Origin of the sequence: Thermophilibacter sp. ET337 (genome assembly GCF_024733715.1) — a bacterium.
In the GTDB taxonomy this organism is placed as follows: Bacteria; Actinomycetota; Coriobacteriia; order Coriobacteriales; family Atopobiaceae; genus Thermophilibacter.
The window spans coordinates 1-57,079 of sequence record NZ_JANRHO010000011.1; the positions used below are offsets into that span (position 1 = coordinate 1).

Here is a 57,079-nt window from a genome sequence, read left to right on the forward strand (position 1 = left end):
GCAATGTCCTCTGCGGCGAGCTCGGGAACTGCCTCGGGGGCCGGCTCGACGCGCGGCGCCTTGGCGGCACGCGCGCGCTCCTCGACGGCCTCGCGGGCGCGCTCGTACGCCTCGCGCAGGAGCACCTCCTGGCAGTTGACGCGCGGCGCGCCCTCCTCGGTCTCGACGCGGGCCCAGGTGCCCTCGGCGGTGAGCTGGCGCGCCTTGACGTTGTCGGCGAGCTGGAGGTCGATGAAGTGGCGCACGATCTCGCAGCAGGCGGAGTCGCGCACGGGGTAGGCGATCTCGACGCGGCGCTCGGTGTTGCGCGTCATCATGTCGGCGCTCGAGAGGTAGATAGTGTCCGCGTACTCGCCAAAGGCGTAGATGCGGGCGTGCTCGAGGAAGCGCCCGGCGATCTGGCGGATCACGAGGCCGTCGGTCTTGCCCGGCACGCCCGCCTTGATGCAGCAGATGCCGCGGACGATCATGACGACCTTGACGCCCGCCTCGCAGGCCTCGGAGATCTTGTCGATGACGTCGCGGTCGGTGAGCGAGTTCATCTTGAAGAAGACGCGCGCCGGGGCGCCCTCGCGGGCGCGGGCGATCTCTCGGTCGAGCCCGCGCATCACGAGCGGCTTGAGGCCCACCGGGGCAACGCCGAGCTGGCGATAGGTGCCGCGGAGGTTGCCGAGCGAGAGGTTGCGGAAGAAGGTGTTGCCGTCCGCCCCGATGCCCTCGTCGGCCGTGAGCAGCATGAAGTCGGAGTAGAGCGTGGCGGTCTTCTCGTTGAAGTTGCCCGTGCCCAGGCACGTGATGCGGCGGATGCCGTCGTGGTCGTGATAGGTGATCTGGCAGATCTTGGAGTGGCACTTGAAGCCCTCGGAGCCGTAGATGACGGTGCACCCGGCGTCCTCGAGGCGCTCGGCCCAGGCGATGTTGTTGGCCTCGTCGAAGCGGGCGCGCAGCTCCATGAGGACGGTGACGTCCTTGCCCGCCTCCGCGGCGCTGATGAGGCTCTCGCAGAGGTGGCTCGACTTGGCCACGCGGTAGAGGGTGATCTTGATCGAGATGCACGCGTCGTCGGCGGAGGCCTCGCGGACGAGCCTCAGCAGCGGCGTCATGGACTCGTACGGGTAGGTGAGAAGGACGTCGTGGTCCTCGACCTGGCCGCGCATGGGCAGGGACAGGTCGACCATGGGCGAGATCTGCGGCTCGAAGCGACGGAACACGCACGCGGCGTGCTCGTGGTCGGGGATGTGGGACTCGAGCCCGTAGACGTAGCCGAGGTCGATCGGGCGGTTGAGGCGGAAGACGCGGCGCGGCTCCAGCGCGAGCTCGTCGGCGATCAGCGTCTCGAGCGTCTTGCCCAGCTTGCCGCGGATCTCGAGGCGCACGGGCTGCAGGCGCTGGCGGAGCTTGAGGACCTTCTTCATGTGCTGGCGGTAGTCCTCCTCCTCCTCGACGCCCTCGCCGTCGGGGTCGATGTCGGCGTTGCGCGTGACGCGCAGCACGGCCGAGCGCTTGGGCACGTACTCGCCGAAGCACTGGTCGAGGCAGGTCTCGAGGACGTCCTCGAGCAGGGTGTAGCGCCAGGCCTTGGGCGTGGCCGGCAGCGCGACGACGCGCTGCTCGGTGCGGGGCACCTCGATGATGCCGAGAAGACCGGTCTCATCGGCGCCGTCGAGCGAGCAGGCCACGAACAAGCGGCCGTTGCGCAGGTTGGGGAAGGGGTGGCGCGGGTCGACGATGAGTGGGGAGATGATCGGCGCGAGGCGGCGCTCGAAGTGGCGCTGGACGGCGGCGCGGTCCTCCTCGGTGTAGTCGGCGGGGGAGACGCGCTGCAGGCCGTGCTGGCCGAGCAGCTCCTCGACCTCGGCGAGGCCCCTCTCGTGGCGCTCGACGAGGGCGGGCAGGGCGCCGAAGATCGCCGCGAGCTGCTCGGTGGGGGTCATGTTGGACTTGTTGTCCTTGGGCTGGTTCTTGAGGGAGGCGAGGTCGGAAAGGCCGCCTACGCGGATCATGAACCACTCGTCGAGGTTGGACTCGACGATCTCGCAGAACTTAAGGCGCTCGAACGCGGGAACCTCGGGGTCGTATGCCTCGTCGAGGATGCGGTCGTCGAAGCGCAGCCAGCTCAGCTCGCGGTTCTGGGTGTAGGAGAAGTCGCGCTCGGGCTTCTTGTCCTCGCCGTCCTTCTCGCCCGCGTACTTGGCGGCTGCCTTCTTGAGGGCCTGCTCCTTGCGGGACTCCTTGGCGTCCTTCTTGCCGCGCGCCTCTTCCTCGACGGCGTCCTTGGTCTTGTCCTTGCTCATCGCGAAAGCCTTTCACGAAGGTGCGGCAGCGTGTGCCGCGGTGCATGTCCCCACGATGATAGCAGCCGCGTGACCGGCCGCCGGGCCCTGTTGGTTAAGGTTGTGAAAAGAGCCGGGCCAGCGGGGGCCGCGCGGCCGCGGACCGTCCCGGGCTCATGCTACGATGCAGCTTTCAAAGCACCGAGAAGAACCCGGCGTTCCCGCCGGTCACGAAAGGAGAGCCCCATGGCCGTCAGCCTTTCCGGACGCAACTTCCTCAAGCTCCTCGACTTCACGCCCGAGGAGATCCGCCACCTGCTCGACCTCTCCGCCGAGCTCAAAGCCAAGAAGCGCGCGGGAGAGCCCCACCGCTACCTCGAGGGCAAAAACGTGGCGCTCATCTTCGAGAAGACCTCCACGCGCACGCGCTGCGCCTTCGAGGTGGGCGCGGCCGACCTCGGCATGCACGCGGTCTACCTTGACCCGAGCGCCTCCCAGATCGGGAAGAAGGAGTCCATCGCCGACACCGCGCGCGTGCTCGGCCGCATGTTCGACGGCATCGAGTACCGCGGCTTTGGCCAGGAGCGCGTCGAGGAGCTCGCCGCGTACGCGGGCGTGCCGGTCTGGAACGGCCTCACCACGGAGTTTCACCCCACGCAGATGATCGCCGACGTCCTCACGATGGAGGAGGAGTTCGGCCGCGGCGGGATGGCCGGTCGCAAGGTCACCTTCATGGGGGACGCGGGCAACAACGTGGGCAACTCGCTCATGGTCGTGTGCGCAAAGCTGGGCATCGACTTCTGTGCGTGCGGCCCCGCCGAGCAGATGCCCGACGCCGAGCTCGTAAAGACCTGCCGTGAGATCGCGGCCGAGACGGGAGCCACGATCACGCTCACGGCGGACGTCGCCGAGGGAGCCGCCGGCGCGAGCGTGATCTACACCGACATCTGGGTCTCCATGGGCGAGCCCGCCGAGCTCTGGGGCGAGCGCATCCGCCTGCTGTCTCCCTACCAGGTCAACGCCGAGCTCATGAAGCTCGCGGCCAAAGACGCGATCTTCATGCACTGCCTGCCGAGCTTCCACGACCGCAAGACCACGATCGGCGAGGAGGTCTACCAGCAGTTTGGCCTCGCCGAGCTCGAGGTCACCGACGAGGTCTTCGAGGGGGCGCAGAGCCGCGTCTTCGACGAGGCCGAGAACCGCCTGCACTCGATCAAGGCCGTCATGTACGCGACGCTGCGCTAAGCACTTCCATATCGAGGGATTCGACGCGTAAGTCGAGCGAGGGGACAGGGTCCGCGCGAGTTCTGCGGCGCGCGTCCCTTGCGCGCGAAGCTGTCTGAGCGCCGGACCTTATCGCCCCCGCAGGGGTGCGTAGTGCCTGCTAGTACACCATCCCCATCGCCTCGCGCACCTCGTCGAGGGTGGCCGCGGCGATCTCGCGAGCGCGGCGGTTGCCCTCGTGCAGGACGTCGGCGACATATCCCATGTCCTGGGCGATCTTCTCGCGGCGCTCGCGGATGGGGGCGAAGTAGCCGTTGACGGCCTCGGTCACGACCTTCTTGAGCTGGCCCGCGCCTCCCATGCCGATCTCCTCGGCGATCTCGCGCGGGTCGCGGCCGGTGCAGATGCCTGCCGTGGTGAGAAGACCGGAGATCTCCGGGCGGTTCTCGGGGTCAAAGGTGATGTTGCGCTCGGAGTCGCTCTTGGACTTCTTGATGAGCTTGGCGGTCTCCTCGGCGGTCATGGAGATGGAGATCGCGTTGCCGTAGGACTTGCTCATCTTGCGGCCGTCGAGGCCGGGAAGCAGCGGCGTGGAGGTGAGAAGCCCCGTGACGTCCGGGAAGACGTGGCCGTAGCGCTCGTTGAAGCGACGCGCGATCTTCGAGGTGATCTCGATGTGCGGCAGCTGGTCGCGGCCCACGGGCACGATGTTGCCCTTGCAGAAGAGGATGTCGCACGCCTGGTGCACGGGGTAGGTGAGCAGAAGTCCCGTGAGGGCGTGGCCGGAGGCCTCCTGCTCGGCCTTGACCGTGGGGTTGCGCTCCATCTCGGCCTCGGTGACGAGGCTGAGGAACGGCAGCATGAGCTGGTTGAGCTCGGGCACCGCGGAGTGCGTGAAGATCATCGTCTTGGCCGGGTCGAGCCCGCAGGCCAGATAGTCGATGACCATGTTGTAGACGTTGTCCTTGATGTGCTCGGTCGTGTCGCGGTCGGTGATCACCTGATAGTCAGCGATGATGACGTTGGTGCGCACGCCCATGTCCTGCAGGCGCACGCGGTCCACGAGCGTGCCGAAGTAGTGGCCGAGGTGGAGCCTGCCGGTCGGGCGGTCGCCGGTGAGCATGGTGTAGTTCTCGGGGTGGACGAGAAGGTCGGCGTGGACCTCGTCGCTCCTGCGCTTGGCCGCCTCGTAGCTTCCCTCGTTGGGCATGGTTCCTCCTCGCGTTTGCGGTCCCCCGCGTATGTGGTCAACGGCATCCTATGGTACGGCAAACGGCGGCCTCGTGCGCGGGGTCCTTGCAAAAGCCTGTTAGAATAATCTGGTCGAGGTCGAGAAGAGGAGGAGCGGTGGCAAGCTCATACGGCACGGACGCCGACAAGAGCTCACTCAGGAGCAACTACCTGCGCGTTCGCCGCACCGTCCCTGCGCGCCTGCGAATCTCCTCGGACGAGGCCATTCGCCGCGCGCTGCGCTCCTTCGACGTCTTCCGGCGCGCGCCCATCGTGCTCACCTACGTCTCCTTTGGCGCCGAGGTCGACACGCGCGCCCTGATCGAGGAGCTGCTTGACGAGGGCCGCCGCGTCGCCGTCCCGCGCGTCGAACGCGCGGCGCACAAGATGGCCTTCCACGAGATCGAATCGCTCGAGGGGCTCGTCCCCGGAACGATGGGCATCCTCGAGCCCCCCGGCGACACGCCGGCCCTCACGGTGCCCGAGATGGTGCGCACCGCCTGCCTCGTGCCCGGCCTCGTCTTTGACGGCGCGGGGCACCGCGTGGGCTACGGCGGCGGCTACTACGACCGCTTCCTCGCGTTCTACCCCGGCAACAAGATCGGCCTCGCCCGCGTGACGCAGCTCTCGTCCAACCCGCTCCCGGTGGGGGGGCACGACGTCCCGGTCGACTTCCTCGTGAGCGAGGGGACCGTCTGGGGCTGCAGCCAGAACCTCTGACGCCATGCTGCGCGCCTACGCCCTCGTCGAGCGCCGCCGAACGGTCGCCTGGCCGCTCTGGACGGGCGTGCTCGCGGGGCTCGTCGCGCTCGGGCTCTCGCCCGTCGCCTACCTCCTCGCCGGCTCCGCCCTCATGGCCGGCAGGATCCTCGGCGCCGCGGACCGCGTCTCGGCGGAGCGGTGCCGAAGGGTCGTAGCCGTGGTCGGCCTCCTGGTCACGCCCGCGCTCGCCCTCGTTTGGGCGATCGCCCCCGGGCTCACCGCGATCCCCGGGGCGCTCGCGCTCGCCGGATGGGTGTGCCTCTCGCTTGGCGAGAAGGACGAGCGACGCGCCGCGCGCTCCGGCGCCCTGGCGGGCGAGCTCGTCGCCGTCCTCGCCCTGCTCGCCGCCGCATGGCTGCTTCCCGTGCCCCGGGTAGCCTCCGCCGTCTTTCTCGGCGCGCTCTTTGCCCTTGCCGTCCTCACCAGGGCGCGCGCGGGACGCTCGCTCTCGGAGCCCGAGCTCTTCGCCGCCCTCGCGCCCGCGGCGCTGCTTAGCTGCTCGATGGCGGCGGGCGAGTCCGGGCTCGTGGTTCTTGCGACGGCCTCGCTCGTGGCCTTAAGCGCCTGCGGCGTGCCGCTGCTCGCCTCGCTCGCCTCAGACGGCGACGAGGGGGACTATGCGGCGACGATGCGCCGCGCCCTCGACGACCTCGCGGAGCGCGAGCTCAGCGACCGCGAGCGCGAGGTCCTCGTCCGGACGCTCTGCGGAGAGCCGCGCCGCGTCATCGCGCAGGCGCTCGACGTCTCGGAGTCGACCGTCGGCACCAACCGCACGCGCGGCTACGAGAAGCTCGGCGTGTCCTCCAAGGTCGAGCTCGTCTCGCGCGTGAGCTCCTGGACGAGCGACGCCGGCAGTCTGCGCCCCGACGGCTCCGTGCACCGTTGCGTCCCATCGTGGGCGCGCGCCCTTCTCGGCGCCGCGCTGCTCGCCCTGATGCTCGCGCCCTGGGCGGGGCCGGTCCGCCCCGTCGTGGCCTGCCTCGCGGGCGACGTGCTCTCGTGCGTCGCCCTCGTCGCCTTTCTCGTCCTTGCGCCCGACACCGGGGGCCGTCGCGCGCTCCGGGAACGGACGGGCGTGCGCCCCTCCTGGGAGCGCGGCGTCGTCTGCCTGCTCTGCTCCGTCGCCGTGCCCCCGGTCTTCGTCTCCTCATGGCCCCTCGTCCCCGGGCGCCGCTCGCTCGCCGCGCTGGTCCTTGCGCTCGGCGTCCTGTATCTCGGGGCGCGGCCGGTCAGCGCGGACCCGGGCATCGACGTCCGCACGTGGCTTCGGCGCTCGACCGTCTCCGGCCTGCGAGAGCTTGCGTGCCGCGGACGTGAGGTCACGGCCCTCGCGGGGCTCTCCCTGCTGCTCGGCTCCTGCTTGACCGTGCCTCTCGAGGTTTTTCCCGGCGTGGTCGAGGGCCTGTGGTGCCTCGTGGCGGCGCTCGGCGCGCTCGTCTTTGGCGTGGCCTTCCGCCCCGCCGCCCGCGATGACCGCGAGGAGCAGGTCGCCATCCTGAGAAGGGCCGGCCTGAGCGAGCTTCAGGCCAACGTCGCGCTGCTCCTCTCGCTCGGCGAGGGCGAGCGTGCCATCTGCGAGCGCCTGCACGTGGCCCCAGGGACGGTCAAGTCCGCGCGGACGCGCTGCTATCGGGCGCTCGGCATCCACAATGCCGTCGAGCTGCGAGAATGCCTCGAGGGTCGGGCCGGGTTGACAGACTGAGCCGACGCGCATCCCCGGGGTTGACAGACGCCCCGCGCCGCACTGGGTACCATTTTGGCAACCCCTTCGGAAGGAGGCTGCCATGAAGCGCGCCGCAAGCACCGCAAAGATCGCCGTGCCCGCCGTTCTTCTCGCCGTCTGGCTCCTGTCGCTACTCGTCTTCTGGTGCGTTATCGGTCCCTCGGACGCCCTGGGCTATGCGCTGATCTTCTTCTACGGGCTCATGCCCGCGACGGTCCTGGGAACCTCGCTCACGGCGGGCCTTCTCAGGCCCTACGGAACGAGGGGCTGGCTCATCATCCCGGTGGCGGCCGTCCTGTCCATGCTGCTCCCGAGCCTGACGTTTCTTTTGGCCAACACGCTGACGTTTGGCAACGTCCACCCGCCCGACCTGACGGCGCTCGCCTTTGGCGGTGCCGTCTCGGCCGTGGGCTTTGGGCTCGGTGCGGGCGTGAGGGCGCTCAGGGCGCGGCGCCGCGGCGCATGACGACGGGCATCCGCCTTCAGGTCCTGACCTGGCGCATCTGCGCTCGGTGCCCGCACTCGTGAGTGCGGGCAACAGGTGCGGGCGGTTTTGGGCATAGACTGCATCGAGTGCGCGGTCCTTCTCGGCCAATGCCCCGGAGTGCGCGCATCGAGTGCGCTCCAGCCCGCACCGGAAGCGACAGCCGAGAAGTGCGGGCGGGATCCCGAAGAATGCTGAGAAGTGCGGGCAGGGCCCGCGCGCACCCAAACGAGAGCTTGGGCTCGTGCCAGCCGACGGCGCTACAGGCCCAGGTGCGCGGCCATGTCGAACAGCGCCTTGCGATAGCCCTCGACGCCCAGGCCCGTGATGGTCTCGAAGCAGGCGGCGCGGATGTAGGACACCTGGCGGAAGTCCTCGCGATCCTCGAGCTTGGAGATGTGCACCTCGATCATGGGCAGGCCCACGGCCTTGGCGGCGTCGAGGATTGCGATAGAGGTGTGCGTGTAGGCGCCGGGGTTGATGATGATGCCGGCATAGGTGCCGTACGCGTCCTGAATGGCGTCGATGAGGTCGCCCTCGTGGTTGGACTGGAAGCAGGTGCAGTCGGCAAAGCCGGCCTCGAGCGCGGCGTCGTGGCAGATGCGCAGCATCGCGCGGTACGAGTCGTGCCCGTAGATGTCGGGCTCGCGGATGCCCAGCATGTTGATGTTGGGCCCGTTGATGACGAGCACGCGCACGGGGCCCTCCGGGAGCTGGTCCTCGACGTCGACGTCGGCGTCCGTCGTCTCGTCGGGCGAAGCGTCCGCGGGCTCCATGACGTCGAGCAGGCTCACGAGGTCCTCGACCGACGCGTCCTCGGCATCCTCCTCGGAGGGTCCCTCGGGCGCGGCGTCGACGTCGCCCTCGCTCTGCGCGAGCGCGGCGCTGCGAAGCGGGTTGTGGGAGATGTGCACGTGAATGGGGGAGGGCATGGCCGAGGCCTCGTCGAAGGCCTCCTCGTTGCCCTCGATGCCCGTGAGGCGAACCAGCGCCTCGTGCACGGCCTCGACCTTGCCGGGGCCAAAGACGACCTCGATGCCGTTGGCGCCGCGCTTCACGAAGCCGAGCACGCCACGGGCGGAGGAGAGCTGGTCGGTGTCGACGAGCGAGGGGTCCTCGGTGAGAATCCTCAGGCGGGTCATGCAGATGTCGTTCGCGGTGACGTTGCCCTTGCCGCCCACTGCGGCGAGAACCTCCTGCGCGATCTGATCTCTGTCCACTTCGCGACCCTTCCCGTCGTCGAATCGCGAGCTGGAGCCCCATCTCCACACTCATCATCTGCCGACTGCCGTGTAATCGAAAGCACAGTATACGGGGCGCGCAAGCCGGTGCGGCCCATTCCGCCGAGCGGCGCCGCGGACGGCGGGACCTTCCAGCAAACGCCCATGTTTTGACCTTGAGCGGCGACGCTCGCGAGACTTGTTGACCCGCTGCGTCCCCCGACGCCCGTGGGGACGGGAGCGCCGGCGGGCGGGGAGGTCCTAGAGCCCGAGGAGCTCGCGCGCGAGCTCCGCGTCCCCTGCGGCGGAGCCGGTGCAGGGCAGCGTCACGTCCGCCCAGGCGCGGTAGAGCCCCATGCGCTCCGCGGCGATCCGCTCGACGCCCTTGGCCTGGGAGACCGGGCGACCCGCAGAGCTGAGCTCGGAGACGGGGCGATCGAGAAAGACGACGCGGCCGTTCTGGCGCAGCAGATCGCGGTTCTCCGGCCTCGTGACCACGCCGCCGCCGCAGGCGATGACGAGTCCCGAGCGCGCGGCGTAGTCGGCGGTGACGCGCGTCTCGACCGCGCGGAAGGCGTCCTCCCCGTCCTCGCGGATGATCTGCGCCGCGCCGCGGCCGGTCTCGAGCGCGATCGCCTCGTCGAGGTCGACGAAGGGCCGGCCGAGCACGCGCGCGAGCGCCCGCCCGCAGGTGGTCTTGCCGGCGCCGGGCATGCCGATGAGCACGACGTTTTCCGTCTGAAAGTAAATCTCGCGCTCGATTGTGCCCACGAGGGCGTCGTCGAGGTCGCGCCCCTGGAAGAGCCCGCTCGCAAAGAGCGCCTGCGCCACGAGCATGGCAAGGCCGCTCTCGGTGGGCAGCCCCAGGCGCTCGGCGGAAAGGCACAGCCCCGTGCGCGTGGGGTTGTAGACGACGTCGAGCACGCCGCGCAGCCCCGTGAGCCGAGAGAGCGTGCCCTCGTCGACGGGGGAGTCCGGGCAGCGCGGGAACATGCCCACCGGCGTGGTGTTGACGAGAAGAACGGCGTCGGCGTGCCGCTCGGCGAGGGTCGCATAGGTCTCGTCGCCGGAGCGCGAGATGGTGACGACGCGCGCCCCGGCCGCGTGCTCCAGGGCGTCGCGGACCGCCGCGGCCGCGCCGCCGCTCCCAAGCACGAGCGCCTTCCTACCCTCGAGCAGACCGCGCGGCGACTCGCTCAGCCGCTCGCGGCAGAAGCGCGCGAGCATCCAGGCAAACCCCAGCACGTCGGTGTTCTCGGCGACGATGCGGCCGTCCCGGTCCCTCACGAGCGTGTTGGCGGCCCCGAGCCGCTCCACGGCGGGCGAGCGCACGTCGGCGAGCTCGGCCGCGAGCCGCTTGTAGGGGATGGTGACGTTGAGGCCGCGCCACGCGCCGTCACGGACGAACGGCTCGACCTCGTCCCGGTCGAGGTCGTGCAGGGCGTAGGGGAAAGATCCCAGATGCTCGTGAATCTTCGGCGACCAGCTGTGCCCGAGCGGGTGCCCCACGAGCCCGTAGGGAGCGGTCGTCGCCGCGCCCCTCTCGCCCGCCACTAGAGCACCTCCGAGTAGCTGCCGAGGTAGCGCAGCTCCTGGCAGAGGCTCCCGAGCGTCGTGACGAGCGAGGCAAACTCCGGCGAGGCCGCGGGGCACTCGATGTCGAAGTAGAACATGAACTCGAAGTCGCGCTCGGGGATCGGGCGGCTCTCGAGCTTGAGGAGGTTGACGTCGAGCGCGTAGAGCTTCGCGAGCAGCTTGTAGAGGGAGCCGGGCTGGTGCGGGAGCACGGCCATGAAGGAGGCCCGGTCGGCGCCGGGGTAGACCTCGAGGCTGCGGGAGATGCAGGCGAAGCGCGTGTAGTTGTTGTCACGGTCCTGCACGCCCGAGGAGAGCGCGGCGAGGCCGTAGAGCGCGGCGCAGGCGTGGGAGGCGAGCGCCGCGACGTCGGTGCGCCCGGACTCGGCGACGCTGCGGGCCGCGGCGGCCGTGTTCTCGCAGACGTGCACGCGCACGTCGGGCAGCCCGGAGAGGAACTCGGCGCACTGACTGATGGCCTGCTGGTGGCTGTAGATGTCACGAATGCCGGAGAGCTCGGCGCCGGGCAGGGCGAGCAGGCTGTGGTCGACCTTCACGCGCGTGGTGCGCACGACATAGAAGGAGTGCTCCATCATCAGGTCGAAGACCTGGTTGACCGAGCCCGCCGTGGAGTTCTCGAGCGGGAGCACCCCGTAGTCGGCGAGCCCCTGCTCGACGGTGCGGAACACGCCGTCGAAGGTGGGCGAGTAGGCGATCGTGGGCCGACGGAAGATCTTCTCGGCCGCGATCTGCGAGTAGGCGCCCTCGACGCCCTGGCAGCTCACGTGCGCCGAGCGGGGGAAGACCTCGGGCGTGGCCTCGCGCGCGCGGCGAATGCCGGCAAGCAGCCCGTCGTCCGACGCGTCGCCGAGAAGCGCGTGCTGGCGCGAGCGGGAGGCCTCCATGAGCAGCTCCATCAGGACCTGCGCGTACGTGGCGAGGTCCTCCGGCGCCGCCTCGGCGGCCGCCGCGACCTTCGCGCGCTCCCGCGCCGGGTCGAAGACGCGCATCCCATGCTCGCGCTTGTACGCCGCGACCCCCTCGGAGACCTTCGCCCGCTCGGAGAAGAGCGCGAAGATCTCGCGGTCGATCCTGTCAATCTCTTGCCTCAGCTCCGAGAGCTCGGCCATGGCTTCCTCCTTGTGGTTGCTCCGTCGTCTAGACGCTATGGTACCGGGCGCGCGGGTCGTGAGGTCCGGCGCTCAGACAGCTTGCCGAGAAGAACGCTCGGCAAGAACTCGCGGCGGACCTCACGACCCGCGCGCTCCCGTCGCCATTTCTCACCTGAATGGGAGATGGCGTGCACGTCGGTGGCCGAGGGGCGTGAAGGTCCGCCGCGAGTTCCGCAGCGTGCGTCCTCTGCGCGCGAGGACTGTCTGAGCGCCGGACCTTCTCGCCCCTCAGCCACCGACCCTGGTTACCTCACTGCGCCGGCCAGGCGAGGAGGGCGTCGGCGAGGGAGAGGGCGCAGACGGCCTCGACGACGGGGACCGCGCGGATCACGGCCGTGGTGTCGTGGCGGCCGTGGACCTTGAGGCGGGCGGGCTCCATGCGGTCGAGGTCGACGGAGTCCTGCTCCACCATGACGCTCGATATGGGCTTGACCGCGCAGCGGACGAGGACCGGCGCCCCCGTCGTGATGCCGCCGAGGATGCCGCCGGCGTTGTTGGTCACGGGGACGCAGGCTCCGTCACGGACCTCGTAGGGGTCGTTGTTCTCGGTGCCGCGCAGGCGGGCGACCTCGAAGCCGCGGCCGAACTCGACGCCCTTGACCGCGGGCACGCCAAACAGGGCGCGCGCCATGACGTTCTCGATGCCGTCGAACATCGGAGAGCCCGCGCCCGCGGGCAGGCCGCAGGCGACGCACTCGACGATGCCGCCGACGGTGTCCTTCTGGGCACGCGCCGCCATGACCGCCTCGACCATGCGCTCTCCGGCCGCCTCGTCGATGACGGGCACGCGGCGGCCGTCGGCGAGGGCGGCCATCTGGGCGGAGAGCCGCTCGGCCGCCTCGGGAGAGTTGTCGAGGGCGCAGAGCGGCTCGTCGGGGATGCCGGCGAGCTCGGCCACGTGCGCGCGCACGGTGACGCCGCGCGTGCGCAGCCACTGCAGGGCGACGCCGCCCGCGACGCAGAGCGGGCCAGTGAGCCGGCCGGAGAAGTGGCCGCCGCCGGGGACGTCCTGGGCGCCGTGCCACTTGGCCCAGGCGGTGAAGTCGGCGTGGCCCGGGCGGGGCACGCCGGTGAGGTTGTCGTAATCGGCCGAGCGCGTGTTGGTGTTCTCGATGATCGCGGCGAGCGGGGCGCCGCAGGTCTCGCCGCGGACGTTGAGCCCCGAGACGATGCGCGGCTCGTCGGGCTCCCTGCGCGGCGTCGACCAGGGGTCGTTGCCCGGGGCGCGGCGGGCGACGAAGGCGCGCAGCTCGTCGAGGTCGAGCGAAAGTCCCGCGGGCAGCCCCTCGACGACGCAGCCGACGGCGGGGGAGTGGGACTGGCCGAAGACGCTCACCCTGAGGGCGCTTCCAAACGACGAGGGCATCAGGGCTCCTCTCTGACGACGCCGCCGAGCGCGGCGAGGTCCTCGAAGAATGCGGGGTAGGACTTGGAGACGCACTCTGCGCCGAGGATCTTCACGGGGGCCTCGCAGCGGGCGGCGAGCACGGCGGCCATCATCGCGATGCGGTGGTCGCCCGCGGCGTCGACCGTGCCGCCGGCCAGCGAGCGGGACCCGTCGATGACGAGGTCGTCGCCCTCCACGCGGGCGGAGCCCCCGAGGGCGCATATGGCGGCCGAGACGGTGGCGAGGCGGTCCGACTCCTTGAGGCGCAGGCGTGCGGCGCCGGTTATCCTGGTCGTCCCCTCGGCGAGCGAGGCGACGGCGGCGAGCGGCGGGACGAGGTCGGGGCAGCTCTCGACCGAGAGCGTGGTGCCGCGGGAGGCGTCGCGCACACACGCGGCCCCGCCCGGCCTCCTGAGGACGCGGGCGCCGAGGAGGGCGAGCGCGGCGAGCACCTGTCGGTCGCCCTGCGTGCTCGCGAGGTCGAGCCCGGACACGGAGACGCCCTCGGGGCTGAGCGCGCCCGCCGCGAGCCAGAAGGCCGCGCCGGACCAGTCGCCGCCCACGGCGACCGTCCCCGGGGACCTGAGGCATCCGGGCGCGACGACGAACGAGACGGCCGGCGCCCCGTCCTCGGTCCGGGCGGGTGCCTCCGAGACCGAGACGCCAAAGCGCGAGAGCGCGGCGATCGTGAGGTCGATGTAGGGTCGCGACTCGACCGGCTCGCTGACGAGCACCTCGACGGGGCCGCCGAGCAGCGGGGCGGCCATGAGCAGGCCGCTCACGTACTGAGAGGACACGTTGCCGGGCAGGGCGTAGCGGCCGGCCTCGAGCCGACCCGAGACCTCGAGCGGCGAGCGCCCCTGGGGCCCGAGGACCGCGCCGTGCGCGACGAGCTCCTCGTAGAGCGGGGAGAGCGGGCGCTCGGGCAGCCGCCCGAGCATCTCGAACCGCCCGCCGCAGCCAAGGGCGCAGACGACGGGAAGCAGAAAGCGCAGCGTCGAGCCGGACTCGCCGCACGCGAGGACGGCGCCCGGCCGAGGCTCGGGCACGTTGTCGCTCGCCGAGGTTCCGGGGACGGGGCGCACGCGAAAGCCGCGCCGCGTGCGCGCCACGCGGGCCCCGAGCGCCTCGAGGCAGGCGATGGTCGCGTCGATGTCGTCCGAGGAGGTGGTGCAGTCCACGTCGGTCGTCCCGGGGGCGAAGGCGGCACAGATGAGCAGGCGATGGGCCTCGGACTTCGAGGAGGGGGCGGCGATCTCCCCGGAGAGCGCACCGGGCTCTAAGATCACGTTCACGAGGGCCTCCCCACGAGGTCGCGCTCGATAAGCGAGCGAAGGTCGGCGAGCGGGACGCGCCTCACGACGGCCGACCCCAGGGCCTCCGGCACGACGAGGTTGACGGCGTCGTCGTGGCGCTTCTTGTCATGGGCGACGAACCCCATCAGCTCGTCGGCGCCGAGCTCGGTGCCGGTGGGCAGGCCCTGCGCCCGCACCGCCGCCTCGATGCGCGCGGCGGTCTCCGCGGAGCACCAGCCCGCTCGGGCGCACGCGCGGGCGACGATGCACAGGCCGGCGGCGACGCACGAGCCGTGCCCGAGCGAAAAGTCGCTCGCGGCCTCGATTGCGTGGCCGATCGTGTGACCGAGGTTGAGGGTCTGCCTGAGCCCGGACTCGCGCTCGTCGGCGTTCACGACGTCGCGCTTGATCTCGACGTTTCTCGCGACGACGCCGACCAGGCGCGCGTCGTCGAGGGTCCCGTCGGCGACCGGCTCGCGCGTGAGCTCCTCGAGCATGGCCGGGTCGGCGAGCACGGCGTGCTTGACGACCTCGCCGACGGAGTCGCTGAGCTGCTCGCGCGGGACCGTGCGCAGGCAGCGGACGTCCGCCACGACGGCGGCGGGCTGCCAGAAGGCCCCGACGAGGTTCTTGCCCGCGGCCAGGTCGACGGCGGTCTTGCCGCCGACGGAGGAGTCCACCATGGCGAGCAGCGACGTGGGCACCTGGACGACGGGGCAGCCGCGCAGGTAGAGCGCGGCGGCGAGGCCGCCCATGTCGCCGGTGACGCCGCCGCCGAGCGCCACCACGACGTCGTCGCGCGTGAGCTCGCGCTCGGCGAGGCCCTCGAGCAGGGTCCCGAGCGTCTCAAGCGTCTTATGCTCCTCGCCCGCGGGAAAGACCAGGCGATCGGCCACGTGATAGCCGGCCGAGGCGAGCGACGCCTCGACGCCCTCCGCATAGAGGGGCCCGACGTTGGTCTCGGTGATGACGCAGCAGCGCCCGCCGCCCGCGGCCGCGCGCGCCACGGCGCCCACCCGCCCGAGGATGCCGGCGCCCACGTGCACGTCGTAGGCGCCCGAGGCGGCGCTCACGCGCACGACGCGCGTCGCGACCTCACGGTCCTTCTCGCTCATCTGGCCTCGACCTCCCTCTTGATGCGGTCCCCCTCGGCGAGCAGGGCCTCGAGCCGGTCGGCGTCGGCGGCGTCGATCGCGTCCTTGTAGGCCTGGAGGCTCTCGATGACGCAGCCGAGCTCGGCGCTCAGGTTGTCGGCGTTGTCCAGGAAGAGCTCGGTCCACATGGGGGCGTTCAGCCGCGCCACGCGGGTGAGGTCCTTGTAGGACCCGGCCGAGAAGCCCTTGTGGCTGCGGGCCGTGGGGCTCTTGACGTAGGCGTTGGAGACCACGTGCGCGAGCTGGGAGGTGTAGGCGATGACGCGGTCGTGCTCGGCGGCCGTGGCGAGCGTGAAGCTGCCAAAGCCGCAGGGGGCGAGCAGCTCCTTGAGGCGCTCGAGGACGCTCGCGCGCGCGAGGTCGTCCATCTTGGGCGGCACCACGACCATCGGGGCGCCCTTGAACATCGTGGCGCGCGCGTGGGCGAAGCCCGAGAACTGCGTGCCCGCCATCGGGTGGCAGCCCACGAAGGTGAAGGGAAGGCCCGCGCAGAGCGCCTCGCAGCGCTCGCAGATGACGCGCTTGACGCCCACGGTGTCGATGACGATGGCGCCGGGGGATACGAGCGGCGCGTAGCGCTCGAGCCACTCGATCGTGGAGGCGGGGTATCCGGCGAGGACGATGAGCTCGCAGGTGGGGATCGTGGACTCGTCGAGCTCGCCGGTGACGGTCTCGATCATGGCGAGCTCGAGCGTCGAGCGCGTGCGGTTCCAAGCGAAGACCTCGGCGCCCGCCGCGGCGAAAGCCTTCGCGAACGAGCCGCCCATGAGGCCGAGGCTCACGACGCCGCAGCGTCCGGGGACGAAGGTCGACTCGGGGGCCGCGTCCTTCTCGTCTGCCATCTACGCCTCCTCGATCGGTGCCGTGACGGCGTCGCGGATGAGGGCGATGCGGCGCATGGCGTCGCCGAACTGCTCGGGCGTGAGGGCCTGGGCGCCGTCGGACCAGGCCTGCGACGGGCAGTCGTGGACCTCGATCTCGAGCGCGTCCGTGCCGGCGGCGGTGGCGGCGTAGGCGGCTGCGCGCACGTAGCGGGTGTAGCCGGTGGAGTGGCTCGGGTCGGCGACGACCGGCAGGTGCGTGAGGTGGCGCAGGACCGGCAGCGCGTTCACGTCGAAGGTGTTTCTCGTGCGGGTCTCGAAGGTGCGGATCCCGCGCTCGCACAGCATCACGTTGGCGTTGCCCTCGCTCATCACGTACTCGGCGCTCATGACGAGCTCGTCGATGGTCTGGGACATGCCGCGCTTGAGCAGCACCGGGGTCTGCGTGCGGCCGAGCTCGCGCAGCAGCGGGAAGTTCTGCGCGTTTCTCGCGCCGACCTGCATTACGTCGACGCCGCGGCTCACGAACAGCTCCACGTCGCGCGGGTCCATGACCTCGGTCACGACCGGCATGTCGAGCTCGCCGCCGGCCTCCATGAGCAGGTCGAGGCCCTTCTCGCCCATGCCCTGGTATGAGTAGGGGGAGGTGCGGGGCTTGAAGGCGCCGCCGCGCAGCATCGTGGCGCCGGCGGCCTTGACCGCGCGGGCGATCCCGATGAGGTTCTCGCCCTCCACCGAGCAGGGCCCGGCGATGACCTGGAAGTTGCCCCCGCCCACGAGGACGCCGTGACCGCAGTCGACGACCGTGTCCTCGGGGTGGAACTTGCGGTTGGCGAGCTTGAAGGGCTCGGAGACGCGCTGGACGCGCTCGACGAGGTCCATGCTCTCGAGGATGAAGGGGTCGATCCGCGTGGTGTCGCCGATGATGCCGACGAGCGTCTTGTTGTCTCCCTGGGAGACGTTGGTCCTGAAGCCCCGGTCCTCGATCCACTTGACGAAGTGGTCGAGCTGCTCGGTGGTGGCTGAGCTCTTGACTACCGCTATCATGCTGGCCTCCCGTGAGGTCCGTCGGTGCGAAAAAGGTCGCGTGATGATACCACGGGCGTGTGACCGGACGGTTACGCCCGCTCATGAATAAGGCCCGGCCGCCATGGGGCGGGCCGGGCCGGACGTGCGATGGTGCGCCCAGGGGGATTCGAACCCACGACCTTCTGCTCCGGAGGCAGACGCTCTCATCCACTGAGCTATGGGCGCGCGCACGGGACAGTATAGCAAAACGCGCGCGACGGCTGCGGCGGGCCCGCAGGGCGCTTCTCTCTTTTTCGTAAGGTTTGAATACGGGTCGCGCCCCCGTGGCACAATGACCAACGTATGACTCACCGCCGGGAGGGGAGCGATGACGCAAGACGAGAAGGACGCGGGGACGCGCGGGCTCACGGACGCGGAGGTCGCCGAGCGCGTCGCCGCGGGCCTCACCAACGCCAACACCGACGTCAAGACCAAGTCCGTGGGCCAGATCCTGGCCGAGCACGCCCTCACCCTCTTCAACGGCGTGAACCTCGCGCTCGCGCTCCTGGTGCTGCTCACGGGCCAGTACCGCAACATGCTCTTCATGTGCGTGGTGGGCGCCAACCTCGTGATCGGCGTGACGCAGGAGATCCGCGCCAAGCGCATGGTGGACAAGCTCACGATCCTCACGCAGAAGGAGGTCACGGTCATCCGCGCCTCGGGGGAGCGCACGCTTCCGCCCTCCGAGCTCGTCGTCGACGACCTCATGCGGCTCGCCCACGGAGACCAGGTCCCCGCCGACGCCGTCATCGTCTCCGGCAACGTCTCCATGAACGAGAGCCTGCTCACCGGCGAGGCGAAGCCCGTCTCCAAGGGCCCGGGCGACGAGCTGCTCTCGGGGAGCTTCGTCGACGCGGGCAGCCTCGTCGCGCGCGTGAGGTGCGTGGGCGCGGAGGGCTACGCGGCGCGCATCAACGCCGAGGCCAAGTACGTCAAGGCCGTCCGCTCCGAGATCCAGACCACCCTCAAGGCGATCATCCGCCTGGGCACGGTCGTCCTCGTGCCGCTCGGGCTGGGGCTGTTCCTGCGAAGCCTCCTCATGGACGGAGGCACGCTCGACGACGCGATCCTCACCTCCGTCGCCGCGGTCATCGGCATGATCCCACAGGGCCTCGTCCTGCTCACCTCGTCAGTGCTCGCGATCGCGACCTTCCGTCTGGGCAGACGCATGGTGCTCGTGCAGCAGGCCTACTGCGTCGAGACGCTCGCGCGCGTGGACACGCTGTGCCTCGACAAGACCGGCACCATCACCTCCGGCGAGATGGAGGTCTCCTCCGTCGCCGCCGCGCCCGGTTTCTCGCCGGGCGACGTCGAGGCCGCCATGGCCGCCATCGCGGCCGCCAACGCGCAGGACGCCAACGAGACCGCGCTCGCGCTGCTGCGCCACGCCCGCGACGTCGGTGTGACGCCCGGGGAGACGGCCCGCGCGGTGCCCTTCGACTCGGCCCGCAAGTACTCCGGCTGCGTCACCGCGGACGGGCGGGCCCTCGTGATGGGCGCGGCCGCCTTCGTCCTGGGCCGCGATCGCGCCCGGGAGGCCGACGCCCTCGCCGTCGCCTTCGACGCCACGGAGCGCGTGCTGGTGGTGGGCCAGGCCGCGGGGTTTGACGAGGAGAACGCCCTTCTCGGCGACGTCCGCCTGATCGGGTGCGTGGCCATCCGAGACGAGATCCGCGCGACCGCCCCCGACACCATGCGCTTCTTCCTCGAGCAGGGCGTCGAGCTGCGCGTCATCTCCGGCGACGACCCCCGCACCGTGTCGGCCATCGCCGCGCGTGCCGGCGTCCCGCTCGCCGAGCGCTACGTCGACGCCGCGACCCTCGACACGCCCGAGAAGCTCGACGCCGCCGTCGACGAGGCGCGCGTCTTCGGGCGCGTCACGCCGCAGCAGAAGCGCGAGCTCGTCCGCGCCCTGCATCGTCGCGGCCGCACGGTGGCCATGACCGGCGACGGCGTGAACGACGTGCTCGCCCTGCGCGAGGCCGACTGCTCGGTCGCGATGGCGTCGGGGTCGGCCGCGGCGCGCAACGTCTCGGAGATCGTGCTCGCGGACAACGACTTCTCCCACATGCCCGAGGTCGTGGCCGAGGGCCGGCGCTCCATCAACAACCTCCAGCGCTCCGCCTCGCTCTTCCTCGTCAAGACCGTCTTCACGGCGGTGCTCGCGCTCGTGTGCATCGTCATGCCGCCGTACCCCTTCATCCCGATCCAGATGTCGCTGCTCTCCACGGCGATCATCGGGATCCCGTCGTTTGTGCTCGCGCTCGAGCCCAACCACGACCTCGTCCGCGGGAGCTTCCTCGCCAACGTGCTCGCCCGGTCGCTGCCCGCCTCCGCCGCGATCGTCGCGGCGCTTCTCGCGGAGCTGATCGTCGGCCGGGCGCTCGGCCACTCCTTCGACGAGATCTCCACGGTCTGCACCGCGCTCGTCGCCTTCGTGGGCATCGCGCTCATCTGGAGGATCTCGCAGCCCCTGACGCCCCTTCGAGCCGCGCTGCTCGTCGTCGTCATCGGCATTGTTGCGCTTGGGTGTACGGTCTTTGGTTCTTTCTTCGAGATCGTGTCCTTTGACGCTAGCATGGGTGTCGTGATCGTCGCGGCGGGCCTTCTCGCGGTCGCGGCGTTCAACCTGCTCTATCGGCGCTCGCTCGCCACCTATGAGAACAGCGAGCGCTTCTCCCGTCTCGTGCGACTAGTGGAGGGAAAGCATGACCGTGACCGCTGACTTCCGGAGCGCCGTCGCCCACGCGCGCCGCCCCGTCACCCTCGAGGCAAACGGCGTGAGCCGCCTCGCGACCGTCGTCTCCGGCATCCCCGGCGCCGAGCGCCTGCCCCGCGCCCTCGTGACGCTGCTCGAGAACGTCGTGCGCCGCGCGGCGACCGACGACGACGCCGTGCGCATGGCGTCCGCCGTCGTCGAGGCGGGCCTCGCGGGCCGCGCGGGCGACGAGATCGAGTTCATGCCCGCGCGCGTGCTCTTCCAGGACTTCACGGGCGTTCCCGTGTTCGTCGACTTCGCCGCGATGCGCGACGCGATGGTCGAGCGCGGCGGCGACCCCATGCTCGTGAACCCCCAGATCCCCTGCACCCTCGTCGTCGACCACTCGGTCATCGCCGACGAGGCGGAGACCCCCTGCGCGGTCGAGAAGAACCAGCAGATCGAGGCCGCGCGCAACCGCGAGCGCTTCGCCTTCCTCAAGTGGGCGAGCCGCTCCTTCCAAAACGTCGAGATCGTGCCTCCCGGCGGCGGCATCTGCCACCAGCTCAACATCGAGCGCTTCTGCGACGTCGTGACCACCGACGCGCTCTGTGCGGAAGGCGCCCATGCCTGCTTCGACACGCTCGTCGGGACCGACTCGCACACCACGACGGCCAACGGCGTGGGCGTGCTCGGCTGGGGCGTGGGCGGCATCGAGGCCGAGGCCGCCGCGCTCGGTCAGCCCATCTCGATGCTCGTGCCCCCCGTCGTCGAGCTGCGCCTCTCCGGCGCGCTCCGCGCGGGCGTCTCGGGCATGGACCTCGCCCTGACCGTGGCGCAGCTCCTGCGCCGCGAGGGCGTCGTCGGGACCATCGTCGAGGTGACGGGTGCGGGCGTCGCGGGCCTCAGCGCCACGCAGCGCGCCTGCGTCGCCAACATGACGCCCGAGTACGGCGCGACGGCGACCCTCTTCCCCGTTGACGACGAGACGCTCGGCTACCTCGCGCTCGCGGGCCGCGACGGCGGCGAGCTCGCCTTCGCCCGCGCCTACCTCGAGGCCCAGGGCGTCTTTGGCGCGACCGAGGGCCGCGCCTACGCGCGCACGCTCGAGCTCGACCTCGGCTCCGTCGAGCCCTCGCTCGCCGGCCCCTCGCGGCCGCACGACCGCGTGCCCGTCTCCGGCCTCAAGGAGCGGTTCGAGTCCAGCGCCCGCGAGGCCGGGCGCAACCTCGCGCAGGCCGTCGAGGTCGAGGGTGTCGGCGCGCTGCGCCACGGCGCCATAGCCATCGCCGCGATCACGAGCTGCACCACCGCCACGGACCCCGCCATGATGGTCGCCGCCGGCCTCGTCGCCCGCCACGCGGTCGAGCGCGGACTCGCTCCGCGCCCCTGGGTCAAGAAGGTCCTCGCCCCGGGCAGCCACGCCACTCAGCTTCTGCTCGAGCGCTGCGGCCTCGCCGAGCCGCTCCGCCAGCTCGGCTTCTTCACGTGCGGCTTCGGCTGCATGAGCTGCATCGGCAACTCCGGCGAGATCAAGTCCTGCCTCAAGCCGCACGCCAGCGAGCTCGAGCTGACGAGCGTCCTCTCCGGAAACCGCAACTTCGAGGGGCGCATCTCGCCCGACGTCAGCCAGAACTACCTCTGCCAGCCCGCGCTCGTCGTCGCGTACTCGCTCGTCGGCACCATGGACGTCGACCTCACGACCGAGCCCGTCGGCCTGGCCGCCGACGGCACGCCCGTCATGCTCGCCGACATCATGCCCGACGACGCCGAGATCGAGGCGCTTCTCGCCGCCCACTGCGACGCGAGCCTGTTTACCGAGGGCTCCGAGGGCCTGCTCGAGGGCTCCAAGACCTGGCAGGCCATCGAGTCCTCGAGCTCCTCGACCTTTGCCTGGGACCCTGACTCCACCTACGTGCGCCGCGCGCCCTACTTCGAGATCGCCCGCCCGAGCGCGACCTTTGGCGTCTCCGGCGCCCGTGCGCTCGCCCTGCTCGGCGACTTCGTGACGACCGACCACATCTCTCCGGCAGGCTCGATCGCCGCAAGCTCCCCGGCGGCGCGCTACCTCGAGGAGCGCGGCGTGGCCCGCGAAGACTTCAACACCTACGGCGCGCGCCGCGGCAACCACGAGGTCATGGCGCGCGGCACCTTCGCCAACGTGAAGCTGAGAAACGCGCTCGCCGGCGGCCGCGTCGGCGGGTGGACCAAGAACCTCCTGACCGGCGAGGTCGAGCCCATCTTCGACGCCGCCGAGGCCTATCGCGCTGCGGGCGTGCCGCTCGTGGTTGTGGCCGGCAAGCTCTACGGCTCGGGCTCCAGCCGCGACTGGGCGGGCAAGGGCCCGCTGCTGCTGGGGGTCCGCGCGGTCATCGCCGAGAGCTTCGAGCGCATCCACCGCTCGAACCTCGTTCAGATGGGCGTGCTGCCGCTGCAGTTCGCGGAGGGCGAGAGCGCCGAGACCCTCGGCCTCACGGGCGAGGAGACCTTCGACGTCGAGCCCATCGACCTCTCGGGCGGGCTTCCTACCCCCCGCCGGGCCCGCGTCACCGCCACGCGCGCCGACGGCACCGAGGTCCGCTTCACGTGCGTCGTCCGCGTCGACACCCCGATGGAGGGGAGCTTCCTCGCGCAGGGGGGCATCCTCCCGTACGTCCTCGAGAGCCTCGTCGGGCGCTCGGGCGAGGGTCGCGCATGATCTGCCCCTCCTGCGGTCGCCGCGTGCCCGACGAAGCCATCACCTGCCCCTCGTGCCACGCCTCGCTCGACGTGACGCGCAAGCTCTCCCTCACGGGGGCGACCTGGTGCCCCGCCTGCGGGGCGCTCGTCGCGCCCGGGGTGAGCGAGTGCCCCAAGTGCGGGACCACGGTCCGCGAGCAGCGCCCCGAGCGCAGGCGTCGCGAGATCGACCTCCCGGACATCGGCAACACCGGCATGATGGACGCGCTCGGGGCGCCGGGGGAGACCGGGGCCATGACCCGCATCGAGAGCGCCATTCCCCCCGAGGACGACGCCGCGCTCGGGACGAGGAGGGTCGACCGGCTCCCGCGCACCCGGGCCATCGTCCTCGCCGCCCTTCTCGCCGTGGTCGTCGTGGGCGGCGCGGCCCTCCTGATCACGCACCCCTGGAACCCGGAGGCCACGCGCATCTCGGCGACGACGCCGGCCGACACCTCCATGCAGGGCTTCCCCGGCTTTCTCGAGAGCCTGACGGGACAGGACAGCGCGGGCGGCGGCGAGGTCACCTCTGCCGCCGAGCTGCTCTCCCAGGAGCACGAGCGGCTCGGCGAGCTCGCCGAGAGCGTGGGGGAGAGCGAGGAGCTCCTCAAGTCCGACGGCGTCTCCGCGGAGTCGACCGACGAGCAGCGCGCCGAGTGGCTCGACGAGGCCGAGGAGGTCTCGATCGAGGTCTCGAACCTCATCTCCGAGGTGAGCTCGCTTGATGACGGCACCAACACGGAGGCGGTCGACTCCCTCGTGACCCTCGGGAGCTGGCTGAGAAACCGCTGCGACATCCTGACGTCGGCGTGGGAGCTCGCGGCCGCCTCTGACGACATCGAGTCCGACGCCGCCACGATCGTCTCCGAGCTGAGCTCGTCGCGCGACTACGCCCGTCGTTTCGAGCAGCAATACGACCTCTGGACGCCCGAGGGGTCACAACCTCAGGATTAGGGCCTCCTTCTCTGCCGAATATGTGAAACGGAACGCTTCCTGCTAAAATCATTGAGTTGTAGGAAGCCGACCTTTGCGTCGGAACGTTAGTTTGGAGGGCACATGGGCTTCATCGCGGACCCGCTCTACACCCCGTCCTATCAGGTCGTGGGCGACGAGGTCGCCGTGTTCGACACCGCCAAGGGGACCATCAGGGTCCAACTTGACGGCGCGGGAGCCCCCGTGCACGTGGCCAACTTCTGCGAGCTGGCCTCCTCCGGCTTCTATGACGGGCTGAAGTTTCACCGCTACGTCCCGGGTTTCGTGATCCAGGGCGGCTGCCCCAACACGCGCGACATGACCCCCGCCGAGGTCGCCGCCGGCCGCGTGGGGCCCACCGGCCGCCCGGGCACGGGAGGCCCCGGCTACCGGATCCGTCAGGAGTTCACCACCAACCCCAACAACGCTCACGTTGATCGCGCGCTCGCGATGGCGCGCTTTGCCGACCCCGACTCCGCCGGGTCGCAGTTCTACTTCTGCCTCGGCCCGCAGCACGGTCTCGACTCCGGCTACACGGTCTTTGGCACCACCCTCGAGGGCGCCGACGTCATCGGCGAGCTCCGTGCGGGGGACGTCATCAACTCGGTCAGGATAGAGCACTCCGGCAACTAGCCGCACATCCGCGGACTCTTGGAGGAGCACAGTGAACCAGCAGGCTTTTGACGCGGGCAAGCTCGCATACCAGAACTCCGATTGGCTCGGCGCCGTCACGCAGCTCTCCGACGCCCTCGCCCCCGGCGAGGTCTCGGGCGAGGTCGACCACCTGCGCGGCAACGCATACATGAAGCTCGGCCAGTTCGACGCCGCCGCCCGTGCCTACGAGGGCGCGCTCGCCGACGCCGCCTACGGAAAGCGCGGAGCCCTGCAGTGCAACCGCGGCCGCGCCCTGCTCGCCGCCGGCAAGCCCCAGGACGCCGCCCAGGCGCTCTCCGACGCCGCCGGCGACCCCGACTACTCCACCCCCTACAAGGCCTACATGGCGCTCGGCTCAGCCTACGAGCAGCTCGGCGACATCAGGCGCGCCGGCATGGCGTATCGCAGCGCCGCCATCGACGAGTCCAACCCGGCCCCGTCGGTCGCCCTCTCGAACCTCGGGAGCTGCTTCATGAGGCTCGGCCGCGCCGTCGACGCCGTCGAGGCCTACCGCACGGCCCTCGACTTCACGACCCCGCTCGAGAGCCAGAACAGGATCTGGTGCGACCTGGGCCTCGCCTACGTCGCCGCCAACCGCATGGGCGAGGCCGTCGACGCCTTCGCGCACGCCACCGCGGACGGGACCTACGTCCTTTCCCCCGAGGCCCAGGCCTCCTACGACGCCGCCCGCAAGGCCATGGCGACCCTCGCCGAGCGTCGCCCCTCCGAGACCGACGCGCTGCTCGCCGCGGCCGGCTACGGCGGCTACGACCCGCTCGACCCCACCGGCGAGTCCGGCGAGCTCATGCCCTCGCCCGAGGACACGGGCTTTTTCTCCGTCACCGAGGCCGACCTCATGGAGGCGGACAAGCAGGAGCGCAAGGTGCGCCGCAAGCACCGCCACACCGGCCTCAAGGTCTTCATCGCCATCCTCGTGGTGCTCATCCTCGTCGTCGGCGCCGGCGTCTTCGCCTACGTCCGCGGCTACGGCTGGCCCACGCAGGAGACCGTCGCCGAGCGCCTCTTCGACGCCAAGGGCGACGGCGTCGACCTCTCCGAGTACCTCGTCGAGGGCACCTCTGACGCCGTCATCCAGGAGATCTCCGACGTCCTGCCGACCGACGCCACCATCCAGGTCAACGCCTGCGACCGCTCGATGAGCGAGTCCACCGTCTACCTCACCGCCAAGCTCTCCGCCGGCGGGGAGGTGGACTACACCATCACCATGCGTCGTGACGGCATCGGCTGGAAGGTCGTTGACGTCACGCCCGAGTACCGCTCGCAGGACCTGGCCGATACCACCACTCAGAACTAGGGTGTCCCATGTCACTTTTTGACTCACTGTTCGGGGAGTATGGCGGCGACCTCGCCATCGACCTCGGCACCGCCAACACGCTCGTCGCCGTGCGCGGTCAGGGCATCGTCATCAACGAGCCCTCCGTCGTCGCCATCGACAAGAGCGAGAGCCGCGTCCTGGCCGTAGGCGCCGACGCCAAGCGCATGATCGGCCGCACGCCCGGCTCGATCATCGCCGAGCGCCCGCTCAAGGACGGCGTCATCGCCGACTTCGACGTGACCGAGGTGATGCTGCGCTACTTCATCGAGAAGGCTCGCGGCAACCACTACCCCTGGTCCCCGCGCCCGCGCGTCGTCGTGTGCGTCCCCTCGGGCGTTACCTCCGTCGAGAAGCGCGCGGTCTTCGAGGCCACGATCTCGGCCGGCGCCCGCCAGGCCTACCTCATCGAGGAGCCGATGGCCGCGGCCATCGGCGCCGACCTGCCCATCGAGGACCCGACGGGCTCGATGGTCGTCGACATCGGCGGCGGCACCACCGAGGTCGCCGTCATCTCGATGGGCGGCATCGTCGTCTCCCAGTCCATCAGGACCGCCGGCGACGAGTTCGACCAGACCATCCTCCAGCACGTCCGTGACGCCTACAACCTCTCCATCGGCGAGAGGACGGCCGAGGACATCAAGATCAAGGTCGGCTCCGCGGCGCCGCTCGCCGAGGAGCTCGACGTCGAGGTCAACGGCCGCGACGTCATGAGCGGCCTGCCCAAGTCCGTGCGCATCGAGAGCGAGGAGATCCGCCGCGCCCTCGACCGCCCGCTCGACGAGGTGACCAAGGCCGTCAAGGACGCGCTCGACGTGACGCCCCCCGACCTCGCCTCCGACCTCATGTACTACGGCATCCTCCTCACCGGTGGCGGTGGCCTGCTCCGCGGCCTCGACCAGCGCCTGCGCGAGGAGACCGGCGTCCCGGTCAACGTGAGCCCCACCGCGCTGGAAAACGTCGTCAACGGCTGCGCCAAGGTCCTCGAGGCCAACGCGCTCTCCGGCGGCTTCGTCCAGACGGCGAACTAGCGAGCATGCCGCTCACCCCTTCGCGCCGACAGCCGAGGTCGGCACTCTCAACAAGCAGGCAGTCGAGCGGCGGCCGCGCCCTCGTCGCCTGCGTCATCATCTCGATCGCCCTGTTCACCGCGAGCAGCAGGATGGGCGACGAGGGCCCGCTCGGCGCCGTGCGCGGGGCCTTCCAGACGGTCACCTCGCCGGTCCGATACCTCGGGGCCACGGTCGCGGCGCCGTTTCGCGGCATCGGCAACGTCGTGACCAACCTCACCGCCGACCAGCAGACCCTCTCGGAGCTGCGCGCGGAAAACGACGAGCTGCGCGCCAGAAACGTCGAGCTCGAGGAGGCGGCGCAGACCGCCGAGCGCCTCCAGGGACTGCTCGACCTGCAGGACGCCAACGACCTCCAGTCCACGGCCGCCCGCATCATCTCGGGGGCCTCCGACTCGTGGAGCACCACGGTCACCATCGACAAGGGCACCTCGTCGGGGGTCACCGCGGGCATGCCCGTCACCGCGTCGAGCGGCGTGGTGGGGCAGGTTATCGACAGCGGCGCCACCACCTCCACCGTGCGCATGCTGACCGACGAGAACTCCTCCATATCGGCGATGATTCAGTCGAGCCGGGTCCAGGGCATGCTGACGGGATCTGTCACCGGCCAGCTCAACCTCACGCTCATCGGCACCGAGCAGGAGGTCAACGTCGGTGACGTCGTGGTCACGAGCGGGCTGGGCGGCGTGTTTCCCAAGGGCCTGCCGCTCGGCGAGGTCACGAGCGTCGAGAGCGCGCCGGGGGCGCTTTTCCTCGACATCGTCGTGGAGCCCTTCTCGCACGCCGAGAACTACGAGGAGGTGCTCGTCATCACCTCGCTCACCGAGGAGCAGCGCGCGACCGCCGAGGACATCGCCGCGGCCGACGCCCAGGACCAGCAGGGGCAAGACGACGGCTCCGCCGACGACGCGAGCGATACCGAAGAGACCGACCAGACCGACGGAACGAGCGAGTAGGGAGGGGAGAGCATGCAGGTCGCAGACAAGGGCAGGGACGTTCGCGGCACGGTCATTCTGGCCGCCGTCTGCCTCGTGCTCCAGCTTGCCGTCGCCCCAAACGTCGCCCTCGGCAACGGTCACGCCAACTTCGCCATGATCTTCTCCGCGTGCGTCGCGCTTCAGACGGGCGGCTCGCGCGGCGTCGTCGCGGGCTTTCTCGCCGGGCTGGTCTTTGACCTCTCCGCGACCTCTCCCGTCGGCCTCATGGCCTTCTGCCTCACGGTCTCGTCGTTTGTGCTCGGCATCGAGCAGCGCAACCGCATGGCCGGCGACCTCGCCTCATCCATGGCCCACTTCTGCGCCTCGGCGCTTGCCGTCTCGCTCGTCTACCACCTCGCCATGCTGCTCGTGGGCCAGGGCGGGTCGCTGATCGACGTCATCGTCTTCCGCACCCTGCCCACCGCCTTCCTCACCATCGTCTTCTTCGTCCCCTTCGCCTACTACTACTCGCGCGTCCGCGCGACGGGGGCGGGGATCGGCGGCCCGGGCACGCTCACGCGCGGCAGCGGCCACGGCGGCACGCACTTCACCAGGCGCGGCCTCTAGGGTGGCGCCATGGACCTCTCCCTGATCATCGTCATCGTCTGCGCGCTGCTCGCCGTCGCGCTCATCGTGGTCTTCATCGTCTTCGGCCGCTCCGAGGGCGCCTTCACGCTCGATATCGGCGGAGCCTCGCCGCGCGCCTCGGGCGGCTCCGACTCCTCGTCCGAGAAGACCCTCTCCTCGCGCCTCATCGGCTTCGCCGCCGCGGTGGGGGGCATCTTCTCGCTTCTGGTCGCGCGCCTCTGGACGATGCAGCTCGTCTCGAGCGAGGAGTACGCCGAGCAGGCCGAGTCAAACCGCACGAGCACGATCTACACCCAGGCCCCGCGCGGGCGCATCCTCGACCGCAACGGCGACGAGATCGTGACCAACCGCAGCAGCCTCACCGTCACCGCCCAGGCCGACGTCCTTGACGACGAGGTCGAGGTCACGCTGCTCGCCAACCTCATCGGCATGCCCCCTCAGGCCGTCCGCAGGAAGCTCCAGGACACCACGCAGGGCTACCAGAGCCTGAGGACCGTCTCGGTCGACGTCTCGCGCCGCGTCGTGGCCTACATCGGGGAGCACCCCGAGGTGTTCCCGGGCGTCTCCGTCGAGACCCGCGCCCAGCGCTCCTACCCGCACGGCTCGCTCGCGGCCCACGTGGTCGGCTACACCGGCACCGTGACCCAGGAGCAGCTCGAGGAGAGCGAGAACGCCGAGGACGGGCAGATCACCTACCGCTCCGGCGACATCGTCGGTCAGACGGGCGTGGAGAAGCGCTATGAGAGCGTGCTGCAGGGCGTGCGCGGCGAGCAGGTCGTCTACGTCGACGCCCACGGCAACGTGACCGGCCAGCAGTCCTCCGGCTTCGAGCCCCAGAGCGGCTCGGACCTCGAGCTCACGCTCGACATCAAGGTCCAGCGCGCCGCCGAGGAGTCGCTCGTGAAGGTCATCCAGCAGCAGCGCGACCTCGGCAAGGTGGCCGCCGGCGCCTCGGTGGTCGCGCTCGACTGCACCAACGGCGAGGTCATCGCCATGGCGAGCTACCCCACGTTCACGCCGAGCTCGTTCGTCGGCGGCATCTCCACGGCCGACTGGGACGCCCTCCAGGCCGAGGACGCCAACTTCCCCATGCTCAATCGCGCCATCTCGGGACAGTACCCCTCAGGCTCGATCATCAAGCCGCTCACCACGATGGCGGCGCTCGACTACGGCATCGCCACCGCCTCCGACTCCTGGTACTGCAGCGGCTGGTGGAGCTGGTCGGGGGACCAGAACGACCGTAACGGCATGGGCTGCTGGAGCACGCACTACGACGTGGACCTCGTGAGCGGCATCACCTATTCCTGCGACGTCGTGTTCTACGAGATCGGAAAGGGGTTCTACAACCAGAACTCCGAGGGCATGCAGGAGACCTTCCGCCGCTACGGGCTCGGCTCCGCCACCGGGATCGACCTTCCCGGCGAGGAGGTGGGACGCGTCCCCGACGCCGCCTGGAAGCGCGAGTACTACAAGAGCATGGGCTATTCCGAGGAGGACGCCGTCTGGCAGGGCGGCGAGAACTGCAACCTCGCCATCGGCCAGGGCGACCTGCTCGTGACCTGCATCCAGATGGCCTGCGCCTACTGCAGCCTCGCCAACAAGGGCCCCGTCTGGCGCCCACACGTGATGCGCGGTGTGCGCTCCCGCATGGGCGACGGCTACGTCTCCGAGTACCGCTGCGAGCAGATCCGCGACGTCGAGGAGGACGAGGCCTACCGCGACATTGTCGCACGGGGCATGTGGGGCGTCGTCTACGAGGAGGACCCCACCCAGACGCAGCACTGGACCAACCTCGACGTCACCGTCCGCGGAAAGACCGGAACCGGCGAGCAGATCAGCCTGGACCGCGCCATCGGCTGGTTCGGCGCGTACGGGCCGGCAGGGGAGGGTGAGACCCCGCGCTACGTCGTCGTTGCGAACATGGACGGCGTCGTCTCCGGCGGCTCCTCGTCGCTGCTCGTGGTCCGCGACGTCTTTGGAGCCATCTACGACCAGCCCGACACCGCAACGGGCGTCTCGACATCCGTCGACTAGGGAGGAGCAGGCTTGGCACGTGAGATGACCGGCCCCGGCACCGCCCAGGGGCCACTCGCAGGCATCGCGCAGCGCGTCACCGGGACATCCTCCGGGGGCTCGCACGTCGGAAAGAAGGGTCCGCTCGAGGGCGTCTACCTCACGCAGCTCATCCCGACCCTGCTCATCCTCATCCTGAGCGTCATCACGATGTGGTCCTGCGCCCTCGCGCTCGACGCGGTCAGCTTCACGAGCCACCTCGCCGGCATCGTGATCGGCATCGCCGCGGGCGTCGTGGTGTGGCGCTACGACTATCGCAACCTCGCGAACCTCACCACGGCGCTGTTCGTGCTGGCCTGCGTCCTTCTCGCCCTGCCGCTCATCCCGGGCATCGGCGTCGAGGGCGGCCTGGGAGGACTTGGCTGGGCGCGCATCGGGCCGTTCCGCTTCCAGCCCTCCGAGCCCGCCAAGCTCGTCGTGATCGCGCTCATGGCGTCGGCCTGCGGCCAGTACAACGGCAAGATCGAGACCTTCAGGGACTATGCCCGCCTGTGCGCGACGCTGCTCGTGCCGCTGCTCATCATCCTGGTCACCGACCTCGGCACCGGCCTCATGATCTTTTTCACCGGGGCCACGATCATCATCTGCAGCGGCGCGCCCCGCTCCTGGATCTTGGCGACCATAGCCTTGATCGTGGGCGTCGCGGCCCTCGTGATCATCACCTCGCAGATCGAGGGGCTCCCGCACATCCTCCAGGAGTACCAGCTCAACCGACTCACGGTCTTTCTCGACCCCGAGGGCACGGCCTCCGAGGACGGCTACAACCTCCAGCAGGCCATGATCGCCATCGGCTCGGGCGGCCTGCTCGGCAAGGGCTTCGGGAACGCCTCCCAGGCGCTCTCGGGGTTTCTGCCCGCCGCCCAGACCGACTTCATCTTTGCCACCTTTGCCGAGCAGTTTGGCTTTCTCGGGTCCGTCGTCCTGCTCGCGCTGTTTGCGTGGATGATCATCGCCACGATCCTGCTCGCGATGAAGGTCGAGTCGACCTTCTCGAAGCTCGTGCTGGTGGGATGCGCTGCCCTCTGGACCTTCCAGGTGCTCGAGAGCGTGGGCATGTGCATCGGCATCATGCCCATCACCGGCATCCCGCTCCCGTTCATGACCTACGGCTCCTCCTCGATGGTCACCCAGCTCGCGGCCGTCGGCGTGGTACAGTCCGTGTGGCATCATCGTCAGAAGGTCGCTTAGCGCGGCGCTCGCCGCGAGGAGGAGGCCGCCATGGCTTCGAGAAACGTATCCGCCGGGCGCATCCTCGAGGTGCTCGCCTCGGGAAGAAGCGCCCTGCGCGGCAGGGACGAGCGGGTCGTCGTCCGCGTCCACGTTGACCCGGACTGCCCGCGCGAGGTCGCCCTCGCCGTCAAGGGCGCGCTCGTCCCCGAGCGCCCCGGCGTCGTCGTCGAGGTGCTCGGGCTCCGCCAGCAGGCGCCCGCCGGGGAGCTCCCCGACGTCGCCGTCGTGCTCGTGGGTCCCGCGAGCTGCGCCGCGCTGGTCGAGTCCTACGCCCGCGCGGGAGTCTCCGTCTGCCTGGTCGTCGAGGGGGCCCTCGACGCGCCCCGGCTCGATCTGCCGGAGCAGGCCGAGCGGCTCGTCGGCGTCGTGGCCTGCGCCGACGCCGGGGACGTCCCGGACCGGCTCGCCGCCTGGCTCGCCTCGTCCAGCGACAAGACGCTCGCCCTCGCGGCGGGCCTGCCCTTCTGCCGCGCGGCCGTCGCCCAGGCGCTCATCTCCCGCTGCGCGACCGAGAACGCCGTCGTCGGCGCCGTGAGCCTCATCCCCGGTTCCGACTTTCCAATCATGACCGCCAACCAGGCGAAGCTAGCCCTCGACCTCGCCGCCGCCTACGGGCGCGATCTCGACCCCGCCCGCGCGCTCGAGCTCTGCGGCGTCGTGGCGGGCGGGCTCGGCTGGCGCGCGATCGCCCGCGCGGCGGCGGGCGCGGTCCCGGGCGTCGGCGCGCTGCTCAAGGCGGGCATTGGCTACGGGGGCACCATCGCCACCGGAAACGCGCTGCGCCTGCGCTTTGAGCTCGAGGACCGTCCCGCGCCCGACCGCGCGGCCTCGCCGGCGCCCGAGCGCCGCCCGGCAGCCGGCCTCGGCGCCCCGGCACCCGCCGACGACTACGTCACCATCGGCGGGGGGCGCGCATGAGGGCGAGACGCGAGAGCCTCTTCCACCTGCTCGAGCCGCTGCTCGCCCACGTGGAGCACCCCGCCCGCTACCTCGATCACGAGTGGGGCTCCGTCCAGGAGCAGGACGGTCCCTTCCACCTCTGCATGGTCTATGCCGACGTCTACGAGGTCGGCCAGCCCAACCTCGGCGTCGCCATCCTCTACAACCAGGTGAACGCCCAGAAGGGCATGAGCTGCGAGCGCTGCTACCTGCCGTGGAAGGACATGGCCGCCCTCATGCGCGAGAACGAAGTGCCGCTGCTCTCCCTCGAGTCGGCCTCGCCGCTCGCCTCCTTTGACGCCATCGGGTTCACGCTCGCCCACGAGCTGATCGCCACCAACGTCCTCGAGACCCTCGACCTCGCCGGCATCGCCCTCACCTCGGCCGAGCGCGACGAGGACGACCCCATCATCCTCGCAGGCGGCCCCTCGGCCTGGAACTGCGAGCCGCTCGCCCCGGTCTTCGACGCCGTCCTTCTCGGCGACGGTGAGGAGTCGATCGTCGAGGCCTGCGCCTGCATACGCGACGCCCGCGCCCGCGGGCTCACGCGCCTCGAGACCCTGCGACGGCTCGCGCGCGTCCCGGGCACCTACGTCCCCTCCCTCTACGACGTCGTGGTCGACGAGTCGACCACGCGCTGGGGTCGCGCCGTCCCGCGCGCGGGGGAGGACGTCCCCGAGGTCGTCCTCAAGCGCTGCGTGAACGACTTCGCGGCCACCCCGGCCGTGGCGCAGCGCATCGTCCCGTACATGGGCATCGTCCAGGACCGCCTCTCCGTCGAGGTCCTGCGCGGCTGCGCGCGGGGGTGCCGCTTCTGCCAGGCGGGCATGACCTACCGCCCCGTGCGCGAGCGCCCCGCCGACCAGGTCGTTCGCTGCAGCGTGGAGGGGCTTCTCGCCAGCGGTCACAACGAGATCTCGCTCACCTCGCTCTCCACGACCGACCACTCACAGTGCGCCCAGATCTTGAATCGCATGAACTCCGAGCTCGAGAGCAAGGGCATTCGCGTCTCCATACCCTCGCAGCGGCTCGACTCCTTTGGCGTCGAGATGGCGGCCGCCGTGGCGGGCGGCAAGCGCGGCGGCCTCACCTTTGCCCCCGAGGCCGGCAGCCAGCGGCTTCGCGACGTCATCAACAAGAACGTGACCGAGCAGGACCTCGAGGCCGCCGCGCGCAACGCCTTCGAGGCGGGGTGGCGCCGGATGAAGCTCTACTTCATGATGGGCCTTCCCACCGAGACCGACGAGGACGTCGTCGGCATCGCGCGCATGGCCGAGCACGTGCTCGAGATCGGCCGAGAGGTCGTGGGCCGCGGGCCAAAGAGCGGCGTCTCGGTCTCTATATCCGTCGCCGTGCTCGTGCCCAAGGCCTTCACCCCCTTCCAGTGGTGCGGCCAGCTCGACCCCGACGAGGTGCGCCGCCGCCAACAGCTCCTGCTCTCCGAGATCCGCGACCGCGCCATCCGCGTCTCCTACCACGATGCCAGCGTCTCGCTCGTCGAGGGGGCGCTCTCCAAGATGGGGCGCGCGGGCTTTTCGCTCGTGCGGCGCGCCTGGGAGCTCGGGTGCTCCTTCGACGCCTGGACGAGCGAGTTCAGGTTCGACCTCTGGGAGCGCGCCGCCGCCGAGTGCGGACTCGACCTCGCCGACGTCGCCTGCGAGCACTTCCCGCTCGCCGCGGCCCTGCCCTGGGACCACACCTCCCCGGGCGTCTCCAAGGGATATCTGCAGCGCGAGTGGCTCCGCGCGGCCGAGGGCGTCACGACCCCCGACTGCACGCGCGACACCTGCGCCGACTGCGGCGTCTGCCCGGCGCTTCGCGTCCACAACGTCATCCAGGGGGTGCGCTCATGAGCGGATCGCGGCCTCAGCCCACCGACGCCAGGCCCCAGGACCTGCCCGTCAAGGCGGAGCTCCCGCGCCTGCGCGTGGAGTACGTCAAGGACAGCCGGCTCGCGTTTCTCGGCCATCTGGACCTCATCGCCACCGTCGAGCGCTGCATCCGGCGCGCGGGCCTGCCCTTCTCGGTGGGAAACGGCTTCGCCCGCCGCGTGCGCATTCAGTTCACGAGCGCCCTTCCCGTGGGCGCGAGCTCCGCGTGCGAGTACTTTGACCTGCGTCTCACCGAGCGCGTGGACCCCAACGAGGCGCTCTGCGCCCTGCGCGGCGCCACGCCTTCCGCCCTCAGGCCCGTCCGCGCCGCCTACGTCCCCGGCCGGCTCCCCGCGCTCGAGGCGTGGCTCGACCGCTCGAGCTGGGAGCTTCTCGTCCCGGGCGCGGGCCTTGACGCAACGCAGATCGCGCGGGGCGTCGAGGCGGTGCGCGAGCGAGGGGAGCTCACGTATATGAGAGGGGAGAAGGCCAAGCGCGTCGACGTGGCCTCCACGCTCGTGGGGTTCGAGGCCCGCGACGTCGAGGGCGGCGTCGAGGTCTGCCTCGAGGCGCGCCTCGCCGGCTGCGCGCTGCGCCCCCAGGTCCTTCTCGACGCCGCGACCGACGCCCTGGGCCTGCCCCGCGCGTCAGCGCTGCGCGTGCGTCGCGTGCGCCAGGCGCACGAGGAAAATGGGCGTCTTGTGGAACCTTTTGGACCCTTTTGCGAGAAGGACGGGACACCATTATCCTGAGCAAGGTCGCATCACCTCGGCGCGGCCTGCGATCCGTCTTTTCCCTTGCGGAATCCGCAGGTCACGGCAACTATCCTGTTGACGAGCCAAGGCGCTGCTAGTAATATAAGCAACTGTTGCATTCACGCCAGCAATGAAGGGTTTCGCACATGTACGCAATCGTAGCAACTGGTGGCAAGCAGTATAAGGTTGCCAAGGGCGACGTCATCGACGTCGAGAAGCTCGACGCGCAGCCTGGCGACAAGGTCCAGCTCCCCGTCCTTCTCCTCAACGACGGCGACAAGACCATCGTTGGCTCTGCCCCGCTTCAGGACAAGACCGTCACCGCCGAGGTTCTCGAGCAGTTCAGGGGCGAGAAGGTCCTCGTCTTCAAGCTCAAGAAGCGCAAGCGCTATCACCGCGCCAACGGCCACCGTCAGAGCCTGACGAAGATCAAGGTCGTCGAGCTTCCCGCGTAGTTCCCCTCTCTCGGCATACAGAAGGCAGGTACCACCATGGCACACAAGAAGGGCCTCGGCTCGTCCCGAAACGGTCGTGACTCCAACGCCCAGCGTCTCGGCACCAAGCGTTACGGCGGCCAGACCGTCAAGGCCGGCGAGATTCTCGTCCGCCAGCGCGGCACGCACATCCACCCCGGCGACAACGTCGGCATCGGCAAGGACGACACCCTCTTCGCCCTCACCGCCGGCACCGTCGAGTTCACCAAGGGCGTCAAGCACCGCGTTCACGTCCGCGAGGCGTAACCGCTCGGTCTCGTCCCACAACTCGCACGACTCGGGCCCCGGTTTCGACCGGGGCTCATTTTGTGTCTTGACGCCGCTGTTACGCACGCCCGCGCGAGGTTGGACGGGCCCGCGCGGTTGCCGTACCATGGAAGCCCGAGATAAAGGAGACACGCGTGGAGAACACGTTCACCGACCTTTCCCACATCAACGTCCGCGGCGGCGACGGCGGCGCGGGGTGCATGTCGTTTCGGCGCGAGGCCTTCGTCCCCAAGGGCGGGCCTGACGGCGGCGACGGCGGCCGGGGCGGCAGCGTCATCGTCGAGGCAGACCCCCAGCTTTCGTCGCTCATCGACTATCGCTACAAGCATCACTTCCGCGCGGAGCGCGGCACGCACGGCCAGGGCGCGCGGCGTCACGGCAAGGACGGCGCCGACCTCGTGCTGCGCGTGCCGGTGGGCACGGTCATCCGCGAGCTCGACCCCGAGACCCAGACGCCCGCCTATGACATCGCCGACCTCACCCAGCCCGGGGAGCGCGTCGTGGTGGCGCCGGGAGGGGCGGGCGGCCGCGGAAACATCCACTTCGTGACCTCGGTGCGCCGCGCGCCGGCGTTTGCCGAGAAGGGCGAGCCCGCCCGGGAGCACTGGATCGAGCTCGAGATGAAGCTCATGGCGGACGCCGCGCTCGTGGGCATGCCGTCTGTGGGCAAGAGCTCGATCATCGCCCGCATCAGCGCCGCACGGCCCAAGATCGCCGACTACCCCTTCACGACGCTCGTGCCCAACCTCGGCGTCGCCCGCGCCGCGAGCGGTCAGTCGTTCGTCGCCGCCGACGTCCCGGGGCTGATCGAGGGCGCGAGCGAGGGCAGGGGCCTCGGGCACCAGTTCCTGCGCCACATCGAGCGCACGGCCCTCATCCTGCACGTCGTCGACGTGACGGGAGGCTACGAGGGCCGCGACGCCGTCGAGGACTACCGGACCATCAACGCCGAGCTCGCCGCCTACGCATCCGAGCTCGCCGAGCGCCCGCAGATCGTCGTCGCCAACAAGTGCGACCTGCCCGACACCGCCGACGCCGTCGAGCGCCTGCGCGCGGCCGCCGAGGCCGATGGGCACGAGTTCTTCGCCGTCTCGGCGGCGACGGGCCTGGGGCTCGACGCGCTCGTCTCGACCTGCGCGGCCGAGGTCGCGCGCCTGCGCGCCGAGGCGGTCGAGGCAGGGCCCGCCCTCGACCTCACCGAGCGCTGGGAGCGCGAGCGCGAGCGCCGCGACCGCAAGATCTCCGTGAGGCGCGAGGAGCGCCACGCCTGGCGCGTCACCGGCGCCCAGGTCGAGCGCATGGTCATCCAGACCGACTGGGACAACGACGAGGCCGTGGCCTACCTCCAGCACCGCTTTGACCGCTGCGGCCTCGACGACGCGCTCGCCAAGGCCGGCGCCGTCAACGGGGACGAGGTCCGCATCCTCGAGCTCGCCTTCACCTTCGAGGGCACAGACGACGCCCCCGACTTCGATGAGGTCGACGAGGTCGAGAAGGACGGCGTCATCCTCGACGAGGGAGGGGAGTCCTGACATGACCCCGCCGAGGCTCCTCGTTGCCAAGATCGGCTCCTCGACCCTCGTCGACGGCGAGGGGGCCCTCGACCGCCGCTTCATCCGGAGCCTCTGCGACCAGGTGGCCCAGCTCGTCTCCGAGGGGACGCGGGTCATCGTGGTCTCCTCCGGCGCCGCGGCCGCCGGCCGCGACATACTCGGCTTCACCAAGCGCCCCTCCGACATCGCGACGCTGCAGGCCTGCGCCGCGGCCGGGCAGGCCCGCCTCACGCAGGCCTACGCCGACGTCCTCGCGGAGCGCGGCATCCCCTGCGCCCAGGTCCTGCTCACCCGCCGCGACGTCATGGACCGGGACGGCTTCCTGAACGCCCGCACCACGCTCGCGCGCCTGCTCGAGCTCGGCGCCGTGCCCGTGGTCAACGAGAACGACACCGTATCGACCGCCGAGTTCGCCTTCGGCGACAACGACATGCTCGGCGCCCTCGTGGCCGCCCTCGCCGGAGCCGACCTCTACGTGATCTGCTCGGACGTGGACGGGCTCTTCACCGCCAACCCCCAGGAGGACCCGGACGCGCGCCTCATCGAGCGCGTGAGCGAGGTCGACGCGCGCCTGTCCGCCATGGCGGGAGGCGCCGGCACCTCCTTCGGGACCGGGGGCATGTCCTCCAAGCTGCGCGCCGCCCGGGCGATGCTCGCCGCCGGCATCCCCACGGCCATCTGCAGGGGGCGGCGGGAGCGCGTCCTTCTCGACGTCGCGCACGGCGAGGCGGTGGGCACGCGCTTCGAGGCCCCGGCGGGCGCGGCGCACGAGGGAGGGCGCAAGCTCTGGATCGGCCTCGCCGAGGTCCCGCGCGGGACCATCGCGCTCGACGAGGGCGCCACGCGCGCCGTCCTCGAGCGAGGGGCCTCCGTCCTTCCCGTGGGCGTCATCTCGACCACGGGCACCTACGCCGCCGGCGACGTCGTGAACGTCAGGGCGTCGACGGGCGACGTCATCGGGCGCGGCATCGCGCGCTACTCCTCCGACGACATGGCCCGCGTCCGGGGGGTGCACCTCGACGTCGTGGCGCGCTTCCTCGGGCAGGACCGCGCCCAGCCCGCCGTGCACCGCGACGACCTTCTCGTCTTCTAGTCTTTGAGGAAAGGGGACACCATGGGTGAGGCACGAACGAAGGCATCGCTCGCCAAGGCCGCCGCGCCCGCGCTCGCCGCCGCCTCACGCGGGCAGCGGGAGCGGGCGCTTCTGCTCGCCGCCGAGTCCGTCCGGTCCCGGGCGGACCAGATCCTCGAGGCCAACGCGCGGGACCTCGCCCGAGCGCGCGAGGCGGGCATGAGCGCGCCGCTTCAGGACCGCCTCCTGCTCGACGACGCGCGCCTCTGCGCCATCGCGGGGTCGCTCGAGGACATCGCCCGCCAGGACGACCCGCTTGGTCGCGTCGTGGGCGGCTCGACGCTCGGAAACGGGCTTCGCATCGAGAAGGTCACCGTGCCGCTCGGCGTCGTCGCCATGGTCTACGAGGCGCGCCCCAACGTCACCGCCGACGCCTTCGGCCTGTGCGTGCGTTCCGGCAACGCCTGCGTGCTCAAGGGCGGCTCCGCCGCGCGCGAGTCGTGCCTGGCCATCGTCGGAGCGTGCCGCGAGGCGCTCAGGGAGGCGGGGCTTCCCGAGGACGCGCTCCAGTACGTGGACGACGACGCCGTCCACGCCCAGACCGCCGAGCTCCTCGAGGCGACCGGGCTGGTCGACGTGCTCATCCCCCGCGGCGGGGCGGCCCTGATTCGCGCCTGCGTCGAGGGAGCCAAGGTCCCGGTCATCGAGACGGGCACCGGCAACTGCCACGTCTACGTCCACGAGTCCGCCGACCTCGACCGGGCCCGCTCCATCGTCATGAACGCCAAGACCCAGCGCGTCGGCGTCTGCAACGCGGCGGAGTCGCTGCTCGTGGACCGCGCGGTGGCGCCTGCGTTTCTCCCCGTCATGCTCGCCGAGCTCGCCGGGGCCGGCGTCCTTCTCCACTGCGACGAGGAGTCCCTCGCGCTCGCGGGAGGGCTTCCCGACGGCAGCGCCGTCGCGGCCACCGAGCGTGACTGGGGCACGGAGTATCTCGCCCTCGAGATGAGCGTCCGCGTGGTCTCGGGGCTCGACGAGGCCATCGCGCACGTCAACCGCTACGGCACCGGTCACTCCGAGGCCATCGTCGCCGACTCCTATGACGCCTGCGAGACGTTTCTCGCCGGCGTCGACGCCGCGGTGGTCTACGCCAACGCCTCGACGCGCTTCACCGACGGGGGGGTCTTCGGGCTGGGCGCCGAGATCGGCATCTCCACGCAGAAGCTCCACGCCCGCGGGCCCATGGGGGCCGGCGAGCTCACCTCGGTCAAGTACGTGGTGCGCGGGAGCGGGCAGGTGAGGTAGGCATGGACCTCGACGCCCTGAGGGAACACGACCTCCCGCCGCTCGGAGCGGACCCGTCGCGCACCTATCGCCTGGGCATCATGGGCGGCACCTTCGATCCCATCCACAACGGGCACCTCGTGGCGGCGGAGCAGGCCTTCGACGACCTGGGCCTTGACCTCGTCGTCTTCATGCCCGCCGGGCGACCGGCCTTCAAGCAGGACAAGCGCGTCACCTCGGGGGAGGAGCGCTTCGCGATGACGCTGCTCGCGACGGCGGACAACCCCCACTTCGTGACCTCCCGATTCGAGGTCGACCGCGAGGGCGTCACCTACACCGCCGACACCCTGCGCCTGCTGCGCTCGCTCTACCCGGACAACGTCGAGTTCTACTTCATCACCGGCGCCGACGCCATCACCGAGATCGTGACCTGGCGAGACGCCGCCGACATCGCCCGCCTCGCGCACCTCGTCGCGGCGACGCGACCCGGCTACGACCTCGACCGCGCCTGGGACATCATCGACTCGTCGGGCATAGACTTCGACGTCACCTACCTCTCCGTCCCCGCGCTCGCAATCTCCTCGAGCTACCTGCGCGAGCGCGTGGAGGCGGGCCAGAGCCTGCGCTACCTCACGCCCGACCAGGTGACGGGCTACCTCCACAAGCACGGGCTCTACGGGGCGCGCAGAAGCCGCTACGGGCAGACGGGGGAGGCGGTCGACTAGATGGGCAGGAAGAAGGAGCGCGAGGCAAAGGCCTCCTACACGCCCGAGCAGGAGGTCCTTCTCGGCAAGCTCGAGGCGGACCTCGCGGTCCAGCTCAGCGCCAAGCCCAAGCGCCTGGCGCACTCGCTCTCGGTCGCGCGGACGGCCGAGCGGCTCGCGCTGACCTACGGGGCGGACCCCTTCCTCGCGCGCGCCGCCGGCATCCTCCACGACTGGGAGAAGGCCCTCTCGACCTCCGAGCAGCTCGCCCGCGCCCGCGAGCTCGGCATCGACCTCGGCGTCGAGCTCGAGCTCGTGCACTCGCTCCTGCACGGCATGATCGCGGCCCGGGAGCTCCCGGCGCGCTACCCGGAGCTCCCGCCCGCCGTGTGGCACGCCATCGCCGTCCACACCTCCGCCTGCGCCGACATGAGCGCCCTCGACGAGGTCCTCTTCGTCGCCGACGGAATCGAGCCTTTGCGCCCCCGCACCCCCGGCATCGAGCGCAGCCGCTCGCTCGTGGGCAAGGCCTCCCTCGACGACCTGTTCTGGGAGTCGTTCGTCGGGGGTATAACCTATGTGCTGGAGGGGGGCCGCTACCTCTATCCCGGCACCATCGACGTCTACAACGCCCTCGCGGCACGGCGCGCCAGGCGCGCAGCTAAGGAGAAAGCATGACCGTAACCCCGCTCGAGCTCGCAAAGGTCGCCGCCTACGCGGCCGACGACAAGAAGGCCACCGACCTCGTTCTTCTCGACCTCTCGTCCAAGACCGACGTCTGCGACTACTTCCTCATCTGCACGGGCGCCAACCCGCGCCAGGTCGACGCGATCGTCGACGAGATTCGCGAGAAGGTCGGCGCCAACTGCGGCGTCTCCCCGCTGTCCTGCGAGGGGCGCGAGGGGCTCTCGTGGGTCCTCATTGACTACGGCAGCGTCGTCGTGCACGTCTTCAAGCCCGAGACCAGGGACTTCTACCGCCTCGAGGCGCTCTGGGGGGACGCGCCCCGCGTCGAGCTCGACCTCGAGCCCTAGCATGTCCGACGTCTGTAAATTGGGGACAGTCCCCAACTTACAGAGTCCCGACCCGCTCGCGTGGGACGGACCGGCCGTGGGGCTTCTCGACCTCGACGCCTTCTTCGCCTCGGTCGAGCAGCTCGACCATCCGGAGTGGCGCGGGCGCCCCGTGATCGTGGGCGGCTCGGCCGACCGTCGCGGCGTGGTCTCGACGGCTTCCTACGAGGCGCGCCGCTATGGCGTGCACTCCGCCATGCCCTCGGCGACGGCGCGGCGCCTCTGCCCCGACGCCATCTGGACCAGGGGCAACTTCGCGCGCTACCGCGAGATGAGCGCGCAGGTGATGGCCATCCTCGGCGACGAGACGCCGCTCGTGGAGCAGGTCTCCATCGACGAGGCGTTCTTCGACGTGACGCCGGGCCGCTACTCGCGCGAGAGCCCCATCGAGATCTGCCGGCGCGTCCAGCGGCGCGTGGCGGAGCTCGGCGTGACCTGCTCGATCGGCCTCGGCGTCAACAAGACCGTGGCAAAGATCGCCTCGGAGCGCGAGAAGCCCCGCGGGCTTACCGCCGTGCTCCCGGGCACGGAGCGCGCGTTTCTCGCCCCGCTGCCGGTCGGCGCGATGAGCGGGGTGGGGCCCGCGACGCAGGAGCGCCTGAGGAGGATGGGAATACGCACGCTCGGGGAGCTCTCGCGCGCGGACGCCGCCGAGCTTGAGCGGACCTTCGGGGTGCTGGGGCCGCGGATGGCGCTGCGAGCGGCCGGGCTCGAGCGCAGTTCCGTGGCGGAGGCCGCCGCCCCGGAGGACGTGAAGTCCGTCTCCAACGAGCGCACGTTCTCAAAGGACCTCACGGAGCGCGACCAGGTCCGCGCCGGCGTGGCGCACGTCTCGGAGATGGTGGGCCGGCGCCTGCGGCGCAAGGGCCTGCGCGGGCGCACGGTGACGCTCAAGGTCAAGTACGACGCGACCCACGCGCGCACCGCTCAGCGCGCCCTTGCGGAGCCCACAGACGACGAGCGCGTCTTCGGGCGCGTCGCGTTGGCGCTTCTCGACGAGCTGTGGCAGCCGGGCATGCGCGTGCGCCTGCTCGGCGTGGGCGTCTCGGGCTTCGACGACGACCGCCCGGCGCAGATGAGCCTCTTCGGCGGCGGGGCGGACGAGGCAGGGGAGGGGCGCGACCGCTCGGCCCTCGGGCGGGTCGCCGACGCACTGCGCGAGCGCTTTGGGGACGACGCCGTGGGATACGGGCGTGACCTTCGCTTCAAGGACAGGACCTCGGACACCGCCCCGATGCACAAGGACGCGTGAGCGGGTCTCTTGGTTGGCGCAACGACCTGACGACATTGTCAAGCGGGCGGGTTGACAATATAACCTGACGACATTGTCAAGCGGGCGGGTTGACAATATAACCTGACGACATTGTCAAGGCTGGGGGAGGCGCGGGGGCTCGGAGGCCCTGCCGGCGAGCGGCAGGCTCACCGTGAAGGTAGTCCCGTCTCGCTCCGAGGAGGCGGCGCCGATCGTGCCGCCCATGGACTCCACGAGGCTCTTGGCAATGGCGAGCCCCAGGCCAAAGCCGCCCGAGGCCTGCCGCTCGCGCGCGTCGTCGGTGCGATAGAAGCGGTCGAAGAGGTGCTCGAGCGCCTCGGGGGAGATGACCTCCCCGCGGTTGGTCACGGCGAGCCTCGCCAGCTTCCCCTCGCGGGCGAGAAGGACGCGGACCTCGGTGCCCTCCTCGGCGTACTTGGTCGCGTTGTCGAGCAGCGTCCGCACCACGCGGCGCGTGCGGTCGGGCTCGGCCATCACGCGCACGTCCCCCTCGAGCTCGCACGAAAGCGAGCATCCCCGCTCGAAGGCCACGGCGTCGAACTCGAGGGCGCACCCCGAGACCAGGCCGGAGAGCTCGACGGGCGAGAGCGCCACGGCTCCCGGCCCGCCCGTCGCCTCCTGCTCGTCGGCGCGGGCGAGGGTCAGCAGGTCCTCGACGAGCTCCTTCATGTGGCGCGCCTCGTCCGAGGTGCTCTCGACCCAGCGCCGCGCCCCCTCGGGGAGGTCCTTCTCGTCCTCGAGGATCTGCGCGTTGGCCAAGATCACCGCGAGCGGCGTCTTGAGCTCGTGGGAGGCGTCGGACACGAAGCGGCGCTGCTGCTCCCAGGCGCGCTGCACGGGGCGCAGCGCCCAGCCGGAGAGAACGTAGGACACGACGAAGAGTGCCCCCATCGAGATGGCGAAGATCAGCAGGCTGCTCAGCGCCTGCGCCCTCAGGGTCGCGCCCCTGAGGTAGGTGTCCACGAAGGCGATGCGCCAGCCCCAGGCGGTCTGCGTCCTCATCCAGGCGATGGGGTAGTCGGCGCAGCGGCCCGAACTGTCCCCGCTCGAGAGCGCGTCGCTGACGACGGCCCGAAGGGTCTCGTCGGAGACGCTGGCAAACAGGCTCGTGCGGTCGTAGACGGCCCCGTCCGGCGAGACGTCGACGACGACGGCCAGCATGAGCTCGGCGCTCTGCTCGCCCGACGAGTCGCCGATGGTTGCGGCGGCGACCCCGTCGGAGAGCGCGCGCTCGAGGATCTGCGTGACGATGCCGCGCTGGGTCAGGGCGCTCGAGAAGAACGACGAGCCGAGCACGCCCGCGAGGACCAGTCCCACGAGCAGCATCGTGATGGCGATGAACTGTCGGCGGAGCCGCCTGAGCATGGGCGCCCCCTACTCGGAGAACACCTCGAGGCGGTACCCGAGCATCCTCAGCGTTGTGATCTGGACCTTGGAGCCGATGTGGGCGAGCTTCTTGCGGAGGAACGAGACGTAGGCCTCGACCGAGTTCTCGGAGGCCTCCGAGCCGCCCCAGACGCGCGAGAGCAGGTCCTGCTTGGAGACCACGCGCGAGCTCGAGCCCATGAGGATGCTCATGACCTCGAACTCCTTGCCCGACAGGTGGACCGAGGCCTCGCCGCAGGAGAGGTCGTGCGTGGCGAGGTCGAGCCTCACGTCGGCGAAGGTCACCTCGTCGAGCATCACGTCGCCCCTTCGCCTGGTCAGCGCGCGCAGGCGAGCGAGCAGCTCGGGCGCCTCGAAGGGCTTGGTCATGTAGTCGTCGGCGCCGGCGTCGAGGCCCTCGACCTTGTCCTGCGTGGAGGTGCGGGCCGTGAGCATGAGCACGGGCACCGAGCTGCCGCGGCGACGGAGCTCGTGGACGACCTCCCGGCCGTCCATACCCGGAAGCATGACGTCCAGGACGACGGCGTCGAACGCGCCGGACAGGGCCGACCTCAGGCCGACCCTTCCGTCGTAGCACGCCTCCGCGTGGCACGAGGCGTTCTCGAGAATGTGGACGATGGCGTCGGCGAGGTTGCGCTCGTCCTCGACAACCAGAATGTTCATGGGTGGACTCCCTTGCGGTCGCGGGCGGCAGGAGGGCCGCCTCGACGCCTATCCTACCCACCGGCCCTGAATATCTCCTGAACAGGGGCCCATTCAGGAAGTTGACAATGCACGTTCACAAAAACTGCACCTTGCGGCCACGAGCAAGAGTCGTATGATGGATAGTCGTTTTGTGGCTCTGCGGTGCGGCCAACCCAACTACCCCGCGCACCGCCCGAACGGAGGAGTTTTCATTGGCAGTCAAGATTCGCCTGGCCCGTCACGGTGCCAAGAAGCGTCCGTACTACCGCGTTGTCATCGCTGACGGCCGCATGCCCCGCGACGGCCGCTACATCGAGCTCGTCGGCCGCTACAACCCGCTGACCAACCCCAAGGTCATCGACATCAACCTCGAGAAGGTCGACGAGTGGATCGCCAAGGGCGCCCAGCCCACCAACGCCGTCGCCCACCTCATCGACGTCGTCCGCAACGGTCAGCCCGTCGTCGAGAAGAAGGCCAAGATTTCGAAGAAGGCCGCTGCCAAGGCCGCCGCTGCCGCCGAGGCCGCCGCTGAGGCCGCCGAGGCCGAGGCCGACGCCGAGTAGGCATCCCATGGAGGCCGAGAAGGGCGCGCTCGCCACGGTCGACGAGACCGAGCTCCCCTCTGACCGCGTTGCGGACCTGGTCGAGTACATCGTCTGCGGCCTCGTGGACGACGAGGACTCCGTCTCCCTCGACGTGACCGACAGCGAGGGCTCCTCGCTGATCGAGGTCAGCTGCTCCGAGGAGGACGCGGGCCGGGTCATCGGCCGCAAGGGTCGTACGATCAAGGCCATCAGGACGCTCGCCCGCGCGCTCGGACAGCGCGTGGGCACCTCGGTCGAGGTCGAGGTCGTGGGCTAGGCTCATGCGCGAGCGCTACAGAACCATAGCCCGTGTGGCGAAGGCCCACGGGAGGCGAGGGGAGGTCGTGACGGTTTCCGTCCACGGCCTTCCCTCTCTTGTGCGCGAGGGCCTCGAGGTGGCGCCCCTGCCCCCGGAGCTCACCGGGCCGCGCTGGCGCACCGTCGTCTCGTGCACGTCCGACGACCGGGGCGGCCAGCTCGTCGCGCTCTCGGGGGTCGACGACATCTCCCAGGCGGAGCTGCTCGTCGGAAAGACCCTGCTCGCGCGCCGATCGGACCTTCCGGAGGACCTCGAGCTCCACGACCCCCGCTCCCTCATCGGCCGCGAGGTCGTGGACGAGCGCCTCGGGGCGCTCGGCTCGATCGAGGAGGTCATGCGCGGGCCCGCCAACGACGTCTGGGTCGTGCGGGGCGCCGCGGGTGAGACGCTTCTGCCCGTCATCGACGACGTCGTGGGAGAGGTGGGGGAGAGCGGGCCCGTCACGGTCCGCGTGCCCGCCGGCCTCGAGCCTAAGGGGGCCAAAGATGCTCTGTGAGACGCTCTCCGTCTTTCCCGAGGTCTTCGAGCCCTACCTGGGCGTCTCGGTCCTCGGGCGGGCGCGCCGCGCGGGCGTGTTCGACTTTTGCGCCCACGACCTGCGCGACTGGACCCACGACCGTCACCGCACGGTCGACGACGCCCCGTTCGGGGGCGGCCAGGGCATGCTCATGAAGCCCGAGCCCATCTTCGAGGCGGTCGAGGACATCGCCGGCTCCGGGCCGAGGCCACACGTCGTGTTCTTCTCGCCCTGCGGACGCCGCTTCGACCAGCGCGTCGCCGAGCGCCTCTCCGGCATGGAGCGGCTGCTGCTCGTCTGCGGTCGCTACGAGGGGATGGACGAGCGGGCCTACGCGCTCGCCGACGAGGTCCTCTCCCTCGGCGACTACGTCCTGACGGGCGGGGAGCTCGCCGCGCTCGTCGTGATCGACGCGGTCTGCCGCCTTCTGCCCGGAGCGCTCGGCGACGAGATGAGCGCGATCGACGAGTCCTTCTCGTCCGCCGGGCTGCTCGAGTACGCCCAGTACACGAGGCCCGCGAGCTTCCGGGGCATGGACGTGCCCGAGGTGCTGCTCTCGGGCGACCACGCGCGCGTCGACGCCTGGCGCAGGCGAAGCGCGCTCGAGCGGACCGCGCTGTGGCGCCCCGACCTCATCGAGGGCGCGGACCTGAGCGACGAGGAGCGCGCGTTCGCCCGCGAGATCGCGGCGAGGGGGCCGTCCCCGCGCCGCGCGGACGCAGAGGGAGAGGGGGCCTGCCATGGCCAGGCATGAGGCGCCGGACGCGACCGAGAGGCGCGAGCGCTCCGGCTGGGGCTGGTTCGCCCTGTGGCTCGTCGCCGCCGTGGCGGTCGGGCTTGTCGTCAAGACCTTCGTCGTCACCCCCTACGTCGTGCCCACCGGCTCGATGCGGGACACCATCATGGAGGGGGACGTGCTCCTCGGCGAGCGCGTGAGCCTCTACTTCGGCGATCCCGAGGTCGGCGACGTCGTCACCTTCGACAGCCCCCTCGACGGCGAGACGCTCATCAAGCGCGTCGTCGCGGTGGGCGGGCAGACGATCGAGCTCGTGAACGGCGCCGTCCACGTGGACGGCGAGCCGCTCGACGAGCCCTACGTCGAGGGCCGCCCCACCTACTCGCTCTCGGACCTCCCGGGCTCCGCGGGCATCACCTACCCCTACGTGGTCCCCGAGGGGTGCGTCTGGGTGATGGGGGACAACCGCACCGACTCCAAGGACTCGCGCTACTTTGGCGCCGTGAGCCTCGATGACGTAACATCGAGGGCGCTTTTCATCTACTGGCCGCTGGACCACGTCGGGGCGCTCTAGCCCCGTCGAGGCAAGAAGGAAGGGCAAAGGACACATGAGGGAAGACGCGCTTACGTTCCAGGACATGATCCTCGCGCTCGAGCGCTACTGGGCGGACCAGGGCTGCACCGTCATGCAGCCCTATGACTCCGAGGTCGGCGCCGGCACGTTCCACACCGCCACGACGCTGCGCTCGCTCGGGCCCGGTGCCTGGCGCACCTGCTACCCGCAGCCCTGCCGCCGCCCCGCGGACGGCCGCTACGGAGAGAACCCCAACCGCATGCAGCACTACTACCAGTTCCAGGTCATCCTCAAGCCGTGCCCGGCCGACTCCCAGGAGCTCTACCTGGGCTCGCTCGCGGCCATCGGCCTCGACCCGGCCGAGCATGACGTCCGCTTCGTCGAGGACGACTGGGAAAGCCCCACGCTGGGCGCCTGGGGGCTTGGCTGGGAGGTCTGGATGGACGGCATGGAGGTCACCCAGTACACCTACTTCCAGCAGGTGGGCGGCATCGAGGTCGACCCGGTGCCCGTCGAGATCACCTACGGCCTCGAGCGCATCGCCATGTACGCCCAGGGCGTCGACTCGGTCTATGACGTCATCTGGTCCTACCTGCCCGACGGCACCCCGATGACCTACGGCGACGTCTTCCATGAGAACGAGTACGAGTTCTCGACCTACAACTTCGAGGTCGCCAACGTCGAGATGATGCGCCAGAAGTTCGACGACTACGAGCGCGAGTGCCACGCCTGCCTCGACGCGCACCTGCCGCTTCCCGCCTACGACTGCGTGATGAAGTGCTCCCACGCCTTCAACCTGCTCGACGCCCGCGGCGCCATCTCGGCCACCGAGCGCGCCAACTACATCCTGCGCGTCCGCACCATCGCCAAGCTCTGCTGCGAGTCCTACCTCGCGGAGGTGGCCTCCAAGACGGACGACGATGCCAAGAAGGGGGAGGTGGCCTAGATGGCCGAGACCCGTGACTTCCTGCTCGAGATCGGCTGCGAGGAGATGCCCTCCGCGCCGCTCATGAACGCCGCCCAGCAGCTCGGCGGGCTCGTGGCCAAGGGCCTCGACGCCGCCGGGCTCTCCCACGGCGAGGTTCGCGTCATCTCCACCCCCAGGCGCCTCGCCGCCCTGGTGGCAGACGTCGCCGTCGCCACCGACGAGGTCCACGAGGTGAGGCGCGGCCCCAAGGCGGCCATCGCCTTCGACGAGTCCGGCCAGCCCACCAAGGCCGCGCTCGGCTTCGCGCGCAAGCTCGGCGCCGACGCCGCGAGCCTCGTGCGCCGCGTCGACTCCGACGGCAACGAGTACGTCTTCGCGGAGCGCAACGTCCCCTCGCGCCCGGCGGCCCCCATCCTCTCCGAGCTCGGCGCCGAGGTCATCGGCGGGCTCCAGTGGCCCAACTACCGCAGCCAGCGCTGGGGCTCCGAGCACGCCACCTTCGTGCGCCCGATCCGCTGGATCTGCGCGCTTCTCGGCACCGAGGTCGTCCCCGTGACCTACGCCGACGTCACCTCCGGCAACACCACGCGCGGCCACCGCGTCCTGGCGCCCGGCGACCACGTCGTGAGCTCCCCGGCCGACTACGAGGCCACGCTCGAGCGGGCCTTCGTCCTCTCGGCCGAGCGTCGCGCCGAGAAGATCCGCGTCGGCATCGCCGAGGTCGAGCGACAGCGCGGCGGCGCCCACGTCGACACCCCCAAGAAGATCTTCGACGAGGTCGTCAACCTCTGCGAGTGGCCGACGGTGCTCGTGGGCACCTTCGACGAGTCCTTCCTCGAGGTCCCGCACGAGATCATCTGCGAGTCGATGCTCTCCAACCAGCGCTACTTCCCGATCTACGACGCCGCCGGCGAGCTCACCCGCGAGTTCATCGTGGTCTCCAACGCCGACCCGCGCGTCTCTGACACCGTCGTCTCGGGCAACGAGCGCGTGGTGCGCGCGCGCCTCGACGACGCCAAGTTCTTCTATGACGAGGACCTCAAGCGCCCGATGGAGGAGTTCGTCGAGCGCCTCGGCACCGTGACCTTCCAGGAGCGCCTGGGCACGGTGCTCCAGAAGGTCGAGCGCATGGAGGGCCTCGCCGCCGCCGTCGCCAGGCAGGCGGGGGAGAGCGAGGCGGGCGTGGCCGCCGCGGCCCGCGCGGCGCACCTCGCCAAGGCCGACCTCGTCTCCCAGGCCGTCGTGGAGTTCACCAACCAGCAGGGCGTCATGGGCGGCTACTACGCCGCGGCCGCCGGCGAGGCGCCGGAGGTCTGCGACGCGATCCGCGAGCACTATCGCCCGCGCTTCGCCGGCGACGAGCTGCCGTCGGGCGTCTGCGGGCGCTGCGTCGCGGTGGCCGACAAGCTCGACACCGTCTGCGGCATCTTCGCCATCGACGAGCCGCCCACCGGCTCCTCCGACCCCTACGCCGTGCGCCGCGCGGCCATCGGCATCATCGCCATGCTGCGCACGATGCCCGGCACCGACCTGCGCCAGCTCGTCGGGCTCTCGCTGGGCGCCTACCAGGCGCAGGGCCTCGAGTTCGACCTCGAGTCCGTCGCCTGCGCGGTCGTGCGCTTCTTCCAGGGCCGCCTCGTCGGCATCGCCCGCGACGAGGGCCTGCGCCCCGACACCATCGAGGCCGTCTCCGCCGTCGGCGTCATCGACCCGACCGAGTTCATGGCCCGCGCGCACGCCCTCGAGGACGCCCGCTCCCAGAGCCCCGAGCTCTTCGAGGACCTCGCCGTCGCCTACGCCCGCGCCGCCCACCTGGGCGACCCGGAGCTGGGCTCCGAGGTCGACGCCGCCCTTCTCGGACCTGCCGAGAAGAGCCTCTTTGATGCCTGCGAGCAGGGTCGCGTTTGCGTGGACGAGGCGCTCGGGCGCGACGACTACGCGGGCGCCGTCACCGCCCTTGCCGAACTCAGGGCGCCCATCGACCGATTCTTCGATGACGTTCTTGTCATGGACGAGGATACTGCGGTAAGGGAGAACCGCCTTCGCCTGCTCAATCGCTTCGTCAGCGTCTTTGCCGGCGTCGCGGACATCGGCGCGCTCTCGAAAAAGAAGTAAGATACGTACGACAGCGGGTACCATCCCCGAAAGAGCCGAGAAGCATAGGAGGTCTCGTGATGGCCAAGCTCGATTTGGATGACGACATCTTCGGTCAGGTCGTCCCCCTCATCTTCGTGTTGTCCGACGCCCGCGGCGAGACCGCCAACACGGTCGTCATGGCCGCCGCCGCCCAGTTCGGCGAGGGCTCCGTCGACATCGAGCGTCTCTCCAACGTCAAGGACGTGGACACCGTCCGCGCCTTCCTCGACGAGAACTACGACGAGAGCCGCCCCTGCGCCGTGTTCCACACCTTCGCCAACGGCACCCTGCGCCGCGAGATCCGCCGCGAGCTCGACCGCCGCGGGATCCCCTCGATCGACCTTCTCGGCCCGGCCGTGACGGTCCTCTCGACGCTCACGGGCGAGGAGCCCACGCGAGAGATCGGCGCTCTGTACAAGTAGGAGGGGATGGTCGGCCAAAACGGCCAATTCGTCTCTGATGATACTATCTTTGGGGTCGTGCCGCGGGGCACGGCCCCATATTTTGTTGCCGCTCACCGCTTACCTAGCGACGCTGACCGAATGGCGGAATGCCTTTTCCTTCTCACGAGAGGTTGCTAAACTGACCAATGGTCGCGAGAGTGCCGTGCGCGACCAAGTCAGTGCGCCAGGCCGAGGGCCCGGCGTTAGGAACCCAAGGAAAGCAAGGGGTAAACATGGCAGAAAAGCACGTCTACCGCTTCGGCTTCGACGCCAACGGCAACAACGTGACCGAGGTCGCGGGCGAGTCCGTTGCGGAGGCCAAGTGGATCACCGGTGGCAAGGGCGCCAACCTTGCCGAGATGGCCAACATCGGCCTTCCCGTCCCTCCCGGATTCACCATCACCTGCCAGACCTGCGTCGCCTACTCCAGCGCCGGTAACGTCTGGCCCGAGGGCGTCCTCGACGAGATCGACGAGTACCGCAAGGACCTCGAGGAGCGCATGGGCAAGAAGCTCGGCGACTCCGAGGATCCGCTGCTCGTCTCCGTCCGCTCCGGCGCCCCCTTCTCCATGCCGGGCATGATGGACACCGTCCTCAACCTCGGCCTCAACGACGACTCCGTCCAGGGCCTCGCCAAGCAGACCGACAACCCGCGCTTCGCCTACGACTCCTACCGTCGCTTCATCCAGATGTTCTCCGACGTGGTCATGGGCGTCTCCGGCCAGCTCTTCGAGGACGCCATCTCCGCCAAGAAGGCCGAGAAGGGCGTGAAGCTCGACACCGAGCTCGACGCCGACGACCTCAAGGACCTCGTCGCCACCTTCAAGCAGATCTTCGTCGACAACGTCGACGCCGAGAAGTACCCCGAGGTCGTCGTTGACGGCAAGGTGGCCTTCCCGCACGATCCGCTGCTCCAGCTGCGCCTTGCCGAGCAGGCCGTCTTCGGCTCCTGGAACACGGACCGCGCCATCCTCTACCGCAAGCAGAACAAGATCCCCGACGATCTGGGCACCGCCGTCAACGTCCAGGTGATGGCCTTCGGCAACAAGGGCAACACCTCCGCCACCGGCGTCGCGTTCACCCGCAACCCGGCCGACGGCACCAACGAGCGCTACGGTGACTTCCTGGTCAACGCCCAGGGCGAGGACGTCGTTGCCGGCATCCGCAACACCGAGCCTATCGCCGACCTGCCCAAGGTCCCGGGCCTGGAGGAGGCTGGCAAGGAGCTCTTCCACGTCTTCGAGATCCTCGAGGACCACTACGCTGACATGATGGACCTCGAGTTCACCATCGAGCAGGGCAAGCTCTGGATGCTCCAGACCCGCGTGGGCAAGCGCACCGCCCTGTCCGCCCTCAAGGTTGCCATCCAGATGTACGAGGAGGGCCGCATCTCCAAGGAGGAGGCGGTCATGCGCGTTGCCCCCGAGCAGCTCGACCAGCTCCTCCACCCGCAGTTCGACCCCAAGGCCGACTACAAGGTCATCGCCAAGGGCCTCAACGCCTCCCCGGGCGCTGCCGTCGGCGCCGTCGTGTTCTCCTCCGCTGACGCCGAGGCCTACGCAGAGGCCGGCAAGCCCTGCATCCTCGTGCGCTGGGAGACCACGCCCGACGACCTCCACGGCATGGTCGCCGCCGAGGGCATCCTGACCTCTCACGGTGGCAAGACCTCCCACGCGGCCGTCATCGCCCGCGGCATGGGCGCCCCCTGCGTCTGCGGCGTCGACGCCCTCCAGATCGACGCGGTCAACAAGGTCTGCACCGTCGCCGGCACCGACATCACCCTCCACGAGGGCGATGTCATCTCCATCGACGGCACCACCGGCGACGTCATCCTCGGCGAGGTTGCCCTCGTCCGTCCGGAGCTCGGCGGCGACCTCCAGACCATTCTCGACTGGGCCGACGAGGTCCGTCTCGACGCTGACCGCGGTCGCGTGATCGGCGTCCGCGCCAACGCCGACAACCCGGCCGACGCCCAGCTCTCCAAGGACAACGGCGCCTCCGGCATCGGACTCTGCCGCACCGAGCACATGTTCCTCGGCGAGCGCAAGCAGCTCATCCAGAACTTCATCCTCGCCGACGACGAGGCCGTCAAGGCCGACGCCGTCGAGAAGCTCGGCGCCGCCCAGAAGGGCGACTTCCTCGAGATGTTCAAGGCCATGGACGGCATGCCCGTCATCGTGCGCCTGCTCGACCCGCCCCTGCACGAGTTCCTCGAGGACCCGCGCGACCTCGACGTCGAGATCGCCAAGGAGGAGGCTGCCGGCAAGGACGTCTCCGAGAAGAAGGCCCTTCTCGCCAAGCTCGACTCCTTCCAGGAGGCCAACCCGATGCTCGGCCTGCGCGGCTGCCGCCTCGGCCTGGTCTACCCCGAGCTCAACGTCATGCAGGTGAAGGCCATCGCCTCCGCCACCGCCGAGCTCCAGAAGCAGGGCCTCAACCCCAAGCCGGAGATCATGATCCCGCTCGTGGCCTTCGAGGAGGAGCTCGCCCTCGTCCGCGAGGTCGTCGAGGAGAACATCAAGGCCGTCGCCGAGGAGTACGGCGTCGAGCTCGACATCCCGGTCGGCACCATGATCGAGATCCCGCGCGCTGCCATCACCTCCGAGGACATCGCCAAGCACGCCGACTTCTTCTCCTTCGGCACTAACGACCTCACGCAGATGGGCCTCGGCTTCTCCCGTGACGACGTTGAGGCTGCCTTCATGCCGCTCTACCTCGACAAGAAGATCTGCAAGACGAACCCGTTCGCCACGCTCGACAAGGGCGTCGCGAAGCTCGTCAAGATGGGCGTCGAGGGCGGCCACGCCGGCAACCCGGACATCGTCTGCGGCGTCTGCGGCGAGACCGGTGGCGACCCCGAGTCCATCCACATGTACTACGACCTCGGCCTCGACTACGTGTCCTGCTCGCCGTACCGCGTGCCCATCGCGCGCCTCGCGGCTGCCCAGGCCAAGATCGAGTCCAACGGCGGCGCTGCCAAGGTCGCCAAGTAAGCCGGCATAACGCCTGTTTGCTGGGGGAGGGGGCTTCGGCTCCCTCCCTTTTTCTGTAAAATGGGGACAGTCTCCAACGTGCAGGTCCCCGCCGCGACCTGTGAATCGGGGACTGTCCCCAATTCACAGATGCCCTGATGGGCCGGGGAGGTCGGAGAATGAGGGTTTCCACGAGGGCAGACCTTGAGCTCGCCGAGCGCGCCCGGCTCTCCCCGGACGCCGCCTTCTCCGACGCCTCGCTCGGCCGCCTGACGCCCGAGGCACCCGACCCCCTGCGCACCTGCTACCAGTGTGACCGCGACCGCATCCTCCACAGCAAGAGTTTCCGGCGCCTCGCCCACAAGACGCAGGTCTTTCTCGCCCCCGAGGGGGACCACTATCGCACGCGCCTCATACACACCCTCGAGGTCTCGCAGGTGGCGCGCTCCATCGCGCGGCCCCTCGGCCTCAACGAGGACCTCACCGAGGCGATCGCCCTCGGCCACGACCTCGGCCACACCCCCTTCGGGCACGTCGGCGAGCGGGCCCTCTCCCACGCCATAGCACGCTATCGCGGTCAGGACTCCGGCGACGGGCTCTTTGCGCACAACGAGCAGAGCGCGCGCATCGTGGATCTTCTGGAGCGTGACGGGCACGGGCTCAACCTCACCCGTGAGGTCGTGGACGGCATACGCAACCACACCGGGTCCCTGAGAGCGCAGACGCTCGAGGGCAGGGTCGTCGCCCTCTCGGACCGCATCGCCTACGTTTGCCACGACATCGATGACGCGGAGCGCGCCGGCCTGCTGCACGAGGGCGACCTCCCCGCCGACGCCCGCGGCATCCTTGGCGCAAGCTCCTCGGAGCGCATCGAGACCATGGTCCACGACGTCGTGACGAGAAGCTCCGCAACCGGCGACGTCAGCATGTCCGAGCCCGTCTGGGACGCCATGATGGCGATGCGCTCCTTCCTCTTTGCCAACCTGTACTCCACCGGCGACGCAAAGTGGGAGGAGCCCAAGGCCTACGTGATGATCGGCGAGCTGTTCGACCACTACGTCAAGCATCTCGACGAGGTGCCCGACGAGTATCGCCTCCACGACGGCGACAAGCCCGAGGTCCAGGTCGCAGACTTCATCTCCGGCATGACGGACCGCTATGCCGTGCGCGTCTACGAGGACCTCAAGGTGCCTCGCTCCTGGAGGAGGGGGTAACGGGTCCTGCCTCGGCCCGCCGTGCCCCACTCTGGTAGACTCGCCACGTCGAGCTTGGGGGGAACGTATTTGAGTAGAAGCAAAAACGGAGGTTTGACGGTCGTCGCGCTCGTGCTGTCTCTGGCGGTGTGCGCGCTGGGGGCGACGACGCTGTGGCTCGTCCTCACGGGCGGGGAAGCGACGGCGCCAGAGGTGACGGAGACGACCCAGACGCAGGTCGAGGGCGCGCTCGAGCCCAGGTCGTTCGACGAGTACTCGTGGGAGGAGCTCGCCGAGGTGGCCCGGCTCATCGCGGCGGCGCCGACCGACGACGAGGGCCGCGCGGTCGCCGAGAGCTACGGCGTCGCCGTGGGCGACACGCGGGCGCTGCCGCTCGACGACGGGCGCGCGACAGCGCTCACCGTCGTGGGCATCCGCGCGGACCGGCGCGCCGACGGCACGGGCGTCGCGGGACTCACGCTCATGAGCTCGCCGATCTCCCTGCGGCCCGTGAACGACGCCCTGACCAACGCCGGCGGCTGGGAGGCCTGCTCGCTGCGTGCCTGGCTCGCGGGCGAGGGGCGCTCCCTTCTGCCCGAGGGCCTCGCGAGCTCGCTTCTGGCTGTGTCCAAGTCCACCAACAACGCCGGGGTCACCACGGACGCCGCCGCCGTGACGCAGACGGCCGACGAGCTGTGGCTCTTCTCGGCATCGGAGGTCTGCGGCGCGCCGGGCTGGTTCGTCGCGGAGTACGGGGAAGAGCCCAACCCCTACACCGGCTACGTCGACTTCTCCGTCTATGACGCGCTGCTCGCCGCCGAGGGCGCCCAGTACGAGTACTTTGCCCTGGCCGGGGTAAGCGGCTCGTCCGACCCCGCGGGCGTCCTCTCGCTCTCGTATGGGGGCACGGAGGTCGCCTGGTGGTACCGGACGGCCTATCCCTACAGCTACACCGGGCAGGACGCCTCGTATTTCTACCAGGTCATGGCCTCGGGGTACCCGTGCGTGACGGCGCTCGCGACTGACGAGGCGGGCGTGGTCGTGGGCATGTGCCTCTAGCCGGGGCGCGTACTGCGGCGAGCAGGCACAAAATGTTGTGTGCTTCTTGTCTAGAGGTAGTGGCTGGCTTATAATCACTCGCTGTGTGTAAAGCTATGTGTCGTTCGCAGGAGCGTCGGCACCTCTAGGAAGAATGAGGTTTGAGCATGGACTACATCCGCGCCATCGAGCGTCAGCAGATCCGCGAGGACATCCCCGCGGTCAAGGTTGGCGACCACGTCAAGGTCCACTACCGCATCGTCGAGGGCGATCGCACCCGTGAGCAGGTCTTCGAGGGCGACGTCATCCGCATGAGCGGCGAGGGCTCCCGCGAGACCTTCACCGTCCGCAAGATCAGCTTCTCCGTGGGCGTCGAGCGCACCTTCCCGCTGCACAGCCCCAAGATCGCCAAGCTCGAGGTCGTCCGTCACGGTGACGTCCGTCGCGCCAAGCTCTACTACCTGCGCGACCGCGTCGGCAAGGCCGCCCGCATCCGCGAGAAGCGCGACTAGCCTCGCATCCACGCACGTCACGGCCGCCCCTTCGGGGGCGGCCTTCTTGTATCGGGAGGTCCCATGTCCGC

The 57,079-nt window shown here is 70.1% G+C and carries 51 protein-coding genes and 1 tRNA gene (1 of these 52 cut by a window edge); 39 read left to right on the plus strand and 13 right to left on the minus strand.

The window, feature by feature from the left end; genetic code table 11:
• On the minus strand, positions 1-2,294 hold a 2,294-nt coding region (gene ppk1, locus NW198_RS08665), incomplete at its 3' end, for a polyphosphate kinase 1 (RefSeq protein WP_258340805.1).
• Positions 2,295-2,519: 225 nt separating this feature from the next.
• Here ppk1 and argF point away from each other — a divergent pair.
• Positions 2,520-3,518 carry an ornithine carbamoyltransferase gene (gene argF, locus NW198_RS08670; RefSeq protein ID WP_258340806.1) on the plus strand — a complete coding sequence of 333 codons (999 nt, stop codon included), beginning with the start codon at positions 2,520-2,522 and terminating at the stop codon, positions 3,516-3,518.
• Positions 3,519-3,657: 139 nt separating this feature from the next.
• On the opposite strand, the gene trpS is transcribed toward argF, so the two are convergent.
• Positions 3,658-4,707, minus strand: coding sequence for a tryptophan--tRNA ligase (gene trpS, locus NW198_RS08675; RefSeq protein ID WP_087315177.1), 1,050 nt, complete (start codon positions 4,705-4,707; stop codon positions 3,658-3,660).
• A 137-nt stretch (positions 4,708-4,844) separates the two neighbouring features.
• Here trpS and NW198_RS08680 point away from each other — a divergent pair, with 137 nt between their 5' ends.
• From NW198_RS08680 to NW198_RS08690, 3 genes are all read left to right on the plus strand, one after another.
• Complete coding sequence (locus NW198_RS08680; protein WP_258340807.1) at positions 4,845-5,447, plus strand: 5-formyltetrahydrofolate cyclo-ligase; 603 nt, start codon at positions 4,845-4,847, stop codon at positions 5,445-5,447.
• Positions 5,448-5,451: 4 nt separating this feature from the next.
• Positions 5,452-7,191 (plus strand): LuxR C-terminal-related transcriptional regulator, encoded by a 1,740-nt coding sequence (locus NW198_RS08685; RefSeq protein WP_258340808.1) that lies wholly within the window; start codon positions 5,452-5,454, stop codon positions 7,189-7,191.
• Positions 7,192-7,273: 82 nt separating this feature from the next.
• Positions 7,274-7,678 carry a hypothetical protein gene (locus NW198_RS08690; RefSeq protein WP_258340809.1) on the plus strand — a complete coding sequence of 135 codons (405 nt, stop codon included), beginning with the start codon at positions 7,274-7,276 and terminating at the stop codon, positions 7,676-7,678.
• A gap of 278 nt (positions 7,679-7,956) precedes the next feature.
• Here the strand turns inward: NW198_RS08690 and NW198_RS08695 are convergent, their stop codons facing one another.
• The 9 genes from NW198_RS08695 to NW198_RS08735 all read right to left on the minus strand — a co-directional run bounded on the left by NW198_RS08695 (position 7,957) and on the right by NW198_RS08735 (position 17,574).
• Entirely contained in the window at positions 7,957-8,916 is a 960-nt protein-coding gene (locus NW198_RS08695; protein ID WP_258340810.1) for a type II 3-dehydroquinate dehydratase, read from the minus strand.
• A 261-nt stretch (positions 8,917-9,177) separates the two neighbouring features.
• On the minus strand, positions 9,178-10,470 hold the full coding sequence (locus tag NW198_RS08700; RefSeq protein ID WP_258340811.1) for a shikimate kinase: 1,293 nt from the start codon (positions 10,468-10,470) through the stop codon (positions 9,178-9,180).
• Positions 10,470-11,621, minus strand: coding sequence for a bifunctional chorismate mutase/prephenate dehydratase (locus NW198_RS08705; RefSeq protein WP_087315166.1), 1,152 nt, complete (start codon positions 11,619-11,621; stop codon positions 10,470-10,472). The genes NW198_RS08700 and NW198_RS08705 overlap by 1 nt, the downstream gene beginning before the upstream one ends.
• Before the next feature lie 292 nt (positions 11,622-11,913).
• Positions 11,914-13,029 carry a chorismate synthase gene (gene aroC, locus NW198_RS08710; protein ID WP_258340812.1) on the minus strand — a complete coding sequence of 372 codons (1,116 nt, stop codon included), beginning with the start codon at positions 13,027-13,029 and terminating at the stop codon, positions 11,914-11,916.
• Positions 13,029-14,345 carry a 3-phosphoshikimate 1-carboxyvinyltransferase gene (gene aroA / locus NW198_RS08715; protein WP_258340813.1) on the minus strand — a complete coding sequence of 439 codons (1,317 nt, stop codon included), beginning with the start codon at positions 14,343-14,345 and terminating at the stop codon, positions 13,029-13,031. The genes aroC and aroA overlap by 1 nt, the downstream gene beginning before the upstream one ends.
• Complete coding sequence (gene aroB, locus NW198_RS08720) at positions 14,342-15,460, minus strand: 3-dehydroquinate synthase (RefSeq protein WP_258340814.1); 1,119 nt, start codon at positions 15,458-15,460, stop codon at positions 14,342-14,344. The genes aroA and aroB overlap by 4 nt, the downstream gene beginning before the upstream one ends.
• Complete coding sequence (locus tag NW198_RS08725; RefSeq protein WP_258340815.1) at positions 15,457-16,341, minus strand: prephenate dehydrogenase; 885 nt, start codon at positions 16,339-16,341, stop codon at positions 15,457-15,459. The genes aroB and NW198_RS08725 overlap by 4 nt, the downstream gene beginning before the upstream one ends.
• Positions 16,342-17,367, minus strand: a complete 1,026-nt coding sequence (aroF, locus tag NW198_RS08730; protein WP_258340816.1) for a 3-deoxy-7-phosphoheptulonate synthase — start codon at positions 17,365-17,367, stop codon at positions 16,342-16,344. It abuts the gene before it with no gap.
• Positions 17,368-17,497: 130 nt separating this feature from the next.
• A tRNA-Arg gene (locus tag NW198_RS08735) sits at positions 17,498-17,574 on the minus strand.
• A 142-nt stretch (positions 17,575-17,716) separates the two neighbouring features.
• Between NW198_RS08735 and NW198_RS08740 the strand changes: the two genes are divergently transcribed.
• The 22 genes from NW198_RS08740 (at position 17,717) to dinB (ending at position 42,965) form a co-directional block, all read left to right on the plus strand.
• Complete coding sequence (locus NW198_RS08740) at positions 17,717-20,113, plus strand: HAD-IC family P-type ATPase (protein WP_258340817.1); 2,397 nt, start codon at positions 17,717-17,719, stop codon at positions 20,111-20,113.
• A complete protein-coding gene (acnA, locus tag NW198_RS08745) occupies positions 20,097-22,784 on the plus strand; it encodes an aconitate hydratase AcnA (RefSeq protein WP_258340818.1) in 2,688 nt (895 codons plus the stop codon). Before NW198_RS08740 ends, acnA begins: the two co-directional genes overlap by 17 nt.
• Positions 22,781-23,758: a zinc ribbon domain-containing protein gene (locus NW198_RS08750; RefSeq protein WP_258340819.1), complete on the plus strand. Its 978-nt coding sequence runs from the start codon at positions 22,781-22,783 to the stop codon at positions 23,756-23,758. Before acnA ends, NW198_RS08750 begins: the two co-directional genes overlap by 4 nt.
• 102 nt (positions 23,759-23,860) lie before the next feature.
• Complete coding sequence (locus NW198_RS08755; protein WP_258340820.1) at positions 23,861-24,409, plus strand: peptidylprolyl isomerase; 549 nt, start codon at positions 23,861-23,863, stop codon at positions 24,407-24,409.
• A gap of 31 nt (positions 24,410-24,440) precedes the next feature.
• The gene (locus NW198_RS08760) at positions 24,441-25,745 is read left to right on the plus strand and encodes a tetratricopeptide repeat protein (protein WP_087315147.1); all 1,305 of its coding nucleotides are present in this window, start codon (positions 24,441-24,443) and stop codon (positions 25,743-25,745) included.
• A gap of 8 nt (positions 25,746-25,753) precedes the next feature.
• A complete protein-coding gene (locus NW198_RS08765; RefSeq protein WP_087315145.1) occupies positions 25,754-26,794 on the plus strand; it encodes a rod shape-determining protein in 1,041 nt (346 codons plus the stop codon).
• A gap of 5 nt (positions 26,795-26,799) precedes the next feature.
• Positions 26,800-27,789, plus strand: coding sequence for a rod shape-determining protein MreC (gene mreC, locus NW198_RS08770; RefSeq protein ID WP_258340821.1), 990 nt, complete (start codon positions 26,800-26,802; stop codon positions 27,787-27,789).
• Between the two features lie 12 nt (positions 27,790-27,801).
• On the plus strand, positions 27,802-28,377 hold the full coding sequence (gene mreD, locus NW198_RS08775) for a rod shape-determining protein MreD (RefSeq protein WP_087315141.1): 576 nt from the start codon (positions 27,802-27,804) through the stop codon (positions 28,375-28,377).
• Between the two features lie 9 nt (positions 28,378-28,386).
• Complete coding sequence (mrdA, locus tag NW198_RS08780; RefSeq protein ID WP_258340822.1) at positions 28,387-30,432, plus strand: penicillin-binding protein 2; 2,046 nt, start codon at positions 28,387-28,389, stop codon at positions 30,430-30,432.
• 12 nt (positions 30,433-30,444) lie between these two features.
• Positions 30,445-31,659: an FtsW/RodA/SpoVE family cell cycle protein gene (locus NW198_RS08785; RefSeq protein ID WP_258340823.1), complete on the plus strand. Its 1,215-nt coding sequence runs from the start codon at positions 30,445-30,447 to the stop codon at positions 31,657-31,659.
• Between the two features lie 30 nt (positions 31,660-31,689).
• The gene (locus NW198_RS08790; RefSeq protein ID WP_258340824.1) at positions 31,690-32,619 is read left to right on the plus strand and encodes a hypothetical protein; all 930 of its coding nucleotides are present in this window, start codon (positions 31,690-31,692) and stop codon (positions 32,617-32,619) included.
• Positions 32,616-34,493 carry a TIGR03960 family B12-binding radical SAM protein gene (locus NW198_RS08795; protein ID WP_258340825.1) on the plus strand — a complete coding sequence of 626 codons (1,878 nt, stop codon included), beginning with the start codon at positions 32,616-32,618 and terminating at the stop codon, positions 34,491-34,493. The genes NW198_RS08790 and NW198_RS08795 overlap by 4 nt, the downstream gene beginning before the upstream one ends.
• Complete coding sequence (locus NW198_RS08800; protein WP_258340826.1) at positions 34,490-35,263, plus strand: TIGR03936 family radical SAM-associated protein; 774 nt, start codon at positions 34,490-34,492, stop codon at positions 35,261-35,263. Before NW198_RS08795 ends, NW198_RS08800 begins: the two co-directional genes overlap by 4 nt.
• Before the next feature lie 149 nt (positions 35,264-35,412).
• Complete coding sequence (gene rplU, locus NW198_RS08805) at positions 35,413-35,721, plus strand: 50S ribosomal protein L21 (protein WP_087315129.1); 309 nt, start codon at positions 35,413-35,415, stop codon at positions 35,719-35,721.
• 36 nt (positions 35,722-35,757) lie between these two features.
• On the plus strand, positions 35,758-36,006 hold the full coding sequence (gene rpmA, locus NW198_RS08810) for a 50S ribosomal protein L27 (protein WP_087315127.1): 249 nt from the start codon (positions 35,758-35,760) through the stop codon (positions 36,004-36,006).
• 155 nt (positions 36,007-36,161) lie between these two features.
• A complete protein-coding gene (gene obgE / locus NW198_RS08815; RefSeq protein WP_258340827.1) occupies positions 36,162-37,559 on the plus strand; it encodes a GTPase ObgE in 1,398 nt (465 codons plus the stop codon).
• A gap of 1 nt (position 37,560) precedes the next feature.
• A complete protein-coding gene (gene proB, locus NW198_RS08820; RefSeq protein WP_258340828.1) occupies positions 37,561-38,673 on the plus strand; it encodes a glutamate 5-kinase in 1,113 nt (370 codons plus the stop codon).
• A 21-nt stretch (positions 38,674-38,694) separates the two neighbouring features.
• Positions 38,695-39,957: a glutamate-5-semialdehyde dehydrogenase gene (locus tag NW198_RS08825; RefSeq protein ID WP_258340829.1), complete on the plus strand. Its 1,263-nt coding sequence runs from the start codon at positions 38,695-38,697 to the stop codon at positions 39,955-39,957.
• Between the two features lie 2 nt (positions 39,958-39,959).
• Positions 39,960-40,661, plus strand: coding sequence for a nicotinate-nucleotide adenylyltransferase (gene nadD, locus NW198_RS08830; protein ID WP_258340830.1), 702 nt, complete (start codon positions 39,960-39,962; stop codon positions 40,659-40,661).
• On the plus strand, positions 40,662-41,318 hold the full coding sequence (gene yqeK, locus NW198_RS08835) for a bis(5'-nucleosyl)-tetraphosphatase (symmetrical) YqeK (protein ID WP_258340831.1): 657 nt from the start codon (positions 40,662-40,664) through the stop codon (positions 41,316-41,318).
• The gene (gene rsfS / locus NW198_RS08840; protein ID WP_087315115.1) at positions 41,315-41,674 is read left to right on the plus strand and encodes a ribosome silencing factor; all 360 of its coding nucleotides are present in this window, start codon (positions 41,315-41,317) and stop codon (positions 41,672-41,674) included. The genes yqeK and rsfS overlap by 4 nt, the downstream gene beginning before the upstream one ends.
• Before the next feature lies 1 nt (position 41,675).
• Positions 41,676-42,965, plus strand: coding sequence for a DNA polymerase IV (gene dinB / locus NW198_RS08845; protein ID WP_258340832.1), 1,290 nt, complete (start codon positions 41,676-41,678; stop codon positions 42,963-42,965).
• 114 nt (positions 42,966-43,079) lie between these two features.
• Here dinB and NW198_RS08850 read toward each other — a convergent pair whose 3' ends face one another.
• Together NW198_RS08850 and NW198_RS08855 are read right to left on the minus strand one after the other, a co-directional pair.
• Positions 43,080-44,351 carry a cell wall metabolism sensor histidine kinase WalK gene (locus NW198_RS08850; protein WP_258340833.1) on the minus strand — a complete coding sequence of 424 codons (1,272 nt, stop codon included), beginning with the start codon at positions 44,349-44,351 and terminating at the stop codon, positions 43,080-43,082.
• Between the two features lie 9 nt (positions 44,352-44,360).
• Positions 44,361-45,035, minus strand: coding sequence for a response regulator transcription factor (locus NW198_RS08855; protein WP_087315109.1), 675 nt, complete (start codon positions 45,033-45,035; stop codon positions 44,361-44,363).
• Between the two features lie 233 nt (positions 45,036-45,268).
• Between NW198_RS08855 and rpsP the strand changes: the two genes are divergently transcribed.
• From rpsP to NW198_RS08920, 13 genes are all read left to right on the plus strand, one after another.
• Positions 45,269-45,619 (plus strand): 30S ribosomal protein S16, encoded by a 351-nt coding sequence (gene rpsP / locus NW198_RS08860; protein ID WP_258340834.1) that lies wholly within the window; start codon positions 45,269-45,271, stop codon positions 45,617-45,619.
• Between the two features lie 7 nt (positions 45,620-45,626).
• Positions 45,627-45,917, plus strand: coding sequence for a KH domain-containing protein (locus NW198_RS08865; RefSeq protein WP_258340835.1), 291 nt, complete (start codon positions 45,627-45,629; stop codon positions 45,915-45,917).
• Between the two features lie 4 nt (positions 45,918-45,921).
• Positions 45,922-46,455, plus strand: a complete 534-nt coding sequence (locus NW198_RS08870) for a ribosome maturation factor RimM (protein ID WP_087315103.1) — start codon at positions 45,922-45,924, stop codon at positions 46,453-46,455.
• On the plus strand, positions 46,445-47,230 hold the full coding sequence (trmD, locus tag NW198_RS08875) for a tRNA (guanosine(37)-N1)-methyltransferase TrmD (RefSeq protein ID WP_258340836.1): 786 nt from the start codon (positions 46,445-46,447) through the stop codon (positions 47,228-47,230). Before NW198_RS08870 ends, trmD begins: the two co-directional genes overlap by 11 nt.
• Positions 47,217-47,786 (plus strand): signal peptidase I, encoded by a 570-nt coding sequence (gene lepB, locus NW198_RS08880; protein WP_258340837.1) that lies wholly within the window; start codon positions 47,217-47,219, stop codon positions 47,784-47,786. The genes trmD and lepB overlap by 14 nt, the downstream gene beginning before the upstream one ends.
• A 34-nt stretch (positions 47,787-47,820) precedes the next feature.
• Positions 47,821-48,732, plus strand: a complete 912-nt coding sequence (locus tag NW198_RS08885; protein ID WP_087315097.1) for a glycine--tRNA ligase subunit alpha — start codon at positions 47,821-47,823, stop codon at positions 48,730-48,732.
• Positions 48,733-50,829 carry a glycine--tRNA ligase subunit beta gene (gene glyS / locus NW198_RS08890; protein WP_258340839.1) on the plus strand — a complete coding sequence of 699 codons (2,097 nt, stop codon included), beginning with the start codon at positions 48,733-48,735 and terminating at the stop codon, positions 50,827-50,829.
• Between the two features lie 59 nt (positions 50,830-50,888).
• Positions 50,889-51,272 carry a kinase/pyrophosphorylase gene (locus NW198_RS08895; RefSeq protein ID WP_087315093.1) on the plus strand — a complete coding sequence of 128 codons (384 nt, stop codon included), beginning with the start codon at positions 50,889-50,891 and terminating at the stop codon, positions 51,270-51,272.
• Between the two features lie 254 nt (positions 51,273-51,526).
• Positions 51,527-54,286: a pyruvate, phosphate dikinase gene (gene ppdK, locus NW198_RS08900; protein ID WP_258340842.1), complete on the plus strand. Its 2,760-nt coding sequence runs from the start codon at positions 51,527-51,529 to the stop codon at positions 54,284-54,286.
• 158 nt (positions 54,287-54,444) lie between these two features.
• Positions 54,445-55,479, plus strand: a complete 1,035-nt coding sequence (locus NW198_RS08905) for a deoxyguanosinetriphosphate triphosphohydrolase (protein WP_258340844.1) — start codon at positions 54,445-54,447, stop codon at positions 55,477-55,479.
• A 69-nt stretch (positions 55,480-55,548) separates the two neighbouring features.
• Positions 55,549-56,517: a DUF6273 domain-containing protein gene (locus NW198_RS08910; RefSeq protein ID WP_258340845.1), complete on the plus strand. Its 969-nt coding sequence runs from the start codon at positions 55,549-55,551 to the stop codon at positions 56,515-56,517.
• A gap of 146 nt (positions 56,518-56,663) precedes the next feature.
• Positions 56,664-57,008 (plus strand): 50S ribosomal protein L19, encoded by a 345-nt coding sequence (gene rplS, locus NW198_RS08915; protein WP_087315085.1) that lies wholly within the window; start codon positions 56,664-56,666, stop codon positions 57,006-57,008.
• A gap of 63 nt (positions 57,009-57,071) precedes the next feature.
• Positions 57,072-57,079, plus strand: the beginning of a protein-coding gene (locus tag NW198_RS08920; protein ID WP_258340846.1) for a ribonuclease HII. It continues 778 nt past the right edge of the window; the window shows 8 of its 786 coding nt (coding positions 1-8); the start codon lies at positions 57,072-57,074; its stop codon lies off the right edge, out of view.

What these genes read in the sequence shown, in the direction of transcription:
- argF (WP_258340806.1), top strand. Translation starts at nt 2,520, where the DNA reads ATGGCCGTCAGCCTTTCCGGACGCAACTTCCTCAAGCTCCTCGACTTC.
- trpS (WP_087315177.1), bottom strand. Translation starts at nt 4,707, where the DNA reads ATGCCCAACGAGGGAAGCTACGAGGCGGCCAAGCGCAGGAGCGACGAG.
- NW198_RS08685 (WP_258340808.1), top strand. Translation starts at nt 5,452, where the DNA reads ATGCTGCGCGCCTACGCCCTCGTCGAGCGCCGCCGAACGGTCGCCTGG.
- NW198_RS08690 (WP_258340809.1), top strand. Translation starts at nt 7,274, where the DNA reads ATGAAGCGCGCCGCAAGCACCGCAAAGATCGCCGTGCCCGCCGTTCTT.
- NW198_RS08705 (WP_087315166.1), bottom strand. Translation starts at nt 11,621, where the DNA reads ATGGCCGAGCTCTCGGAGCTGAGGCAAGAGATTGACAGGATCGACCGC.
- aroC (WP_258340812.1), bottom strand. Translation starts at nt 13,029, where the DNA reads ATGCCCTCGTCGTTTGGAAGCGCCCTCAGGGTGAGCGTCTTCGGCCAG.
- aroB (WP_258340814.1), bottom strand. Translation starts at nt 15,460, where the DNA reads ATGAGCGAGAAGGACCGTGAGGTCGCGACGCGCGTCGTGCGCGTGAGC.
- NW198_RS08725 (WP_258340815.1), bottom strand. Translation starts at nt 16,341, where the DNA reads ATGGCAGACGAGAAGGACGCGGCCCCCGAGTCGACCTTCGTCCCCGGA.
- aroF (WP_258340816.1), bottom strand. Translation starts at nt 17,367, where the DNA reads ATGATAGCGGTAGTCAAGAGCTCAGCCACCACCGAGCAGCTCGACCAC.
- NW198_RS08740 (WP_258340817.1), top strand. Translation starts at nt 17,717, where the DNA reads ATGACGCAAGACGAGAAGGACGCGGGGACGCGCGGGCTCACGGACGCG.
- acnA (WP_258340818.1), top strand. Translation starts at nt 20,097, where the DNA reads ATGACCGTGACCGCTGACTTCCGGAGCGCCGTCGCCCACGCGCGCCGC.
- NW198_RS08750 (WP_258340819.1), top strand. Translation starts at nt 22,781, where the DNA reads ATGATCTGCCCCTCCTGCGGTCGCCGCGTGCCCGACGAAGCCATCACC.
- NW198_RS08755 (WP_258340820.1), top strand. Translation starts at nt 23,861, where the DNA reads ATGGGCTTCATCGCGGACCCGCTCTACACCCCGTCCTATCAGGTCGTG.
- NW198_RS08765 (WP_087315145.1), top strand. Translation starts at nt 25,754, where the DNA reads ATGTCACTTTTTGACTCACTGTTCGGGGAGTATGGCGGCGACCTCGCC.
- mreC (WP_258340821.1), top strand. Translation starts at nt 26,800, where the DNA reads ATGCCGCTCACCCCTTCGCGCCGACAGCCGAGGTCGGCACTCTCAACA.
- mreD (WP_087315141.1), top strand. Translation starts at nt 27,802, where the DNA reads ATGCAGGTCGCAGACAAGGGCAGGGACGTTCGCGGCACGGTCATTCTG.
- mrdA (WP_258340822.1), top strand. Translation starts at nt 28,387, where the DNA reads ATGGACCTCTCCCTGATCATCGTCATCGTCTGCGCGCTGCTCGCCGTC.
- NW198_RS08790 (WP_258340824.1), top strand. Translation starts at nt 31,690, where the DNA reads ATGGCTTCGAGAAACGTATCCGCCGGGCGCATCCTCGAGGTGCTCGCC.
- NW198_RS08795 (WP_258340825.1), top strand. Translation starts at nt 32,616, where the DNA reads ATGAGGGCGAGACGCGAGAGCCTCTTCCACCTGCTCGAGCCGCTGCTC.
- NW198_RS08800 (WP_258340826.1), top strand. Translation starts at nt 34,490, where the DNA reads ATGAGCGGATCGCGGCCTCAGCCCACCGACGCCAGGCCCCAGGACCTG.
- rplU (WP_087315129.1), top strand. Translation starts at nt 35,413, where the DNA reads ATGTACGCAATCGTAGCAACTGGTGGCAAGCAGTATAAGGTTGCCAAG.
- rpmA (WP_087315127.1), top strand. Translation starts at nt 35,758, where the DNA reads ATGGCACACAAGAAGGGCCTCGGCTCGTCCCGAAACGGTCGTGACTCC.
- proB (WP_258340828.1), top strand. Translation starts at nt 37,561, where the DNA reads ATGACCCCGCCGAGGCTCCTCGTTGCCAAGATCGGCTCCTCGACCCTC.
- NW198_RS08825 (WP_258340829.1), top strand. Translation starts at nt 38,695, where the DNA reads ATGGGTGAGGCACGAACGAAGGCATCGCTCGCCAAGGCCGCCGCGCCC.
- nadD (WP_258340830.1), top strand. Translation starts at nt 39,960, where the DNA reads ATGGACCTCGACGCCCTGAGGGAACACGACCTCCCGCCGCTCGGAGCG.
- yqeK (WP_258340831.1), top strand. Translation starts at nt 40,662, where the DNA reads ATGGGCAGGAAGAAGGAGCGCGAGGCAAAGGCCTCCTACACGCCCGAG.
- rsfS (WP_087315115.1), top strand. Translation starts at nt 41,315, where the DNA reads ATGACCGTAACCCCGCTCGAGCTCGCAAAGGTCGCCGCCTACGCGGCC.
- dinB (WP_258340832.1), top strand. Translation starts at nt 41,676, where the DNA reads ATGTCCGACGTCTGTAAATTGGGGACAGTCCCCAACTTACAGAGTCCC.
- NW198_RS08850 (WP_258340833.1), bottom strand. Translation starts at nt 44,351, where the DNA reads ATGCTCAGGCGGCTCCGCCGACAGTTCATCGCCATCACGATGCTGCTC.
- NW198_RS08855 (WP_087315109.1), bottom strand. Translation starts at nt 45,035, where the DNA reads ATGAACATTCTGGTTGTCGAGGACGAGCGCAACCTCGCCGACGCCATC.
- NW198_RS08865 (WP_258340835.1), top strand. Translation starts at nt 45,627, where the DNA reads ATGGAGGCCGAGAAGGGCGCGCTCGCCACGGTCGACGAGACCGAGCTC.
- NW198_RS08870 (WP_087315103.1), top strand. Translation starts at nt 45,922, where the DNA reads ATGCGCGAGCGCTACAGAACCATAGCCCGTGTGGCGAAGGCCCACGGG.
- trmD (WP_258340836.1), top strand. Translation starts at nt 46,445, where the DNA reads ATGCTCTGTGAGACGCTCTCCGTCTTTCCCGAGGTCTTCGAGCCCTAC.
- lepB (WP_258340837.1), top strand. Translation starts at nt 47,217, where the DNA reads ATGGCCAGGCATGAGGCGCCGGACGCGACCGAGAGGCGCGAGCGCTCC.
- NW198_RS08885 (WP_087315097.1), top strand. Translation starts at nt 47,821, where the DNA reads ATGAGGGAAGACGCGCTTACGTTCCAGGACATGATCCTCGCGCTCGAG.
- glyS (WP_258340839.1), top strand. Translation starts at nt 48,733, where the DNA reads ATGGCCGAGACCCGTGACTTCCTGCTCGAGATCGGCTGCGAGGAGATG.
- NW198_RS08895 (WP_087315093.1), top strand. Translation starts at nt 50,889, where the DNA reads ATGGCCAAGCTCGATTTGGATGACGACATCTTCGGTCAGGTCGTCCCC.
- ppdK (WP_258340842.1), top strand. Translation starts at nt 51,527, where the DNA reads ATGGCAGAAAAGCACGTCTACCGCTTCGGCTTCGACGCCAACGGCAAC.
- NW198_RS08905 (WP_258340844.1), top strand. Translation starts at nt 54,445, where the DNA reads ATGAGGGTTTCCACGAGGGCAGACCTTGAGCTCGCCGAGCGCGCCCGG.
- rplS (WP_087315085.1), top strand. Translation starts at nt 56,664, where the DNA reads ATGGACTACATCCGCGCCATCGAGCGTCAGCAGATCCGCGAGGACATC.